The 46978-nt window shown below is 67.3% G+C and carries 52 protein-coding genes, 1 pseudogene and 1 riboswitch; of the genes and pseudogenes, 26 read left to right on the forward strand and 27 right to left on the reverse strand.

Features of this window, described 5'->3' with window-relative positions; translation table 11 throughout:
* Both QH195_RS02450 and QH195_RS02455 read right to left on the reverse strand, forming a co-directional pair.
* Positions 1-594: LytR C-terminal domain-containing protein (locus tag QH195_RS02450; RefSeq protein ID WP_280434179.1), on the reverse strand; the 594-nt coding region annotated here is incomplete at its 3' end.
* 90 nt (positions 595-684) lie between these two features.
* Positions 685-1029 carry a DUF3263 domain-containing protein gene (locus QH195_RS02455; protein WP_280420957.1) on the reverse strand — a complete coding sequence of 115 codons (345 nt, stop codon included), beginning with the start codon at positions 1027-1029 and terminating at the stop codon, positions 685-687.
* 244 nt (positions 1030-1273) lie between these two features.
* Between QH195_RS02455 and QH195_RS02460 the strand changes: the two genes are divergently transcribed.
* Genes QH195_RS02460 through QH195_RS02470 form a run of 3 tightly spaced genes read left to right on the forward strand, consistent with a single transcriptional unit; the run spans position 1274 to position 3710 of the window.
* On the forward strand, positions 1274-1864 hold the full coding sequence (locus QH195_RS02460) for a peptide deformylase (protein WP_280434180.1): 591 nt from the start codon (positions 1274-1276) through the stop codon (positions 1862-1864).
* On the forward strand, positions 1854-2861 hold the full coding sequence (locus QH195_RS02465) for an N-acetylglutamate synthase, CG3035 family (RefSeq protein WP_280434181.1): 1008 nt from the start codon (positions 1854-1856) through the stop codon (positions 2859-2861). The genes QH195_RS02460 and QH195_RS02465 overlap by 11 nt, the downstream gene beginning before the upstream one ends.
* Positions 2862-2894: 33 nt before the next feature.
* The gene (locus tag QH195_RS02470) at positions 2895-3710 is read left to right on the forward strand and encodes an exodeoxyribonuclease III (protein ID WP_280420960.1); all 816 of its coding nucleotides are present in this window, start codon (positions 2895-2897) and stop codon (positions 3708-3710) included.
* Positions 3711-3942: 232 nt separating this feature from the next.
* Here the strand turns inward: QH195_RS02470 and QH195_RS02475 are convergent, their stop codons facing one another.
* Positions 3943-4521 carry a Uma2 family endonuclease gene (locus QH195_RS02475; protein WP_280420961.1) on the reverse strand — a complete coding sequence of 193 codons (579 nt, stop codon included), beginning with the start codon at positions 4519-4521 and terminating at the stop codon, positions 3943-3945.
* A 99-nt stretch (positions 4522-4620) separates the two neighbouring features.
* Positions 4621-4746: riboswitch (TPP riboswitch) on the forward strand.
* Here QH195_RS02475 and thiC point away from each other — a divergent pair.
* The 3 genes from thiC to QH195_RS02490 all read left to right on the forward strand — a co-directional run bounded on the left by thiC (position 4736) and on the right by QH195_RS02490 (position 8246).
* Positions 4736-6364: a phosphomethylpyrimidine synthase ThiC gene (gene thiC / locus QH195_RS02480; protein ID WP_280434182.1), complete on the forward strand. Its 1629-nt coding sequence runs from the start codon at positions 4736-4738 to the stop codon at positions 6362-6364. (Overlaps the previous riboswitch by 11 nt.)
* Positions 6365-6468: 104 nt before the next feature.
* Positions 6469-7074, forward strand: coding sequence for a hypothetical protein (locus QH195_RS02485; protein WP_280434183.1), 606 nt, complete (start codon positions 6469-6471; stop codon positions 7072-7074).
* A gap of 23 nt (positions 7075-7097) precedes the next feature.
* The gene (locus tag QH195_RS02490) at positions 7098-8246 is read left to right on the forward strand and encodes a GTP-binding protein (RefSeq protein WP_280434184.1); all 1149 of its coding nucleotides are present in this window, start codon (positions 7098-7100) and stop codon (positions 8244-8246) included.
* Between the two features lie 295 nt (positions 8247-8541).
* On the opposite strand, the gene QH195_RS02495 is transcribed toward QH195_RS02490, so the two are convergent.
* On the reverse strand, positions 8542-9165 hold the full coding sequence (locus QH195_RS02495; RefSeq protein WP_280420965.1) for an NAD(P)-dependent oxidoreductase: 624 nt from the start codon (positions 9163-9165) through the stop codon (positions 8542-8544).
* A gap of 123 nt (positions 9166-9288) precedes the next feature.
* The gene (locus QH195_RS02500) at positions 9289-10068 is read right to left on the reverse strand and encodes a helix-turn-helix domain-containing protein (RefSeq protein ID WP_280420966.1); all 780 of its coding nucleotides are present in this window, start codon (positions 10066-10068) and stop codon (positions 9289-9291) included.
* Positions 10069-10186: 118 nt separating this feature from the next.
* Between QH195_RS02500 and QH195_RS02505 the strand changes: the two genes are divergently transcribed.
* Positions 10187-10540: a nuclear transport factor 2 family protein gene (locus QH195_RS02505; protein WP_280434185.1), complete on the forward strand. Its 354-nt coding sequence runs from the start codon at positions 10187-10189 to the stop codon at positions 10538-10540.
* A gap of 187 nt (positions 10541-10727) precedes the next feature.
* Here the strand turns inward: QH195_RS02505 and QH195_RS02510 are convergent, their stop codons facing one another.
* From QH195_RS02510 to QH195_RS02520, 3 genes are all read right to left on the reverse strand, one after another.
* Positions 10728-11915, reverse strand: a complete 1188-nt coding sequence (locus QH195_RS02510) for an RNA polymerase sigma factor (protein WP_280434186.1) — start codon at positions 11913-11915, stop codon at positions 10728-10730.
* Positions 11912-12304: a YciI family protein gene (locus QH195_RS02515; protein ID WP_280420969.1), complete on the reverse strand. Its 393-nt coding sequence runs from the start codon at positions 12302-12304 to the stop codon at positions 11912-11914. Before QH195_RS02515 ends, QH195_RS02510 begins: the two co-directional genes overlap by 4 nt.
* A gap of 107 nt (positions 12305-12411) precedes the next feature.
* A complete protein-coding gene (locus QH195_RS02520) occupies positions 12412-13503 on the reverse strand; it encodes an epoxide hydrolase family protein (protein WP_280434187.1) in 1092 nt (363 codons plus the stop codon).
* Positions 13504-13589: 86 nt separating this feature from the next.
* On the opposite strand from QH195_RS02520, the gene QH195_RS02525 reads away from it, so the two are divergent.
* The gene (locus QH195_RS02525) at positions 13590-14255 is read left to right on the forward strand and encodes a TetR/AcrR family transcriptional regulator (RefSeq protein ID WP_280434188.1); all 666 of its coding nucleotides are present in this window, start codon (positions 13590-13592) and stop codon (positions 14253-14255) included.
* Positions 14256-14263: 8 nt separating this feature from the next.
* Here QH195_RS02525 and QH195_RS02530 read toward each other — a convergent pair whose 3' ends face one another.
* Entirely contained in the window at positions 14264-15520 is a 1257-nt protein-coding gene (locus QH195_RS02530; protein WP_280434189.1) for a KasA/KasB family beta-ketoacyl-ACP synthase, read from the reverse strand.
* A 31-nt stretch (positions 15521-15551) separates the two neighbouring features.
* On the opposite strand from QH195_RS02530, the gene QH195_RS02535 reads away from it, so the two are divergent.
* From QH195_RS02535 to QH195_RS02550, 4 genes are all read left to right on the forward strand, one after another.
* Entirely contained in the window at positions 15552-16109 is a 558-nt protein-coding gene (locus QH195_RS02535; RefSeq protein WP_280434190.1) for a TetR/AcrR family transcriptional regulator, read from the forward strand.
* Between the two features lie 42 nt (positions 16110-16151).
* Complete coding sequence (gene thiD / locus QH195_RS02540) at positions 16152-16991, forward strand: bifunctional hydroxymethylpyrimidine kinase/phosphomethylpyrimidine kinase (protein WP_280420974.1); 840 nt, start codon at positions 16152-16154, stop codon at positions 16989-16991.
* A gap of 213 nt (positions 16992-17204) precedes the next feature.
* Entirely contained in the window at positions 17205-18458 is a 1254-nt protein-coding gene (locus QH195_RS02545) for a bifunctional glycosyltransferase family 2/GtrA family protein (RefSeq protein WP_280420975.1), read from the forward strand.
* Positions 18455-20581: a glycosyltransferase family 39 protein gene (locus QH195_RS02550; RefSeq protein ID WP_280434191.1), complete on the forward strand. Its 2127-nt coding sequence runs from the start codon at positions 18455-18457 to the stop codon at positions 20579-20581. Before QH195_RS02545 ends, QH195_RS02550 begins: the two co-directional genes overlap by 4 nt.
* A 60-nt stretch (positions 20582-20641) precedes the next feature.
* Here the strand turns inward: QH195_RS02550 and QH195_RS02555 are convergent, their stop codons facing one another.
* Positions 20642-21025, reverse strand: coding sequence for a nuclear transport factor 2 family protein (locus QH195_RS02555; protein ID WP_280434192.1), 384 nt, complete (start codon positions 21023-21025; stop codon positions 20642-20644).
* A gap of 275 nt (positions 21026-21300) precedes the next feature.
* Between QH195_RS02555 and QH195_RS02560 the strand changes: the two genes are divergently transcribed.
* Positions 21301-22977: a bifunctional metallophosphatase/5'-nucleotidase gene (locus QH195_RS02560; protein WP_280434193.1), complete on the forward strand. Its 1677-nt coding sequence runs from the start codon at positions 21301-21303 to the stop codon at positions 22975-22977.
* Positions 22978-23031: 54 nt separating this feature from the next.
* Here QH195_RS02560 and QH195_RS02565 read toward each other — a convergent pair whose 3' ends face one another.
* From QH195_RS02565 to QH195_RS02585, 5 genes are read right to left on the reverse strand one after another with little or no spacing between them, the layout of a single operon-like run.
* Positions 23032-24048, reverse strand: a complete 1017-nt coding sequence (locus QH195_RS02565; protein ID WP_280434194.1) for a zinc-binding dehydrogenase — start codon at positions 24046-24048, stop codon at positions 23032-23034.
* Positions 24024-25616, reverse strand: coding sequence for a phosphonate ABC transporter, permease protein PhnE (gene phnE, locus QH195_RS02570; protein WP_280420980.1), 1593 nt, complete (start codon positions 25614-25616; stop codon positions 24024-24026). The genes QH195_RS02565 and phnE overlap by 25 nt, the downstream gene beginning before the upstream one ends.
* Entirely contained in the window at positions 25613-26431 is an 819-nt protein-coding gene (gene phnC, locus QH195_RS02575) for a phosphonate ABC transporter ATP-binding protein (protein WP_280420981.1), read from the reverse strand. The genes phnE and phnC overlap by 4 nt, the downstream gene beginning before the upstream one ends.
* Positions 26432-26435: 4 nt before the next feature.
* Positions 26436-27395: a phosphate/phosphite/phosphonate ABC transporter substrate-binding protein gene (locus tag QH195_RS02580; protein WP_280434195.1), complete on the reverse strand. Its 960-nt coding sequence runs from the start codon at positions 27393-27395 to the stop codon at positions 26436-26438.
* A 34-nt stretch (positions 27396-27429) separates the two neighbouring features.
* Positions 27430-28116: a phosphonatase-like hydrolase gene (locus tag QH195_RS02585; protein ID WP_280434196.1), complete on the reverse strand. Its 687-nt coding sequence runs from the start codon at positions 28114-28116 to the stop codon at positions 27430-27432.
* 99 nt (positions 28117-28215) lie between these two features.
* Here QH195_RS02585 and QH195_RS02590 point away from each other — a divergent pair, with 99 nt between their 5' ends.
* The gene (locus QH195_RS02590) at positions 28216-28929 is read left to right on the forward strand and encodes a GntR family transcriptional regulator (protein ID WP_280434197.1); all 714 of its coding nucleotides are present in this window, start codon (positions 28216-28218) and stop codon (positions 28927-28929) included.
* A gap of 43 nt (positions 28930-28972) precedes the next feature.
* Here QH195_RS02590 and QH195_RS02595 read toward each other — a convergent pair whose 3' ends face one another.
* Complete coding sequence (locus QH195_RS02595) at positions 28973-30541, reverse strand: MFS transporter (RefSeq protein ID WP_280434198.1); 1569 nt, start codon at positions 30539-30541, stop codon at positions 28973-28975.
* A 203-nt stretch (positions 30542-30744) separates the two neighbouring features.
* Between QH195_RS02595 and QH195_RS02600 the strand changes: the two genes are divergently transcribed.
* Positions 30745-31332, forward strand: a complete 588-nt coding sequence (locus QH195_RS02600; protein WP_280420986.1) for a hypothetical protein — start codon at positions 30745-30747, stop codon at positions 31330-31332.
* A 250-nt stretch (positions 31333-31582) separates the two neighbouring features.
* The gene (locus QH195_RS02605) at positions 31583-32371 is read left to right on the forward strand and encodes a DUF2332 domain-containing protein (RefSeq protein ID WP_280434199.1); all 789 of its coding nucleotides are present in this window, start codon (positions 31583-31585) and stop codon (positions 32369-32371) included.
* A gap of 29 nt (positions 32372-32400) precedes the next feature.
* On the opposite strand, the gene QH195_RS02610 is transcribed toward QH195_RS02605, so the two are convergent.
* From QH195_RS02610 to QH195_RS02630, 5 genes are all read right to left on the reverse strand, one after another.
* Positions 32401-32889, reverse strand: coding sequence for a cupin domain-containing protein (locus QH195_RS02610; RefSeq protein ID WP_280434200.1), 489 nt, complete (start codon positions 32887-32889; stop codon positions 32401-32403).
* A 101-nt stretch (positions 32890-32990) separates the two neighbouring features.
* Positions 32991-33791, reverse strand: coding sequence for a class I SAM-dependent methyltransferase (locus tag QH195_RS02615; RefSeq protein WP_280434201.1), 801 nt, complete (start codon positions 33789-33791; stop codon positions 32991-32993).
* Positions 33792-33815: 24 nt separating this feature from the next.
* A complete protein-coding gene (locus tag QH195_RS02620) occupies positions 33816-34763 on the reverse strand; it encodes an NAD(P)-dependent oxidoreductase (RefSeq protein WP_280434202.1) in 948 nt (315 codons plus the stop codon).
* Positions 34753-35325: an NADPH-dependent FMN reductase gene (locus QH195_RS02625; protein ID WP_280434203.1), complete on the reverse strand. Its 573-nt coding sequence runs from the start codon at positions 35323-35325 to the stop codon at positions 34753-34755. Before QH195_RS02625 ends, QH195_RS02620 begins: the two co-directional genes overlap by 11 nt.
* On the reverse strand, positions 35322-36221 hold the full coding sequence (locus QH195_RS02630; protein ID WP_280434204.1) for an EamA family transporter: 900 nt from the start codon (positions 36219-36221) through the stop codon (positions 35322-35324). The genes QH195_RS02625 and QH195_RS02630 overlap by 4 nt, the downstream gene beginning before the upstream one ends.
* A 132-nt stretch (positions 36222-36353) precedes the next feature.
* On the opposite strand from QH195_RS02630, the gene QH195_RS02635 reads away from it, so the two are divergent.
* The 7 genes from QH195_RS02635 (at position 36354) to QH195_RS02665 (ending at position 41443) form a co-directional block, all read left to right on the forward strand.
* Positions 36354-36893: a MarR family winged helix-turn-helix transcriptional regulator gene (locus QH195_RS02635; protein ID WP_280434205.1), complete on the forward strand. Its 540-nt coding sequence runs from the start codon at positions 36354-36356 to the stop codon at positions 36891-36893.
* 103 nt (positions 36894-36996) lie between these two features.
* A complete protein-coding gene (locus tag QH195_RS02640; RefSeq protein WP_280434206.1) occupies positions 36997-37863 on the forward strand; it encodes an arylamine N-acetyltransferase family protein in 867 nt (288 codons plus the stop codon).
* A gap of 105 nt (positions 37864-37968) precedes the next feature.
* Positions 37969-38397 carry a pyridoxamine 5'-phosphate oxidase family protein gene (locus tag QH195_RS02645; RefSeq protein WP_280434207.1) on the forward strand — a complete coding sequence of 143 codons (429 nt, stop codon included), beginning with the start codon at positions 37969-37971 and terminating at the stop codon, positions 38395-38397.
* 28 nt (positions 38398-38425) lie between these two features.
* A complete protein-coding gene (locus QH195_RS02650) occupies positions 38426-39451 on the forward strand; it encodes an SMP-30/gluconolactonase/LRE family protein (RefSeq protein WP_280420997.1) in 1026 nt (341 codons plus the stop codon).
* 101 nt (positions 39452-39552) lie between these two features.
* Positions 39553-39996, forward strand: a complete 444-nt coding sequence (locus QH195_RS02655) for a MarR family winged helix-turn-helix transcriptional regulator (RefSeq protein ID WP_280434208.1) — start codon at positions 39553-39555, stop codon at positions 39994-39996.
* Positions 39997-40004: 8 nt separating this feature from the next.
* Entirely contained in the window at positions 40005-40430 is a 426-nt protein-coding gene (locus tag QH195_RS02660; protein ID WP_033246407.1) for an organic hydroperoxide resistance protein, read from the forward strand.
* Between the two features lie 125 nt (positions 40431-40555).
* Positions 40556-41443 (forward strand): oxidoreductase, encoded by an 888-nt coding sequence (locus QH195_RS02665; protein ID WP_280434209.1) that lies wholly within the window; start codon positions 40556-40558, stop codon positions 41441-41443.
* A 97-nt stretch (positions 41444-41540) separates the two neighbouring features.
* Here QH195_RS02665 and QH195_RS02670 read toward each other — a convergent pair whose 3' ends face one another.
* A complete protein-coding gene (locus QH195_RS02670) occupies positions 41541-41864 on the reverse strand; it encodes a hypothetical protein (RefSeq protein WP_280434210.1) in 324 nt (107 codons plus the stop codon).
* A gap of 215 nt (positions 41865-42079) precedes the next feature.
* Complete coding sequence (cynR, locus tag QH195_RS02675; protein ID WP_280434211.1) at positions 42080-42949, reverse strand: transcriptional regulator CynR; 870 nt, start codon at positions 42947-42949, stop codon at positions 42080-42082.
* A 104-nt stretch (positions 42950-43053) separates the two neighbouring features.
* Between cynR and QH195_RS02680 the strand changes: the two genes are divergently transcribed.
* The gene (locus QH195_RS02680) at positions 43054-43851 is read left to right on the forward strand and encodes an ankyrin repeat domain-containing protein (RefSeq protein ID WP_280434212.1); all 798 of its coding nucleotides are present in this window, start codon (positions 43054-43056) and stop codon (positions 43849-43851) included.
* A gap of 95 nt (positions 43852-43946) precedes the next feature.
* Positions 43947-44381, forward strand: a complete 435-nt coding sequence (locus QH195_RS02685) for a DoxX family protein (protein WP_280434213.1) — start codon at positions 43947-43949, stop codon at positions 44379-44381.
* Between the two features lie 65 nt (positions 44382-44446).
* Here the strand turns inward: QH195_RS02685 and QH195_RS02690 are convergent, their stop codons facing one another.
* Complete coding sequence (locus QH195_RS02690; RefSeq protein ID WP_280434214.1) at positions 44447-44656, reverse strand: hypothetical protein; 210 nt, start codon at positions 44654-44656, stop codon at positions 44447-44449.
* On the opposite strand from QH195_RS02690, the gene QH195_RS02695 reads away from it, so the two are divergent.
* A complete protein-coding gene (locus QH195_RS02695) occupies positions 44657-45034 on the forward strand; it encodes a MarR family winged helix-turn-helix transcriptional regulator (protein ID WP_280434215.1) in 378 nt (125 codons plus the stop codon).
* A gap of 37 nt (positions 45035-45071) precedes the next feature.
* Here the strand turns inward: QH195_RS02695 and QH195_RS02700 are convergent, their stop codons facing one another.
* From QH195_RS02700 to QH195_RS02710, 3 genes and pseudogenes are all read right to left on the reverse strand, one after another.
* The gene (locus QH195_RS02700) at positions 45072-45491 is read right to left on the reverse strand and encodes a nuclear transport factor 2 family protein (protein WP_280421006.1); all 420 of its coding nucleotides are present in this window, start codon (positions 45489-45491) and stop codon (positions 45072-45074) included.
* Positions 45492-45636: 145 nt separating this feature from the next.
* Positions 45637-46239, reverse strand: coding sequence for a TetR/AcrR family transcriptional regulator (locus QH195_RS02705; protein WP_280434216.1), 603 nt, complete (start codon positions 46237-46239; stop codon positions 45637-45639).
* A 6-nt stretch (positions 46240-46245) separates the two neighbouring features.
* Positions 46246-46812, reverse strand: a pseudogene (locus tag QH195_RS02710) (enoyl-CoA hydratase-related protein); the annotation flags it as partial.
* Positions 46813-46978: the final 166 nt, after the last annotated feature.

Raw genomic sequence — 46978 nt, forward strand, 5'->3', positions numbered from 1 at the left:
CCGCACATTGGATACGGCGGTGACCACCCCCACCCGCCCCCACCCGGCCCCCCGTGGGGGGGTCTTGGGGGGGGGGGGGGCGCCGCGCCCCGCGGGTTGGGCGGCCGCGGCCGCCTCGTCGGCCGGCGCGGAACCGTAGTAGACGGTGGTGGCCGCGAGGGTGGTGGCGGCGTAGTTACCGGTCGAGGTGTTGGTCCAGCCGCGGGCCGAGAGTTCGTCGGCCGTGGTGGCGGCCAATCCGGCGACCAGACTGTTGTTGAGCACGCGGACCGGGGTGGCGCGGTCGACCTCGCCGGCGGCGGATGTGGTGGTCGCGCCCGGTGTAGTGGTCGCGCCCGCAGTGGTGGTCGCGCCCGCGGACGGTGCGCCCACCGCGGCTGTGGTGGGCGCTGCCGCGGTGGTCGTGGCACGCGGGGTGGTCGGCGCGGCGGACGCCGACGTGGTGCCGGCACCCTCGGCGTTGTCGCTGGTGTCGGAATCCGCACTCGACAGCGACATCGCGCCCAGACCGGCGAAAACGATCGCCAGGGCGATCAGAACCATTGCCGTCGCACGCAGCGGCGGACCACCGGAGCCAGGGTTCGAATTGCTCACCCGCCCGAGCCTAGCGGGAGGTGACTACAGCGCGCCTCCGGCGCGCGGGTTCGGCCTCTCGTGAACAGCACAGCGGCGAGTGAGAGGGGTTTACACCTGGAAGCCGAGGCGGCGGGCGGCCCGGGATTTCTGGCGGCTGGCGCGCAGCCGGCGCAGGCGTTTCACCAGCATCGGGTCGACGGCCAGGGCCTCGGGGCGGTCGATGAGGGTGTTGAGAACCTGGTAGTAGCGGGTGGGCGAGAGCGCGAAGAGTTCGCGGATCGCCTCCTCTTTGGCGCCCGCGTACTTCCACCACTGCCGCTCGAAGGCCAGGATCTCGTGTTCGCGGCGACTCAGGCCGCTCTCGGGATCATGAGCCGGTTCGGGGAACGTATTCGTATTGGCCGGAGGACTGCCCTGGATTGCGGAAAGCTCCCGCGCTGCTGCGCCGTCCATCTTGCTCCTCGCCGAGTTACCACCGGATGCGATCGAATCGTGACCGAACGCCTCGCCGTGTTACTGCCTTGCGATATTCAACCACGACACCCGGTCGGCCGCTGCCGAGTCCGCCCGGGCGTGTCCGGTACACCGGTACCAGAAATTCGGGCACTGACCGACCGGTCCGGGCCCTACCGCATACGCGGCTTCCACGGACAGGCCCTTTTCCTGCCGCCGCAGGCGTCCCCATAAGCTCGTAACCATGTCAATCCTGCCCATCGTGATCGTCGGTGATCCCGTACTGCACCGCCCGACCGAGCCGGTGACCGAATCACCGGCCGAACTGGCCGGGCTGATCGCCGATATGTACGAAACGCTGGACGCCGCCAACGGCGTGGGCCTGGCCGCCAACCAGGTCGGAGTGTCCAAGCGGCTCTTCGTCTACGACTGCCCCGATCCGGCGGCGGACGGCACGGTGGCACGACGCCGCGGGGCCGTCATCAACCCCGCACTGGAGACCTCGGCGATCCCGGAAACCATGCCGGACCCCGATGACGACGACGAAGGCTGCCTCTCCGTACCCGGGGAACAGTTCCCCACCGGCCGCGCCGACTGGGCCAAGGTCACCGGCACCGACGAGCACGGTGAACCGGTCGAGATCGAGGGCACGGGCTTTTTCGCCCGGATGCTGCAGCACGAGGTCGGGCATCTGGACGGCCACCTCTACATCGATGTGCTCATCGGCCGGCACGCACGGGCGGCGAAGAAATCGGTGAAACGCAACGGCTGGGGTGTCCCCGGGCTGAGCTGGCTACCCGGTACCGATCCGGACCCCTTCGGATATGACGACTGAACCGCCGGAACGCGAGCAGCAGCCCACCGCACCGGATATCCCGGTCGGTGAGCGGGTCGTGGTGCGGTACCGGCTCCCGGACGGCAGCGATCCGCCGCTCACCGATGTGATCGGTGAGGTGGTTTCCACCAACCCGCTCACCGTCATGGGCGCCGACGGTCATCCGGTGCTGATACCCGCGGCCCGGGTGGTCGCCCTGAAAACGCTGGGACCCCGGCCGATTCGCACCTCCGAGATCCGCGCACTGGAATCCGCGGCCGCCTACGGGTGGCCGGGTACCGAGTACGCCTGGATGGACGGCTGGCTGCTGCGCTCCGGGCACGGCTATACCCGACGCGCCAATTCGGCTGTCCCCATAGGTGATTCGAGCGGACCGGCGCGAGTGGACGCGGAAACGCTGCACCGGATCGGGGCCTGGTATGCGGCCAAGGGGCTACCGCTGCAACTCGCGCTACCGGATCGGCTGGCGACCGTGCCGCCGGGTTGGAACAGCTGGGGCGAAACCCGGGTACTGGGCATAGACCTGGACAATTTCGTACTCCCGCAGGGCCCGTCCATGGTCCGGATCGCGACCGAACCCGATATCGCCTGGCTGGAGATCCACCGCTACCGTGGTGACGAGCCCAGCGGCCATACCGCCACCGTTCCCCTGCCGGAGGTGCTGTGCGCGGTGCACGAGGGCCAACTCGGGTTTGCCTCGCTCGGCCTGCCCAGCCCCATCGCGATCGCTCGCGCCGCCCTCACCACTGCCTCGGACGGCCGCCGCTGGGTCGGCCTGACATGTGTGGCCGTACTGGCCGCGCACCGCCGCCACGGACTGGCGGCGCTGGTCTGCGGGGAACTGCTCCGGTGGGGTCACGACCGTGGCGCAACCCATGCGTACGTGCAGGTCGAAGCCGGTAATGTGGAAGCACTGGAACTTTTCGGCGAGCTGGGTTTCCTCGACCATCACAGCTACCGCTACGCCGTGCCCGGCGTTGCCGCGCCGGCGCCGTAGTTTCGGCGCCACCCAACAGAGACGGGAATTCAGTTGCGACTGGCCACCTGGAATGTCAATTCGATCCGCTCCCGGCAGGACCGGGTGCTGGCCTGGCTGGACCGCCAGGACATCGATGTCGTGGCTTTGCAGGAAACCAAATGCCGCGACGACCAGTTCCCGTTCGAGCGGTTCACCGAGGCCGGTTACGAGGTGGCCCATGTGGGGCTCAACCAGTGGAACGGGGTGGCGATAGCGTCACGGGTGGGACTGGACGATGTGGAGATCGGGTTCCCGGATCAGCCCGGGTTCGATCGGGATGCCGCGGAGGCGCTGATCAGCACGCCCACGGTCGAAGCACGGGCGCTCGGGGCCACCTGCGGCGGCGTCCGGGTATGGAGCCTGTACGTGCCCAACGGCCGCACCCTGAACGATCCGCACTACGAGTACAAACTCGCCTGGCTTGCGGCCCTGCGCGAGAACGCCGCCCGCTGGCTGGCCGAGAACCCGGAAACCAGGGCAGCCCTCGTCGGGGACTGGAATATCGCGCCCACCGACGACGATGTGTGGTCCACCGAATTCTTCACCGGGAAAACTCATGTCTCCCAACCGGAACGGGATGCGTTCGCGGCCATCACCGCGACCGGCTTCACCGATGTGATGCGGCCCTTCGCGCCCGGACCCGGGGTGTACACCTACTGGGATTACACGCAGCTGCGGTTTCCTCGTAAGGAAGGTATGCGTATCGATTTCATCCTCGCGTCCCCGGCCTTGTCGGCGACTGTGGTGGACGCGGGTGTGGACCGGGAAGAACGCAAGGGCAAGGGGGCGAGTGATCACGCTCCGGTGATCGCGGAGTTCGGTATTTGAGTGCGCTGTAATTTTGGAGCCGCTCCGCGGCTCGAGGGCGGGGCCCTATCAACCCGGTTCTTCACTCCGCCGCTCCTCCGCTTCGCTCCCCCGCTCTGTCGCTCCAGAACCGGGCGGGTCCCACCCATGGGGTTTCGGGTGGGTACATGGTCAGCAGCGAGGTCGGGTGTTGATCGATACATGCGGACGGGGAGACAGTGCCGGTTGCCGTGGACCCGGCCCGTTTCGGCTGTCAGGTCCAGTCGAGGAGGGGGTCGGTGGCCAGGATGACGTTCAGCGGATCGGGGATTTCTATATCGGTGCCGAACGGGAGGGTCACGCGGGAGGCGTAACGCCCGTCGTCGGGTTCGCTGAAGATATTGATCTCCGCGGAACCGCGGTCGATGAGCAGGTAGAGCGGGATCGCGGTCGCCGCGTACAGGAACGGTTTGTCGAGTCGGTCCCGTAGTTCGGTGTGCTGCGCCCGGGAGGTGACCTCGATGGTCATCAGTACCGGCTGCGGATCCGACCATTCACCTTCCCCGGCGAAAGCCGAGGCGGGCGCGAGGATCGCATCCGGACGCACCCGGCTGCCCCCACTGCGGCCCGCCCGCAGGCCGCGGTCGGCGAAAAGCCACAGTTCCGATCTGCGCGGTACGAGGAAACGGGCCAGCCACTGGATGACTCGGCTGTGGTTCACGTCCGGACGTGCCTTTGCCGCCAGCAGGCCGTTGAGGTATTCCAGCCGCAGTCCCTCGGATATGCGCTGGGCCGCGGCGTCGAGTTCTTCGAACTCGTCCACGGTCATCAGCGATCCATGCGAGAGCGTCACCGTTCGACCCTATCGCTCGCAGCTGCCCGAAGCCGCGTGGGACACCCGTGCCACCGAATGCGGCGCAGTCGAACAGAGCGTATGGTCGACCGCGGAAAATTCCATACCCACGGGGGCTCGCACCAGCGGGCTGAGAGGACGGCTAGCCCATCCGGGCGCTCAGGGCCGTCGACCGTATGAACCTGACCGGGTAATGCCGGCGTAGGGAGGAAAAATGACGGGTACACCTGTCGATTCCGTAACCACGGGTGCGATCGAGGGCAGCGTCAAGCACTATCGGGAAGTGGACGGTCTGCGTATACCGGTGCGCCGGATCGCGCTGACCAACGGTGAACATTTCGATGTCTACGACACTTCGGGTCCGTATACCGATACTTCGGCGACCATCGATCTGGAAGCCGGTCTGCCGAAGCTCCGGGACACCTGGGCGAAACCGGACATTCCCGGCCCGCGCACCCAGCTGGCGTGGGCCCGGGCCGGGGTGGTCACCGACGAGATGCGATTCATCGCCGCGCGCGAGGGCGTCGAGGCGGAGACGGTCCGGGCGGAGATCGCCGCGGGGCGCGCGGTGATCCCGGCCAATCACCGGCATCCGGAACTCGAGCCGACCGTTATCGGCAAGAAGTTCCTGGTGAAGATCAATGCCAATATCGGCAATTCCGCGGTCTCCTCCTCGATCGCCGAGGAGGTCGAGAAGATGGTGTGGGCCACCCGCTGGGGCGCCGACACCATCATGGATCTGTCCACCGGCAAGAACATTCACGAAACCCGCGAATGGATTCTGCGTAATTCTCCGGTCCCGGTGGGGACGGTGCCGATCTATCAGGCGCTGGAGAAATGCAACGGTGATCCGGCCGCGCTCACCTGGGAGCTGTACCGCGATACCGTGATCGAGCAGTGTGAGCAGGGTGTCGACTATATGACCGTGCACGCCGGTGTGCTGCTGCGGTATGTGCCGCTCACCGCGAAACGAGTGACCGGGATCGTGTCGCGTGGCGGGTCGATCATGGCCGCGTGGTGTCTGGCCCATCATCAGGAGTCGTTTCTGTACACGCACTTCGAGGAACTGTGCGAAATACTGGCCCGCTACGACGTGACGTTCTCCCTCGGCGACGGCTTGCGCCCGGGTTCCATCGCCGATGCGAACGACGAAGCGCAGTTCGCCGAACTCCGTACGCTCGGTGAACTCACCAGGGTCGCGAAATCCCACGGTGTGCAGGTGATGATCGAGGGCCCGGGCCATGTGCCGATGCACAAGATCGTGGAGAACGTCCGGCTGGAAGAGGAGCTGTGCGAGGAAGCCCCCTTCTATACGCTCGGCCCGCTGGCCACCGATATCGCACCCGCCTACGACCACATCACCTCGGCCATCGGTGCCGCGATGATCGCGCAGGCAGGGACGGCGATGCTGTGTTACGTCACCCCCAAGGAACATCTCGGTCTACCGAACCGGGACGATGTGAAGACCGGCGTCATCACCTACAAGATCGCCGCGCACTCCGCCGATCTCGCCAAGGGGCATCCGCACGCACAGCGGCGGGACGACGAACTGTCCAGGGCCCGTTTCGAATTCCGCTGGCGTGACCAGTTCGCGCTGTCCCTGGACCCGGATACCGCTCGCGAGTACCACGACGAGACGATGCCCGCGGAGCCGGCGAAAACCGCGCATTTCTGCTCGATGTGCGGTCCGAAGTTCTGCTCGATGCGGATTTCGGCGGACGTCCGCGAATACGCGGAGCGGAACAATCTCACCGATGTGGAGGCCATCGAGGCGGGAATGGCCGAGAAATCGGCCGAATTCACCGATTCCGGTAATCGCGTGTACCTGCCGATCACCACCTGAGGGACGTAGCGCCCGCACCCGCACCCGGTGCGGGCGCCACCTCGGCCCGCGATCCGGGGGCACTCCGTTTGCCGGTCCGGGATCGGCGGTGTTCTCGTTGATCGATGATCGATCCACGGTTCGTCTTCCTCGGCGCCGCCCTCAGCATGGTGGGAACGCTCAGCTATGCCCTGCTCACCCTGCGCGGCGAAGTGAGACCGAACCGGCTCTCGTGGTTCCTCTGGGCCGCCGCGTCGCTGACCGGATTCGGCGCCCAGCTCGACGACGGGGTGGGCTTGCCTGCGGTCCTCACTTTTTCGATGGGCGCGGGCCCGGCAGTGGTGTTCCTCGCGTCGTTCGCGAACAGGTCGAGCTATTGGCGGTTGTCGTTCGCCGATCTGCTCTGCGGGGCCGCTTCGGTGGTCGCACTGGCGATCTGGCTGGCCTGGGATGATCCGCAGACAGCCGTGATCTTCGCGGTCCTCGGCGATCTGGCCGCGGCGATCCCGACCTTCCGTAAAGCGTGGTCCGCGCCGGGCACCGAGAACCCCCTCGTCTTCGGTCTCGTGGCGGTGAACGGAATCATCACCCTGCTCACCATCACCGTTTGGGAGCCGGCGGTCTGGGCTTTCCCCGTCTACGCGACCACCCTGGGCGTCTGCCTCTGCGTGATCATCGTGGTCCGGCAGCGCATGACCAGGCAGGCCGGTAGCCCGAACATCGGCGCCTAAATGAAAATGGTTATCATTTACTGGTGACCAGTTCCGCGCTTCCCTGCCCGCTGCCGGTGACCGTGCTGTCCGGATTCCTCGGCGCCGGTAAAACCACCCTGCTCAACCACATACTCGCCAACCGCGAAGGACGCCGCGTCGCGGTGATCGTCAATGACATGAGCGAGGTCAACATCGACGCGGCCCTCGTCGCCGGCCAGGGACACCTGGACCGGACACAAGAGAAACTGGTCGAACTCACCAACGGCTGTATCTGCTGCACCTTGCGCGAGGACCTCATCGAGGCGGTGGGAAAGCTCGCTCGCGAGGGGCGATTCGATCAGCTGGTGATCGAATCCACCGGTATCTCCGAACCGATGCCGGTGGCGGCGACCTTCGAATGGGAATTCGAGGACGGCTTCTCCCTCGGTGAACTCGCCCGCCTCGACACCATGGTGACGGTGGTGGACGCCTCCACGTTCCTCACCGAGATCACCCGCGGCGAAACCCTGGCCGCCCGCAATCTCGAAGCCGGCGACGGCGACGAACGCGGTATCGCCGATCTGCTCGCCGACCAAGTGGAATTCGCCGATGTCCTGCTGATCAACAAGACCGACCTGGTGAGCCCGCAGATCGTAGGCGCCGTGGAAGCGACCGTGCGGCGAATGAACCCGCGAGCCGAACTGTTCCGCACCCGCAACGGCGTCGTCGACCTGGGCGAGGTGCTCGGCACCGGCCGCTACGATCCGGTGGTCGCGGCGGGCACCGAGGGCTGGGCCGACGAACTGGCCGGTGGGCATGTGCCGGAAACCGAGGAATACGGCATCAGCAGTCTGACCTACCGCGCCGACCGGCCGTTCCACCCGCAGCGCCTGGCCGACGCATTGACCCAGGTGCGCAGGCTGTTGCGCAGCAAGGGTTTCTGCTGGATCGCCAGCCGCCCCGAACTCGCCGCGATCTGGTCGCAGGCCGGACCGAATCTCACCTTCGAACCGGCCGCCTGGTGGTCGTCGCTGGAGATCCCGGCCGGGCAGGAAATCGTTTTCATCGGGGTCCGCCTCGACCGCGCGACCCTGCGCGAGATGCTGGACGCAGCGCTGCTCACCGACACCGAATACGAGGCCGGGCCGGGCGTATGGATCACCTACTCCGATCCCTTTCCCGCATGGGACACCGTCCACGAACACTCCTGAATCCACTGCCCCAGGTCGGCACCGGGTACCGATCTCGCGGCGCAGTTCGGGTGCCGAACGGAGACCGGCTGCTGCCGAGTGAGGTTGTGTGGAAAGCCGAACGCGTCAGGTACCGGTCGCGGCAGCGCTCACCCGACCATTCCTCCGCCGTGGCCCGAGGGCCGGCCCTCGTTCGGCGCTGCCGCACCGTCGAATGGCCGATGCCACGAACCACCGACTCCGCCGACTCGGTTACCCGGCGGCTCGACACCGGCAACCGCCGGGTGCGACGACGGTTGCAGTGGACCGGCCTGGTTCAGTTGGACAGGCCTGGGGCTCGGTGTACATAGGTGCGGTCGGTGATCTGGTCCAGCAAGAAGTCCGCGATATCCGCCCGGGCGATCTTCAAAGCGAGCCCGCGTTCATCGGGGCCGAACCCGTGACGGTAGGTGCCGGTGCGGGGACCGTCGGTGAAAGCACTGGGGCGCACGATGGTCCAATCCAGGTCGCTGGCCCGAACGTAGGCCTCCTGCTGCTGATGGTCGGCGTAGGCGGGGCGCAACAGCAGGCCGAACATGATGTATTTCCACACGAAGTTCAGGTTTCCCCGGCTGTCGCCGGCGCCGAGGGTGGACTGGCAGACGAGCCGTTTCACCCCCGCCCGGTTCATCGCTTCGATCACCGTCCGGGTGCCCTCGGCCCGCACCACACCATTGCGACCGTTGCCGAGCGCCACCAGGACCGCGTCCTGGCCGGTGACGGCTCGTTCGACCGCCCCGGGGTCGAGCACATCGCCTTCTACGACGTGCAATCGTTCGTGGACCCGGCTGATCCGGGCGGCATCCCGGGTGAGCGCCGTGACCTCGTACCCGCGCTCGAGCGCCTGATCGACGATCTGCCGGCCGACCGTACCGGTGGCTCCGAAAACTGCGATTCGCATATCCGCTCCTTACGAAAGTGCTGGCTGATGACTGAATCCAGTACACCCGTCAGAAGCGAGACGGAACATGGCTCGAACACTCTTCTACATAAGCGAACGTCTACAGGTGGTGCGACGGGGCGATCACATCGCGCGGAAGGCCCGCACCGTCGCCTCGTCCGCCGGGTAGAAGGCCTCGATATGCAATTCGTCGATCGTGACATCGGTGGCCGACATCGCCGAGGCGGTGATACTGAAAAAGGAGAACTCCGTATCGCCCACACTCAGCCGCAGCGGTACCACCACATCGGCCCGCGCCACGACTCCCGTATCGCGGTACGGGTAGGCCGACACCTCGTCCAGCAATGACCGCAATCGCGGATCCCCGGTGGCCGCCAGGCGGGACCGGATCTGGCTCAGTAGATGTCCCCGCCACTGACCCAGGTTGCGTATCCGCGGCGCCAGCCCGTCCGGATGCAGGGAGATGCGAATCGCGTTGACCGGCGGTTCGAGCAGTTCCGGAGCGCATCCCTCGAGCAGTACATCGGTGGCGGTATTGCGATCGACCACGTCCCAGCAGCGGTCCAGTACCAGCGCCGGATGTGGGAGATGTGCGTCGAGCAGGGTGCGGAAGGCGTCCATCACCGCGCGCAATTCGGGTGCGTCCGGGTCGCGCTGGCCGTAGCGGGGCGCGTAGCCGGCCGAGAGCAGGAGTTCATTGCGTTCCCGCAGCGGTACGTCCAGATGCGTGGCGAGTCGCTCGATCATCTCCCGGGTGGGTCGCGACCGACCGGTCTCCACGAAACTCAGATGCCGCGTCGACACCTCGGCCTGCGCGGCCAGCTGCAGCTGACTCAGCCGCCGCCGCTCCCGCCACGCGCGGATCAGGCCGCCTACCGAGGATTCGGTGTCCAATGTCGCCACCTATCGGATGCTAGCCGCTCCGGTAGCCGATCCCATTACCTCCGACGTAATCGTCAACCCGCCGGATCGTGGCGATGCTGTGAGCAACACATTCACCCCGACCCGGAAGGATCCCCCGATGAACGACATCGTCACCACCTACCTTCGTACCTGGAACAGCACCGACCCGCAGGCCCGCACCGCCCTGCTCGCCGAGCACTGGGCGCCGGACGCCACCTACACCGATCCACTCGCGGACGCCGCGGGCCGCGACGCGATCGGCACCACCATCGGCGCTGTGCACGACCAGTTCCCGGGTTTCGTCTTCACGCAGGTCGGCGAACCGGACAACCACCACCGCCAGGTCCGCTTCCAGTGGGGTCTGGGACCGGCCGGCGCGGAACCGGTGATCATCGGTTTCGACGTCCTGGTCACCGACGAACAGGGGCGTATCGAGACTGTGCTCGGATTCCTGGACAAGGTTCCGGGCTGAGGTTCCGGGACGGCCACCGGGATCGCCCGTTACGGGTCCACGGACGCGTGCCTGCGGACGACCTCCGCCCGAGCGCTGCCGAGGCCGGCCCCTACGGCCGTTCCGTCGCCCTGCTCGGCCGGGCGTCACGGTCGGCCCGGCGCACGTAACGGAATATCGCCCTGTCCCCCTGCGGGGACAGGACAATTCAGGATGAACCGAGACGGCGCAGACGGGCGTTGAGATAACGCTGTTCCGGCAGACTCGCCGTGAGCGCGGCGGCACGGCGGTAACTCACCCGCGCCGCCTCCGGGTCGCCGGCCATTTCGAGCAGGTGGCCACGGACCGCGTAGGTGCGATGGTGGCGGCGCATGGCGGGTTCGTCGAGCAGCGGCTCGGTCAGCCGCAGCCCCGCTTCCGGGCCCGCCACCATCGCGACCGCAACTGCCCTGTTGAGGGTGACCGCGGGACCCGGCGCCACTCGGTCGAGCATTGCGTAGAGCACGACGATCTGGCGCCAGTCGGTGCTCTCCCACGTGCCGGCTTCGGCATGCACGGCGGCGATGGCCGCCTCGAGCTGGTAGCGACCGATATATCCTCGGGGCAGCACCCGTTCGAGAATGCCGATTCCCTCGGCGATCGCGTTGCCGTTCCACCGGCTGCGGTCCTGCTCCGCCAGCGGTACCAGTTCGCCGTGCGTATCGGTTCGCGCGGCGGCTCGGGCGTGGGTGAGCAGCATAAGAGCCAGAGCCCCGGCGACCTCGTCATGATCGGGTACGGCCCGGTGCAGAATCCGGGTCAGCCGTATCGCCTCCTCCGCCAGGCCCGGATCGTGCACGGACGCCCCGGCACTCACGGTGTGCCCGGCCGTGAACATCAAATGACAGGTGTCGAGCACCGCGGCCAGCCGGTCCGGTAGATCCGCCGGCGCGGGTAGTTCGAACCGCGCGCCCGACCGGCGCAGCGTCGCTCGCGCACGGGTGAGTCGCTGCGCCATGGTGCGTTCCGGAACCAGATAGGCGGCCGCGATCCGCTCGGCCGGTATACCGGCGACAGCGTGCAGTGTCAGCGCCACCTGGGACGACCGGGTGAGACTCGGATGGCAGCACAGCAGGAAAAGTCGCAGCGTATCGTCGCCGGATTCGGCTTCCGGAAGGTCGGCGGCGGGCGCGAACCCGATATCACCCAGCTGCGCCGCGGCCACCGCCGCTTCGCGCCCGGCCCGCGGATTGTCCGGCAGCCCGTCCCGAGCCCAGCGCACCGTGGCCGCCTCGGCCGCCTCCTGCGCCGCGTCCTCACATTCGCCGAGGTCGCCGTGGCGGCGCAGCAGAGCGGTGAGGATATGCGGCGCCTCCCGGCGCCACACCTCGGCCACCACCGGGGTTTCGGCGGTCATCTGTCGTCGCCGCCCGGCCACATCGTGGGCCGCAGTTCGACCGTCTCACCGGGCCCCGCGAACACCGCCGCGATCTCCTCCGCCCGCGCGTGGTCCTCCACATCGATCAGGAAGAAGCCGGCCAGATGCTCCTTGGCCTCGGAGTACGGACCGTCCCCGGCGACCGCCCGGCCCGCCTCCCATCGGTACAACCGCGCGGCATCGGGCGCCCCCAGCGCCTCACCGCCCAGCAACTCGCCCTTCTCCTGCATCTCGGTGAGCAAACGTTCGAAATCACCGCTGATACGGTCGCGTTCCGCTTCCGGCAGCGCCTGGAATTCGGCCAGGTAGTCGCCGGTCGGGTGACCCCACGGCTGCGGGTTCGAATGGATCAGGATCACGTATTTCACGACCTACTCCTCGCTCGGTGGTGGATGGATCCGTCCGATCCATCCTCACCGGGAACGTCGGAACCGGACCCGCGCTGTCGACATCGATCCGGCTCCGATTTCGCGATCTATTCGCCGCCGCGGCGGTATTTGTCGAAGAACACGGTGATCTCCTCGGCCATGAGCGCGGGCGCGGCGTGGTGCAGGTAGTGGCTGGGCACATCGTGGGTCCGCCACGACACCACATTGTGGTCGCGCTCGGCGAAACGCCGGATGCCGTGGAAATCGCCGGTGGAGCCGGACAAGGCGAGCGGCACGATGCTCGGTTCGGTGGGCTGCTCGGCCTTGTCCTTTTCGTAGTAGTGCCGGATAGCCGAGCCCGCGGTTCCGGTGAACCAGTGGATCGCGATATTGGTGACGACGAATTCGTCGTCCAGATCCGGCCCGAGCAATTGACTGTTCCAGCCGAGCAGACCGGCCGGGGAGTCCGTCAGCGCATGCGCGAGAGTCTGCGGCTGCTGCGATTGCAGGACGTTGAAGCCCATCTTGTTCTTGACGAACCAGTCCAGCGTCGCCATGGACTGCTGCTCGTCGGCACTGAGATCGGCCAGTTCGGCGGGGTCGCCGGACGGGAACGAATACACCTGCGCGACATGCACTCCCACCACCTGTTCGGGAGCGTACCGGCCCAGTTCCGCAGAGATGGCCGAACCGCCGTCGTTGCCCACCGCGCCGTAGCGCCGGTAGCCGAGACGGCGCATCAGCTCCGCCCAGACACGGGCGATCCGGGCGTCGTTCCAGCCGGCTTCCGTTGTCGGGCCGGAGAAACCGTAGCCGGGCACCGAGGGAATGACCAGGTCGAAACCCGCCGCGGTGAGCGGTTCGACGAGATCGAGGAATTCGACGAAGGTGCCGGGCCAGCCGTGGGTCAGGATCAGCGGGAACCCCTGCGCACCCGATGTGCGGATATGCAGGAAGTGGATCAGTTGACCGTCGATTTCGGTGCGGAACTGGGGGTAGGCGTTCAGCTTCCGCTCTTGGGCGCGCCAGTCGAGCGAGCGCCAGACATCGGCCAGGTGCCGTACCCGGTCGACGCTCACGCCGTATTCGTCACCGGAGCCGGGGATCTGATCCGCCCAGCGGGTGCGGTCCAGGCGGGCGCGCAGATCGTCGAGGTCGGCGGCGGGGATCTCGATGCGGAAGGGCTGGATGGCGGTCATATCGACTCCTGACTGGAACGGAATGCTTTGTTCTGTTCAGACAGTAGCAGAACGGATCATTCCGTTTCAAGTGCTAATCTCGGAGCATGTCCCGCTCAGCCGAATCCCCCGCAGCAAAACCCCTCCCCGGCCGCAAAGCGCAGGCAGCGCGCAACGACGGACTCATCCTCGACGCCGCCCGAGCGGTATTCCTCGCCGACGCGAACGCGCCGATCTCGGCCGTCGCCGAACGAGCCGGAGTCGGTATCAGCGCCCTCTACCGCCGCTACCCCAGCAAAGACGTACTGCTGCGGACCCTCTGCCACGACGGACTGCGCCGCTACAACGCCGAAGCCGATGCCGCACTGGCCGAACCCGACGGCTGGCAGGGCCTGGTGCGTTTCCTGGAGCGGGTGGTCGACGCCGACGTGCACTCGCTGACCGTCCACCTCGCCGGCACCTTCACCCCCGACGAATCGTTGCTGCCCGATGTCCGGCATGCCGAGGAGGTGAACAACGAACTCGTCCGGCGTGCATACGCCTCCGGACAGCTGCGCCGGGACGCGACCCCCCAGGACCTCGGCCTCGTACTGGAGGCCTGCGCCGCGATCTCGACCCCCGATGCCGAGCGCACCGGACAGTTACGCCGCCGGATCCTCGCCCTCCTGCTCGCCGGGCTGCGCGCCGACGAAGACCTTCCCGGCCCGCCACCCCGCGCCGGAGAATTCGCCTGGCGGTGGAGGCGTGATCCTGCGGGCAACCGCACCGTGTAAGTCCCGGGTCAGGCCCGGCCGAGGGCGAGAGTGACGTTGTGCCCGCCGAATCCGAAGGAGTTCGTCAGCGCGTACTCGCACGCTTGCGGCCGCGCGGAGCCGTGCACGATATCGAGATCGACGTCGGCGTTGTCGAGGTTGAGCGTGGGCGGGACGACCCGCTCACGCAATGTCAGTGCGGTCAGGATGGCTTCCAGCGCACCGACCGCCCCGATCGAATGCCCCAGCGCCGATTTGGGCGCGTAGACCGAAGCTTCCGGTGTCACCGAGCCGATCGCCGCGGCCTCGGACGCGTCGCCGATCGAAGTCGAGGTGGCGTGTGCGTTCACGTGCCGGATATCGGTGGGCTGCAACCCTGCTGTGGCAATCGCCTTACGCATGGCCCGTGCCGCGCCGGCACCGGCCGGGTCCGAGGCGACGATGTGGTACGCGTCGGAGGTGATACCCGCGCCGAGCATCCGGGCGTGGATGCGGGCGCCACGTGCGCGGGCGTGCCGTTCCGATTCGAGGACCATCAGGGCACCGGCCTCACCGAAGACGAAACCGTCGCGGTCCCGGTCGAACGGGCGGGAGGCCAGCTCCGGTTCGTCGTTACGCGTGCTCATGGCGCGCATCATGGCGAAACTCGCGATCGGAACCGCGTGGATATGGCCTTCCACACCGCCCGCCACCACCACATCGGCTTCCCCGGTGACGATCAACCGCCAAGCGTGCGCGATCGCCTCGGTGCCCGAGGAGCATGCCGAGACGGGGGCGAAAACACCTGCTTTCGCGCCGATTTCGAGACTCACCGCCGCCGCGGGACCGTTCGGCATGACCATCGGCACCGACATCGGCGAAACCTTGCGATACCCGCCCGCCCGCATCGCGTCGACCGCGTCGATGAGCGCGTCGCCGCCACCCAGCCCGGTGCCGATACATACCGCGAGCCGCTCGCCCTCCACCTCGGGCCGCCCGGCCGCCGCCCAGACCCGCCGCCCCAGCACCAGGGCGAGCTGTTCCACGTACGAATGCCGCCGCTGTTCCACCCGGGTGAGCTCCGCGCCGGGATGCGATTTCAGTTTGCCGCCGATCCGTACCGGCAGGTCGTACTCGGTGACGAAATCGTCGTCGAGGGTGGTGATACCGGTTTCGCCGCGCAGCAACGCGGCCCAGGTGTCGTCCATATCGTCGGCCAGGGAGGTGACTCCCGCATAAGCCGTGACAACCACGTGGTCGGGCGCGGGCCGAGTTCCTGAAGCGATCGGTACATTCACGGGGTTCATCAATACCTGTACCGTTCGCTACAGTCAACCCATGGCCCGCCCCCTCGACCACGTCAAACGCGCCGAACTCCTCGACGCCGTGGTCCGCTACATCGCCGAGCACGGCCTCGCGGACCTTTCGCTCCGCCCCTTGGCCGCCGCACTCGGCACCAGTTCCCGCATGCTGATCTACTACTTCGGCACCAAGGAAGAACTGCTGGTCCAGGCCCTGGCCACCCACCGGCCCGACCTCACCACCGTATTCGCCGAGATCAACGACGCCGGCGCGCTCCGCGAACGCCTGTGGGACTTCTATCGGTCCAACGCCGCCGGCCCCGAAGCCGTCAGCAACACCGTGATGCTGCAAGTCCTCGGCGCCGCCTGCGCCCCATCGGGCCCATACGCCCGCTACGCCGACGAGGCGATCGCGGCCTTCACCTCCGCCCTGACCACCCGCTTGCGCGAACTCGTTTCGGTGGACGACCCCGAAGTCGTCGCCACCCTGCTGATCTCCGGCCTCCGCGGCATCCTCCAGGACCGCCTCATCACCGGCGATACCGAACGCACCGACCGCGCGGCCCGCCGCCTCATCGACCAGACCGTCCGCTGAGCACGCGGCCGGCCCACGACCGCGCCCACGTAGGGTGACTGCGTGAATTTGTTGCCGTTGACCCCGCCGGGACAGACCCCGGTGCGGGTGCTCACCATCGCCGGGACCGATTCGGGGGGCGGCGCCGGAATCCAGGCCGATACCCGCACCATGGCGCTGTGCGGAGTGCATGCACTGGTGGCGATTGCCGCGGTGACCGTGCAGAACTCGGTGGGGGTGAGCGGGTTCCACGAGGTTCCGCCGCAGGTGGTGGCCGACCAGGTGCGGTCGGTGGCCGGCGATATCGGAGTCGGCGCCGCCAAGACGGGCATGCTCGCCTCCAGCGCCATCATCGAGGCGGTGGCCGCGGTCTGCCGGGAGGTCGGCATCGGGCGCGACGGCTCGGCGCCGCTGGTGGTGGACCCGGTCGCGGCGTCCATGCACGGCGATCCGCTCCTGCACACCGAGGCCCTGGACGCGGTGCGCTACACCCTCTTCCCGCTGGCCACGATCGTCACGCCGAACCTGGACGAGATCCGGTTGCTGACCGGGGTGCAGGTCACCGATGGGGCGTCGGCGCGGACGGCGGCGGAGGCGTTGCACGCGCTCGGCCCGCAATGGGTCGTGGTGAAGGGCGGGCATCTGCGCACCTCGGCCGACAGCACGGACCTGCTGTTCGACGGCGAACGCTTCCTGGAGTTCCGGGCCCCCCGCATCGCCACCGGCAACGACCACGGCGGCGGTGACACCCTGGCCGCCGCACTGGCCTGCGCACTGGCCAACGGCTACTCGGTCCCCGACGCGTTCGAATTCGCGAAGGAATGGACCCGCCGCTGCCTGGAAGCTGCCTACGACCTCGGCAAAGGCCACGGCCCGGTATCCCCGCTGTGGCGGCTGCACTGACCCGAACCTGTCGGTACCCACGCGCATACTGAGGGCGTTACGGAACAACACCACAACGGCGTGGAGCGAACAACGAGGTTCCGGTTGGTCCGTGGCCGAACCCGCCGATGCATCGGCACATCCCACAACTGAAGCCTGCGGGTCACCGCGAACACAGGAACCTCCCAGGTCGGCTGGAGCCCGGCCCCAGCTCGCCGGTCGAATCTGGTCGATATGACCGAGACCGTGACCGTCGCCGGACCGGCGGATCAGATCGACGGCCCATCATCGCCGCCTGTGCTGGATGTGGTCGTCCCTGTGTACAACGAAGAAACCGACCTCGGCGTCTGTGTGCGCCGCCTGCACGAATATCTGGGCAGCGGATTCCCTTTCCCGGCCCGGATCACCGTCGCCGATAACGCCAGCACCGATGCCACGCTAGCGGTGGCCGAACTGCTCGCCGCCGAACTCGACGATGTGCGGGTGGTGCACCTGGACGCGAAAGGCCGCGGCCGGGCGCTGCGAACGGTGTGGCAGGAGTCGGACGCGCAGATCGTCGCCTATATGGATGTCGATCTGTCGACCGACCTGGATGCCCTGCTTCCGCTGGTCGCGCCACTGGTCACCGGTCATTCCGATCTGGCGATCGGCACCCGGCTGAGCACCGGCTCGAGAGTTGTGCGCGGACCCAAACGCGAATTCGTCTCCCGCTGCTACAACCTGCTGTTGAAGGCGTCGCTGCGGGCCGGTTTCTCCGATGCCCAATGCGGTTTCAAAGCCGTGCGCACCGAGGTGGCGCGCAAACTGTTGCCACTGGTCGAAGACGGTGAATGGTTCTTCGATACCGAACTGCTGGTACTGGCCGAACGCGCCGGGCTGCGCATTCACGAGATCCCGGTGGATTGGATCGATGATCCCGACAGCCGGGTGGATATCGTCGATACCGCCCGCAAGGACCTGCGGGGGATCTGGCGGATGGGCCGGGCGTTGATCACCGGGTCGCTACCGCTGGCCGAACTGCGCGGCGCGGTGGGCCGGGAACCGCTGGTCCCGGGTGTGCCGTTGGGCATGGCCGGTCAGTTGATCCGATTCGCGCTGGTCGGCGTCGGTTCCACGCTCGCGTACATGCTGCTCTATCTGCTGGTGCAACCGGTGGCCGGCGCGCAGATCGCGAATTTCGCGGCCCTGTTGATCACCGCGGTCGCGAATACCGCCGTCAACCGCGCATTCACCTTCGGGGTACGCGGACAGCACGGAATGGTGTCGCATCAGTTCCAGGGTCTGCTGATATTCGGGGTCGGACTGCTGGTGACCAGCGGTTCACTGTTCGCGCTGCATCATTGGGCACCCGCGGCGCCCGTGCATCTCGAACTGTTCGTACTGGTGTTGGCGAACCTGATCGCGACACTCACGCGTTTCGTCGGGCTGCGCTGGGTGTTCCGCGAAGCCGGTCGGCCTGCGTCGTTCACCGCGGAGGCCGGCCGATGACGCTTACCGCCGTACCACCCCGGACCTCCGGAACCGCCCCCGCAGACAGCACCGGAACCGCCCGGGCGGGCCGCTGGGAGTACCCCGCGCTGGCGGTGCTGCTGCTCGCCACCGGACTGTCCTACCTGTACAACCTGAACGCGAACGGCTGGGCGAACTCCTTCTACTCCGCGGCCGTGCAGGCCGGCTCGGTGTCGTGGAAGGCGTTCTTCTTCGGCTCCTCCGATGCCGCGAACTCCATCACCGTGGACAAACCACCGGCCTCGCTGTGGCTGATGGAACTATCGGTCCGGCTGTTCGGCATGAACAGCTGGAGCATGCTGATCCCGCAGGTCCTCCTGGGTCTGGCGACGGTGGCGCTGCTCTGGGCGACCGTGCGGCGTTCGTTCGGGCCCGCGGCGGGACTGATCGCCGGTCTCGTCGTGGCGGTGACCCCGGTGTTCGCCCTCATGTTCCGGTTCAACAATCCCGACGCCCTACTGGTGTTGCTGATGGTCGCCGCGGTGTGGGCGATGACGCGCGCACTGGAGAATGGCCGCCGGCGCTGGCTGGTGCTCGCCGGCACCTGCATCGGTTTCGGGTTCCTGGCCAAGCAGTTGCAAGTCATGTTGGTGGTGCCGGTCCTCGCGCTGGTGTATCTGTTCGCGGGGCCGCCGAAACTCGGCAAGCGGCTCGCGCAGTTGTGCGCCGCGGGCGCCGCCATGGTGGTCGCGGCCGGCTGGTGGTTGCTGGCCGTGGAATTATGGCCGGCCGATTCCCGGCCGTATATCGGTGGGTCACAGAACAATTCGATTATCGAACTCACCCTCGGCTACAACGGACTGGGCCGGTTGAACGGCAACGAGACCGGCAGCGTGGGCCCCGGCGGCGAACTACCGCCGGGTGGAAACGGAATGTGGGGGCAGACCGGGGCAGCCCGGATGTTCGACCAGGCCCAGGGCGGGCAGATCGCCTGGTTGATTCCTGCCGCACTGATCGCATTGGCCGCCGGGCTGCTGCTGCGCGGCCGGGCCGCACGCACCGATGCCGTGCGAGCTCAGGTACTGCTGTGGGGCGGTTGGCTGCTGATCACCGGACTGGTGTTCAGCTTCATGGCCGGAATTTTCCACCAGTACTACACGGTGGCGCTGGCGCCCGCGATCGCTGCGCTGGTGGGTATCGGTGCGGTGTTGTTCTGGCGCAATCGGTCGCGCTGGTGGGTACGCGCCGCGGCGGCCACTGCGGTCGGCCTGACCACTGCGACCGCCTGGATGCTGCTGTCCCGTAGTGCGGATTTCCTGCCGTGGCTGCGCTGGGCGATTCTGGTGGGCGGCAGCATCGCGACTCTCGCACTTCTCCTTCCGCTCCCCCGCCGTGCCGCCGTCGTGGCGGCCGTGCTCGCCGCGGCCGTGGGGTTGGGCGGACCGATCGCCTACACCGTCGACACGTTGAATTCCGCGCACGCCGGGTCGATTCCGACTGCCGGTCCGGATACCGGGATGTTCGGCGATATGCGGCCGCCGGGCGTGCGGGACGGTGACGGCGGGCCGGGCGGGGTGCCGGGTGCACCGGGCGCAAACGACGGCGGGGCCGGCCTGACAACCGGTACGCCAGGCGGAAGCGAGGCCACCCGGGCTCCTGGTTCCGGGACAGCAGGTGGCACCGACGGCCGGTCAGGCGAGGAAACCCGCGGGCCCGCCGGGACTTCCGGCACAGTTCCGGGCGATGACGGGACCCCGGCCGGCCGTCTGGGCCGGCCCGGCGGTATGGGCGGAGGTCCCGGCGGCGTGATGGGTGCGAGCGAACCGAGCGACGCCCTGGTCGCGTTGCTGACGGACAACGCCGACTCCTACACCTGGGTGGCGGCCACCGTATCCGCCAACAGTGCGGCCGGATACCAGCTGACCACCGGGAAACCGGTCATGCCGATCGGCGGTTTCAACGGCAGCGACCCTTCGCCCACGCTGGAACAGTTCCGGCAGTATGTCGAATCCGGACGGATCCACTACTTCCTCGGCGGTAGCGGCGGCGGGCCCGGCGGCCGGGCCGGCACGAGTGCGGAGATCACACAGTGGGTGCAGGAGCATTTCACCGCGCGCGAGGTGGACGGCGTGACCGTCTACGACCTGACCGCACCGAAGTAGTCAGAGGCAGGGCAGGCCCTGGACGCATTCGTCCGGGGCTGCCCTGTGTGAGGCCGGGGTTCAGCCGGCGAAGACCTCGGTGAGATCCCCGTACAGGCGCTGTTCGGTGATCTTGTTGTCCGCGTTCACCGTTGCGTACACCGCGCCCGGGATATCGACCTCTTTACCGCTCTTCAGCCAGTAGTGGATCCGGATCTCGAACATCACCTCGGTGATATCGTCGGTGGCCGGATGCGGCTCGATCCAGTGCACCACCTTGTGTTCGATCTTCGTGGTCTGGTCGAGTACGTACTGGATGGACGCGGTAGCGGCGTCCCGGCCGATCACCGGTTCGGCGTTCGCGAAAGTCAGCTTCGCGTCATCGGTCATCAGGGCGGCCGCCTCGGCGAGCCGCCCGGAGTCGATGAGCTCGTAGTATTCCTCCATCAGTTTCCGAACCGCCATCAACCGCTCCTTGCCGAGTTACACACGTAGGTAACGCTTTTAAGTAATGGGTGCCCAGGGTAGTCCAACATCGCTGCCCGCGCGCCCGATGAGCACAACTCGGAACTCGGTTTTCCGCCGGACCGCAACGCCGGACCCGAGTGCGCATCCGGGGAACAGGCCGCGGCCCCGGCCGGCAGGAGTATCGCCGGTCCGGCAAGTACTTGTCGGCGTGGCGGCAGGAGTTCACCGTGGCGTTGTCCGATGGCCGAACTGTGCTGTCAGAGTGGGGCGGTATGAGCGTTCTGCGTCGGGCCGCGTCCGGTTGCGCTGTCGCGTTGAGTGTCGTCCTGCTGGCCGGGTGTTCCGGAAGCGGCGAACCCGCACCACCCGGCACCGTACCGCTGGTTTCCACCGCTGATCTCCCGGCGGCCGAGCCGGGCGAAGTGCATCTGTTCGGCTTCAACGACCTGCACGGACATCTGGAACCGCCAGAGGCGAGCAACGGATTGATCGGTGAATACACCGCGGGTGGCGCCGCCTACCTGTCGACGCATCTGGATCGGTTACGCGCGGCCTACCCGGACAGCGCCGTACTGTCGGCCGGCGACAATATCGGCGCGAGCCCACTGGTGTCCTCGCTGTTCCACGACGAGCCGACCATCGCGTTCCTGAACGAGATCGGTACCGCGGTATCGGCGGTGGGCAACCACGAACTCGATCACGGAGTGCTCGAACTGGCGCGGCTGAGCAAAGGCGGTTGCGCGCTGGACGGCTGCGCGCCCGGGCAACCGTTCACCGGCGCGGATTTCGATTTCCTGGCCGCCAACCTGACCGGCCCACGCGGCGAGCTGCCACCAGAGGTCCGGCCGTGGAAGATGCTGGAAGTCGGCGGGCACCGGATCGGGGTGGTGGGCACGGTGACCCCCGATACCGTGAACCTCGTCTTCCCGGAGGGCATCCGCGGTTACACCTTCGGTGACCAGGCGGAAGCCATCAACAGATACGTCCCCGAAATGAAGAGGGCCGGCGCGGAGACCGTGATCGCGCTGGTTCACGACGGCGGTGGTCAGGGCACCCCGGCGAAAACCACCGACTACAACGGATGCGCCGAGATCAGCCCCGACGTCCCCGAGCTCGCCGCCCGCACCGACCCGGCCGTGCAGGTCATCTCGACCGCCCACAGCCATCAGCCCTACGTCTGCGAATTCGACGGCAAGGTGGTCACTCAGGGCTCCTCCTACGGACGCCTGATCACCGACATCACCCTGCGCTTCGACGACGGCCGGGTCACCGCTGATGCCGTGAACCGCGTGGTCACCCGCGATGTGGAACCCGACCCCGCGGTCACCGGACTGATCGATTTCTTCGCGGGCCAGGCCGCTCCGCGCGCCGGACGAGTGGTCGGCACCGCCACCGCGCCGCTCGCGCGCGCCAGCGCGACCGGCGAATCCCCACTGGGTGCGGTCATCGCCGATGCCATGCTCGCGGTCACCGGCGAATCCGCGCAGGCGGTGGCGGCCTTCATGAACCCGGGCGGGGTCCGCGCCGATATCGATCCCGGGCCCATCACCTACGGGAACCTCTACGAAACCCAGCCTTTCGGTAACCAGGTCGTCACGCTCGCCCTCACCGGCCGCCAGCTCCTGGACCTGCTCGAACAACAGTGGGCCAACACGAGCAAACCCGCAGTTCTCTCCGTATCCGGCCTCTCCTACGCCTACGACGACTCCGCCCCACCCGGCGAAAAGGTGATCGCTGATTCGGTACGCATCGGCGGTGAACCGCTCGACGAGGTAGCGGTCTACCGAGTGAGCACCAACAACTTCCTCGCCTCCGGCGGCGACGGTTTCACCACCTTCACCCGCGGCACCGACACCACGGTGGGCCCCACCGACCTCGACGCCCTGGAGACCTACCTCCGGAACCGGGGCCCGGTGGAGCCCCCGGAAGCACGGATCCAGCGCCGCTGAGCGAGGTACCGCGCCGCGGCGAACGAGCACCGGCTCCGACTGGGGCCTGCGAATTCACGGGTTGACCGAGGCACGCAACACCTCCCGCGGCGGGGGTGTGAGAACCGTATCGATCGCGTCCAACCCGACGGGGGCGGCGACCAGCCCGTTCCACGGCAGCGTGTCATGGGTCCTGGTCAGGAACTCGACGGCGTGCACGAGGTGGCGGGGCTCGTAGTTGTGCACGCCGGTGATGGTGAGCCAGCCCCGCACGACCGCTTCGGGATCGAGCGCGACGGTGGGACCGGGCGTGACCGAACCGGCCAGTACCACAGTCCCACCGAGATCGAGGCGGGACAACGCGGCGGCCACCGCCGTGGCGGATCCGGAGAAGTCCAGGACGATATCGACCGATCCACCACCGGTATCCGGGGCGGCGCCGAACCGGGAGGCGAGATCGCGCCGTTCCGGATGTGGATCACTGATCGACACTCGTGCTCCGCGTTCGGCACAGGCGCCGACCGCGGTGACCCCGAGCATGCCGGCGCCGCAGATCCCCCGGCGCCGGCCGGCCAGGTCCCCGGCCGCGTCCAGCACCGCCATCACGGTCGCGGTCGCACAACCGGCGGGTGCCGCCACAGCGTCGGGAACCGTTTCGGGGACCGAGACAGTGGTGACTCCGGTGGGGAGCAAAATATGTTCGGCGTATCCACCGGACAACGGCCAGTCGCCCGTGAACGCCTCGTGCCCGACCTTGCGCACGTGTTCGCATTTGGCGGTGAAGCCGCGCCGGCAGCGGGCGCACCGGCCGCAGATGGCAGTGACCGACCAGACGATACGGTCGCCGGCCTCCTGGTCGGCGCCGGGCCCCGCGGCCACCACCCGGCCGACCGCTTCGTGTCCCAGTATCGACGGTGACGGTGCTGAGCGACGCCCGGATACGGTGTGCAGATCGCTACCGCAGACTGTGGCCAGGTCCACGCGGACCAGGAGTTCCCCTGGTCCAGGTGCCGGCAACTCGACCTCGCGGACCCGCACCCCGTCGGCGGACCAGACGGCCGCCCGGGTCAGACGACGAGGGAGCGTATCCATCCGGAAAGCCTTTCGATGGTGTAGACGATGACGAAGACGACCAGGACGATCGCGCCCGCGATATCGAAGTTCAGCGTCCGGATAGCCTCGAACAGCAGATATCCGATACCGCCCGCGCCGACGATGCCCAGCACCGTCGAAGTGCGTATATTGACGTCGAGCAGATACAGGCTGGAACCGATCAGTGCCGGTACGGCCTGCGGGATGACCGCGGCGAACAGGGTTTTCCACCAGCCGCCGCCGACCGCGCGGACCGCCTCCAGCGGCCCGGGATCGATCTCCTCCACCGCATCGGCGACGAGTTTGCCGAGGAAACCGATCGAGCCGATGGCCAGCGCGCAGGTCCCGGCGATCGGACCGAGACCGAGCGCCGCGACGAACACCACCGCAATGATCAGCTCCGGAACCGCACGCACCACCAGGATCCAGGCTCGGGCCGGCCAGTACAGCACCGGATGCGGTGCGATATTTGCCGCCCCGAGGATACCGAGCGGAATCGAGAGCACCACCCCGATCGCAGTCGCCACCGAACCGATGGCGATGGTCTGGACGGCGGCGTCGAAGAGGTCGGCGCCGAGCGCGTCGAAGTTCGGCGGTACCAGCCGGCCGAAGACCTCGAACGAGGGCCACGGCCAGGTCAGCAGCGAGAACGGGTCGATATCGAGGACGACAAGCGAAGCGAGACAGGTGGCCGCGAGCAGCGCACCGAATGCGAAGCGCGTCTGCCGGTCTCGACGCGGCCCTGCCTGTGAGGGCGTCAGCAGCGTGCGCCGGATGACGATGGTGAGGACTTCCATGGCCGCGATGATCACCAGGATCACGGCGACGATACCGAGCGCACGCGGGTAGATCAGACCGCGCAGCGCGTCCTGCAGCGCGAAGCCGATCCCGCCGGCGCCGACGAAGCCGAGTACCACCGACATCCGCAGGTTGATATCGATGCGGTAGACGAAAGTGCTGATCCAGGAGGGGATCGCCTGCGGCACGACTGCGTTCAGCATCTCCCGGTAATATCCGGCGCCGGTGGCGCGCACCGCTTCCCGCGGGCCCGCATCGGTCTGCTCGATGGCGTCGGCGAACAGTTTGCCGAGCATCCCGATCGAATGCAGCGCCAATGCCAGAATTCCGGGCAGGACACCGATGCCCAGCGCGCGGACGAACAGTGCCGCGAACAGCAGATCCGGCATGGCCCGGCAGAACGTGATGACGGCCCTCGCCGCACCGTAGACCACGGGATGAGGGGTGGTGTTACGGGCGGCGAGGAACGCCAGCGGCACCGAAACCAGCGCGGCCAGTACGGTGCCGAGTATTGCCATCAGCAAGGTTTCGACGGCGAGGGCGGAGATGCGGCCGGGGTCGTCGAGCCGCGGCGGCAGCATCCGTTCCAGGAGCGCGGCGATCTCGTCGAGACCGTCGACGAGGGTGGCGGGCGCGAAATCGATGTACCAGGCGCCGGCCAGGGTCGCCAGTACCGCCGCCGCGGCACAGGCCCGCAACAGCACAGCGCGAATCGTGTTCGGTACCGGCGGTTTCGCGGCCGACCGGGGCGGGGCGAGCAACGCACTCATCGTGGTTCGACGGCGTTCGACCCGGCCGCCGCCGGTTCGACCCGCTGATAGATCTCCATGACCTCGTCCCGGGACAGGCCCACCGCCGGGCGGTCGAGGACCTTCGCGCCACCCCGCAATCCGATCAGCCGGTGCGCCCAGCCCATCGCCAGATCCACCTGGTGCAGTGTGCACAGCACCGTCAGTTTCTCCTCGATGCACACCCGGAACAGCAGGTCCATCACCACCCCCGCGTTCTCGGGGTCGAGCGAGGCGACGGGTTCGTCCGCGAGCAGGACCTTGGGCTGCTGCATGAGAGTGCGCGCGATCGCGACCCGCTGCTGCTGGCCACCGGAGAGCGTATCGGCGCGGCGTTCGGCGAGCTCGGCCAACCCGACCCGGTCGAGATGCGCCAGCGCCTCGGCCCGCATCCGTTTCGGGTAGGTGAGCGCCCCGTAGCGGGGTAGCGTGATCCGGCCGAGTCCGCCGATGAGCACGTTTTCCAGGCAGCTGAGCCGCCCGACCAGGTTGAACTGCTGGAAGACGAATCCCACATCGCGCCGCAGAGCCCGCAGGCGGCCGCCGGAGGCGAGGTCGACGCGGGTCCCGTCCACCTCGATCCGGCCCGAACTCACCGCGTGCAGGCCGTTGAGGCAGCGCAGCAGGGTCGACTTGCCGGAGCCGGAAAGCCCCAGCAGCACGACCATTTCACTGCGGTGCACCTCGAAGGACACGTCGTCGAGCGCGGTGGTTGCGCCGAATTTCTTGGTGACCGACTGGGCAGAGATGACGGTGTCGTCGCCGGCGACAGTCGGACGGTGCGGTGCCGGAGGCATCGGATCAGCCCTTGCACTTCTCGGAGCCGGTTACTTCACATACGTGGCGCACGCCGTCGTAGTCGGCGTCGGTGGCGGGGACGACGCCCCACACCCGTTCGTCGGTGATCCGGCAGTCGCCGGTGCACAGGCCCTCGCCGAGCATGTAATCGGCGTTGACCTTCTCGGTGAAGATGGTCTTCAGTTTGCCGACGGTTTCGGTGCCGAGCTCGTTGTTCGCGGCGAATACCGAACCGGCGATCGTTTCCGATTTCCACACCGTCTTGAGCTGGCCCGGCTTCAGGTCGCCCTTCTCGACCAGGGTTTTGTCGACCATGGTGTCGAATGCGAATCCGGCATCGCAGTCACCGGCGGCGATGGCCAGTGCGGAGGCATCGTGACCACCTGCGTAGATCGGGTGCAGGCCGGCGGAGAGGTCCGCTTCCGCCCCGGAGGCGATCACCTTGTTCTCGATCAAACCGGCTGTGGGGTAGAGGAATCCGGAGGTCGACCCGGGGTCGACGAAGCAGACCTTCTTGCCCTCGAAGTCCCCGAGCCCGTTGACCCGGTCGTTGTCCGCACGGGCGAGGCCGTAGGACCGGTAGCCGGGCGGTGTGCCCTTGTCCTGCACGACCGCACCCAGCGGGGTCATCTCCGCGCCGTTCACACCGGCCACGACGTAGGCGAAGGGGCCGAAGAAGGCCAGGTCGACATTTCCGGCGATCAGCCCCTCGACCACCCCCGCGTAGTCGGAGGCCTGCACGAAATCGACCTTCGCTCCGGTTTCCCGCTCCAGCAGGGCGATCACCGGTTCGTAGCTGGCTTTCAGATCGGTGGAGTTCTCGGCCGGGATGGCGGCGAGTGTCAGGGTTTCGGGGTACCCCTGCTCGTTCAGTGCCTCGGAATCGGAGCCGGAACAGGCGGACAGGGTGAGCGCCAGGCCGGCGAGTACGGCGGCAACGGTATGGCGACGGCGGAAGAACATGGAACGTCCTCGGAGGAGTCGGGGTCGAACGGGATCAGGCGGACAAGAGCAGGTCGGGGAGTTCGGCAACGGTGTCGAGGAGGTGGGTGGCGCCGGCCTCACGCAGGGTCTGCGCGTCGTGCGCGCCGGTGAGGGTGCCCGCCACGATGGAAGCGCCTGCCCGGAGGCCGGAAGTGATATCGCTGGAGGTGTCGCCGACCACCGCCACCTGGCGGACATCGTCGACCTCGGCCCGTAGCAATGCGGTGAGCACCAGATCGGGGTAGGGGCGGCCGCGCCCGGCATCGGCGGGGGCCAGCACCAGATCGGCAACTTCGGTCCAGCCGAGTGCGGTGAGGATGCGGCGCTGGGTGGACCGGCTGAATCCGGTGGTCAGCGCGACCTTGATTCCGCCCGCGCGAAGTTTCGCGATGGCTTCCCGGGCACCCGGGATCGGCTCGAGCGCGCCCTCGTCGACGTAGCGTTCGTAGGCGGATTCGAAGGCCGCGTTGGCTTCTGCTGCTTTGCGCTCGGAGCCGAACAGTGCACGAAAGACCACGATTTTCGACTGCCCCATGGTGTCCAGCACGTAGCGGCGGGCGCTCTCGCGCTCGGGGCCGGTCGGCGGCAGACCCACCGCCGTGGCGGCGTCGTCGAAGGCCGCAATCACGACGCCGTCGTCGGCGACGGTCGTTCCGGCCATATCCAGTACTGCCAGGGCGATCTCACTGTTGTCTTGCACAGCACCGAGAATGCCATGCTGGTATAGACCAGGGAGCTGCCGTTGAGCGAACCTTGGGTTAACAGCTGGTATAGACCAGCATCGCGGTAGGGTTGGAGCGTGACGTCGACCGTGGAACCCCGGGTTCTCAAACACCAGATCGTGCGCGCGAGCATCGAAGAACTGCTCGACGGGCTGGATGTAGGTGCCACCGTCCCCTCCGAACGCGACCTCGCGGTGCGTTTCGACGTGGCCCGGGAAACGGTGCGGCAGGCACTCCGGGAATTACTGGTCGCCGGGCGGATCGAACGCCAGGGCAAGACAACTCTGGTGGCCGGACCGAAACTCGTTCTCCCCCTTGCACTCGGCTCCTACACCGAAGCGGCCCGCGCCGAAGGCCGCACCGCCACCCGAATTCTCGTCGGCTGGACTCGGCTCACCGCCGATGTGGAACTCGCCACCCAACTCGCCATCGACCCGGGCGATCCGGTGATCCAGCTCGAACGCGTTCTCACCACCGACGGCGTGCGCCTCGGCCTCGAAACCACCCGGCTGCCGGCCTACCGCTACCCCGGGTTGATCGATACCTTCGACTACACCCAGTCGCTGTACGCCGAAATCGCCGACCGCGGCATAGCTTTCGCCAGGGCGGTGGACAGTATAGAAACCACCCTGCCCGACGCCCGGGAGGCCGCCCTGCTCACCGTCGACACCCGCACCCCGATGTTCCTGCTGAAACGCGTCTCCTACGACCCGGACGGGGTGCCCATCGAACACCGCCGTTCCCTGTACCGCGGCGACCGCATGACATTCACCGCCATCCAAACCCCGTAGCACCGATTCGAGCGGATCTGCAGGGCAGTCCGCTTGATGACCGTCACAAGCTCTTCGTCGAATCGGTACCGGGGCGGGACGAGCTTCCCTGAAAGGCCGTGAACGCCGCCGCGGCCAGGATCATGATCGCCGAAACCAGCAGCGCCACGTCCAGACCGTGATGGAAGGCGACTTTCCCAGTTTCGATGACCTCGTTCAGTTTCCCCAGATACGGAAAATAGGGCGTGATGTCGAGGCCCTCGGGAATGCCACCACGTTCGACGGCCTCGACCGCGCCGGGTTGTAATTCCGGCGGTAACCCCAGTTCCGTCATGCGCTGTTGCAGATCCGCGGTGAGCAGCGAATTCACCAGAACCCCGAGTACTGCCACCCCGAACACGGAACCGACCTGACGCATCGTGTTGGTCACCGCGGCGGCCATACCCGAGTGCTCGGGCGGCACCGCCGACATCACCGCCGAGGTCAACGGCACCACCGCAATGCCGAATCCCGCTCCCGCCACCCCCATCGCACCCGCCAGTGGCAGATCGTGCACCGGGCCGGCGAGCGCCAGACGGGTCAGCAGGATCCCGCCGGCACCCAGCACGCAGCCGGCGATCATCGGGATCCGCGCTCCGTGACGACCCACCCAATAGCCCGCTGCCAGCGACCCGATGATGATTGTGGCGGCCATCGGCGCGAATACCGCGGCCGTGCGCGCCCCTGAATACGAGTGCATCACTTGCAGATACAGGGCGGTGAAGAAGAAGATCGAGAACACGCCGAAGTACACCGCGAAGGCGACGACCAGCGCGCTGCGCACCGTCGGCAGGCGCAGATACCGGAAGTCGAGCATGGGCGCGCGGGCCCGTTGCTCGACGGCGACGAAAGCGACCAGCGCGATCGCACCGAGCACGAACAACGCGATCACCGAAGGCGCGGTGTAACCCACTTCCTCGCCGCTGGTCGCGGCGTAGATGACCGCCCCGAGGAATCCGGCGCCGAGCAGCGCACCGGCCCAGTCGATGGGGTCGGGGCGCGGATCGGCGCTCTCCGGCACCGACCACAGCGCGGCCACCAGCGCCACCGCCCCGATCACCAGGTTGAACCAGAAGATCGAACGCCAGCCGTATGCGTGCACCAGCACACCGCCCAGCACCGGTCCGGCTGCCAAAGCCAGCCCGGAGGCTGCCGCCCATACCCCGAGCGCCTTCGCGCGCGCCCGTTCACCGGGGAAGATATGCCGCAGTACTGAAAGAGTTCCCGGCTCCGATGCGGCCGCGCCCACACCCATGATTACGCGCCCGGCGATGAGGGCACCCGCACCGGCCGCGAGTGCCGAAACCACCGAACCGGCACAGAAGATCACGAGCCCGGCGATCATGACTCGCTTGCGGCCCCAGCGGTCGCCCAGCGATCCGCCCGCCAGCATGAGGCCCGCGAATACCAGGCCGTAGCCGTTGACGACCCATTGCAGCGCGGTCACATCGGTTTTCAGTTCACTGCGGATAGCACCGAGCGCGACGCTGACGATCGTGGTGTCCAGGAAGGTCACGAACACTACGGCGGTGACCGCGGCAAGCGCCGTACCCCGGCGACTCGTAGCGCCCGGCGGGTTTTCGCTCGTTTTCACCGGCACAGGCTACCCACCCCCTCACCGGATGTACCGATGTGCGGGGGCGGTGGATACCACCGGCGGCTTCGTGTTCAAGGGCAGTTTACAAATACCTATTGATCGTGCCGTTGTTCAGCGGTACGGTAACTGTTGTATCGATCACCGCTCCCGAAGGCACAACCACCCAGGCACACGGGGCGCGACGAGTGAGGACTCCACCGATGAACCGAAACCCCGAACAGCGCACCCGGCGCATCGCCGCACGGATCGCCGCGATCGCAGTTATCGCTCTCGCACCCCTGGCTGTCACCACCGGCACCGCCCTCGCGGACCCGGCCGGTGCGGCGCAGATCAGCGACCGCGATTCCCACAGTTCCGGCGGCCGCGACAACGACGGCGGTAGCAACTTCGGCGACAACAGGCTCGGCGACAACACACCCGGTGATTACGGTATCGGCGATAACGATTTCGGCTGGGACGACAACGGCCACTACGGGTATCGCGACCACAACCAGCAGAATTACGACGGCTGGAACGACCAGTTCAACAGCGGCCACAACGGCCGGGAGAGCCGCGACTCACACGCCGGCTACGGCGGCGGCCGCGACCACGACACACCGGCCGACCATGGGCACAACAACGGCGGCGGCACCCAGAATCACACCTGGAACATGCCCAACCCGCATATCCCGCCGCCCCCGCCGGCGCTGCTGCCGGCGATCCCGGCACTGCACCTGCCGTCGCTGCCGCACCTGCCCCTGCCGATGGCCGGGCTGCCGGGCCTTCCGGGGACAGGTAGCGCGTTCTGACACCGTCGCATGTAGTGCCGCTATACAACGGCGCATTCGTTGATGTCCCTACACCAGCAGGTCGGCCGGGCCCACCAACTCAGGGCCCGGCCGATCTGCCACAGAACTGACATCGAGAGCGATCCGACCGCGCCCCTCCGCGGTCCAGCGGATCAGCGCCGGCCGTATACGTTTTGAGAGTTGAAAGCCGAAACAGCGGTATATCTCGGTTCAGGTATCAACCGTCGTTTCAACGATACGATTCACCTACATGAACCGAACGGCAAGGAAAACCTCGCCCACATCGACCGAGGTCCGGGCAGTGCTGTATCCGGCCGTCACCGAGACGGCCCGCCGGGTGGGCACGAAGGCTGTCGGGCTGATAGATGTGAGCTGCGGTGCCGGTTTCGATTTGACCGTAGACCGCGTCGGAATCACCTACCGGAACGGACCACCGCTGGGCGACCCGCATTCCCCGGTCCAGCTGTCGTCCGCGATCGTCGGCCACCGCCCCGTCCCGGCACGAACCATGCCACAGGTTCTCGCCCGTATCGGCATCGACAACGACCCCGTCGACGTAACCGACCCTGCTGAGGCCCGCCGGCTACGTGACAGCATCCCGCCGGACCGGCCGGAGTTGCCGGCTCGGCTGGACGCCGAAATCTCGTTGACCACCGCGACCACCCCGCAACTCCTGCGCGGCGACCCCATCGACCTGCTACCCGAAGCCATCGCCCGGATCCCCGCGGACGCCCTGGCCGTCGTCACGACGACATGGGCGCTGTCCCGGTTCCCGCTCGAACGCCGGCTGCGCTTCCTGCACCGACTCGACGAGTCGGCCGCCGGTCGCGTGGTGGCCTGGGTTTCGGTCGAAGGCGTCGGAGTCGCCCCCGCAGTACCCACACTCGGCGATCGGCGCGCTTCCGGCCACAGCATCATCGGCCTGGCGGTGTTCGACGGTGCGACTCTGCATACCGAGGCCATCGGCCGCTGCTGGTCACGGGGCCGAATGCTGAGCTGGCTGACGGACTCCCCGCCCGGCCCGCCGGGCTGTGGATGATCATCCGGACCGTCCACGGACCACCGGCGTCACCTGTTCCATTCGCTCCAAACCGGCGGCGGGCCGATGAAGAACACACCGTAGTCCTCCAGGACATCGGTGTTCGCGTCGTCGTGGCGAGCATCCGCGGCACCGACTCCGGTGAAATAACCCTCCAGCGCTCCCGGGGTGTTACCGATCAGCACCTCGGCTGTTTCGGCGATGGTCTGAAAGGTGTGCGCGACATTGCGCGGACCGAATACGAAGGCGCCGGGCTCGGCTTCCTGTACCGCGCAGCTCTCCAAGGTGGATCCGCCGAGCCAGAACCGCACCCGTCCCGAAACCACCGTCCAGAATTCGTCCTCCCGCGTATGGAAATGCAGCGGCGGCGCGGAATCGGGGTTGAGCGTCATCCGCATCATGGTCAGTTGTCCGGCGGTGTCCTGCTCGGTGAGCGACTGTTCGAATCGAGTATTGTAGTAACCATACGTCGCCTGCGTCCACGGATTACGGACGCCACCACGACCGATCGCGGTCATGATCAGCCCTCTTTCGTCTTGCGGCACCGGCGATTCCGCCGACCTCACCGACTGTAATCCGCTGTCGCCGCCACGGCAGGCGAACGCGAGGTGGATCGCCACTACCGCCGCGTGCCGACACCGATCAGAGTGGTGGCGTCGAGTTCGCTCACTCCGGCAGTGTCGAGGGAGGTCAGGTAGGCGTCGCGGACCGCTGCGGTCTGCGACTCGTCGAGATCGGCGAGGGCGCCCGCGAACCCGGATCCCGTGACGAGCAGCCAGGCGATCTCGGGGGTCATCGAGAGCCGGAGTTCGTGCTCGGCAACGGTGACATCGGTGAGACCGCGTTCGCCGAGCCAGCCGCGGAACGGGTCCGGCTGGTTGAGCTCGTCGACGAGATGCGGTGGCCGCGGCGGTGGCGGTGTCGCGCCGGTGACCGCGGCGACCGCTGCCCCGAGATGCTTTCCCGCGGTTTCGACCGCACCACGCCGCCAGATCGTGAAACCGGCGCGGCCGCCGGGACGAACCCGGCCGATCAGGGATTCGGTTCCGGCGGTCATCTCCGGGAAGAAGAAAATCCCCAGCACCACCTGCACCAGGTCATAGCCGTCGTGTGGCCAAGCGGTGACGTCACCGACCTGCGGGTGCAGCTGGGAGTAGCCGGAGGCGCGCCGCCGCAGGACATCGATCAACGCCCCGGACAGGTCGACCGCATCCACCCGCCCCGCCGGCCCGACCCGCTCCGCGGTGGGCAGCGCCGACGCACCTGTGCCGCAGCAGGCGTCGAATACCCGCTCTCCGGGAGCCGGGGCGGTGCGCTTCAAGGTAGCCGCGGCAATCGGCCGCCACAGATACTCGCCCAGGCGATCGAAATCGGCGGCGGCGGTATCGAAGGCCCGGGTGGAGCGATCGTGCACAGACATAGGCGTAACGATAACGGTTTTCAACTATTCCGGCCACACTCCGCAGGCACCGTTGAAATGTTCCACCAGCCGGGAATAACTGTCGTCGCCGTATCCCGCCGCGAGGGCTTCGGCAACTACCCGTCTCGTGTATTCGGGCAGATCCGTGTCGATCCCCCTGGACCGGCTTTCGTCGAGCAGGTCGCCCACGGAAGGGAGATGATGTTTGAGCGCGCCGAAGGGTGTCGCGTAATCGCCGCGGTCGATCTCATCCGCGAGCATCGGAAACAGCGACATCATGCCCGTCATGCTCGGCTCCGTATCCTCGACGAAGCGGCGCAACGAGATCCCGGCCTGCCCGAGAAGCGCTGCGGCATGGAGGTAACCGTTGAGCAGTCCCCACATGGTTCCGTGTACGGCCATCCCGTACAGGACGGGCGTCGTCGGGTCCGGCGAAATATAGGTCGGACGACCGCCGAGAGCCCGCAGCACCGCTTCGTGGCGGTCGAACAGCGGCCGCGCTCCGCCGTAGAAGATGACGGTATCCGAGGCGCCGATCGCGGGGGCGATAGTCATGATCTGTCCGTGCAGGTATTGCGCGTCGTGCTCCGAGGCGAGCCGTGCCACCGCCTCGACCTGCTCGGATGTGCTGTCCGTCAGGTTGACCACAGCGCGGCCCGGCAACTCCGGGCCCATCGAGCGCAGCAGTTCCACCGCGGTATCCCCACCCTGGACATTGACGACCACCAACCGCGCCGCACTCGCGACAGCCTCGGCAGACGCGGCCAGTACCGCCCCGGCTGCCACCAGCGGACCGGCCTTGGCCACCGACCGGTTCCACACCGTAACCGCGTGACCGGCCTCCAACAGGGCGGAAGCCAGTGCGGAGCCCATCTCCCCCAGGCCGATTACTCCGATTTCCATTACTTCTCCGTTCTCGTCGATATAGGTGGGATGAGATGACCGGAACGCGGCGCGATCCTTATCGGCCACGTTGCTCTATCCGCAGCTCCAGGGCGGTCAACAGTTCGACCAGGAGTTTCCGGCTGAACTCGTCGGTCAGCTCGCCGGCGGCGTCGAAACGTTCGTGGGCATGGGAAACGATCACTTCCGGTCCGGTGAGAACGTCGGCACCTACTCCCGCGAGGGTCTGGCGCAGCGCGAGCTGCGCTCGTACCCCACCGAGAGCTCCCGGGGAAGCACTGGTAACTGCAGCGGGTTTGCCTGCCATTCCCGCACCGTCCGGCATCCGGCTCATCCAGTCGATCGCGTTCTTCAGTGCTGCCGGGATCGATGCGTTGTGCTCCGGCGTCGCGAACAGGAGCGCATCGGCCCGGGACATGTGCTGGTGCAGATCCCGAACAGCGGCCGGCAGTGGATCCTGTTCCAGGTCCTGGTTGTACAGCGGCAGATCGCCGAGACCCGGGTACACCTGAACGCACATGGAGGCCCTGCCGAGTAGCCGGGCGGCGCGCAGCAGCGCGGTGTTGTAGGAATTTGTGCGCAGGCTCCCAGAAAGCGCCAGTACACGGTATTCGTCTGTTGTTGTGGTCATTTCGGTTTCCTGTTCATTGCCGGGCCCGCGACGAGTGCGCCGAGGGCAAGGGTGAATCCGATGATCTGCCAGAGGGTGAGGGTCTGACCCAGCAGGAGAAGCCCGGCCACGGTGGCGACGAGCGGGTTCGCGGTCGACAGCAGCGATACGGAGGCCGGCGCGATTCGCTGCACTCCGCGTAACCACAGGGTGTAGGCGAGTGCAGTGCCGACGATCCCGATGTAGGTGTACCCGATCAGGTTCGTGACGGTGAGTGTCGCGGGCAGCCCTTCGGTGGTGAGCATCAGCGGCAGCAGCGCCAGCCCACCGATGGTGAGTTGCCATCCGGTCATGGTCAGCGGCGGAACCGGCGACCCCCATTTCTTGCCGAGGACGATTGCCAGCGCCATCAGCGAGGTAGCCGCGAGCATGGCGACGACACCGAGCGGGTCGGGTGTGGCGGCCGCGGTGGTGGTCAGCAGTGCGACACCGGCCGCGACCACCGCGGAGGCGACCAGAACCGCACGCGGGGTACGGGTCTTCAGCAACGGAACTGCCATAACCGCGACGACCAGGGGCTGGAGCGCCCCGATGGTCGCGGCCAGCCCGCCGGGCAGCCGATACGCGGCCACGAACAGCAGCGGGAAGAACGCGCCGACGTTGAGCATGGCGAGCACCGCGGTCTTCCACCACCACGGCCCCCACGGCAACGTCCGGGTGAACGCCAGGATGAGCAGGCCCGCGGGCAGTGCCCGCAGGCAGGCGGCCAGCAGTGGCCGATCCGCCGGTAGCAGCAGAACTGTTGCGGCGTAGACGGTTCCGAAGCTCGCCGGCGCGACCAGAGTGAGCAGCAGGTCCCGCGTCGGTACCGACTCGCGGCCGGTTGCCTCCGATACCGGGGTGGCGACGACGACCATTCCACAACCTCCACTTATCTCGACATCGAGATAAAAGCACGTCGATAATGTCGACGTCAAGTCTCTTGATATCGAGATATATATGGCATACTGAGCGAGACCGATCCCTTGACATCGAGATAAGGAGTGAGCGTGACCGATACCGTCGACGTGATCATGGATCTCTGGCGGCACGAAGCACCGGAACTGGCCGAGGACCTGTGGCCGGTCGCAATCGTGGGGCGAGTGCAGCGACTGTCGCGCATACTCGACCGCGCACTGAAAGATTTCTACGCCGGCCACGGGCTCGAGGTGTGGGAGTTCGATGTGCTCACCACCCTGCGCCGTGCCGGGCCACCCTACGAATTGACCCCCGGCGCACTACTCGAGGCAGCAATGATCACCTCGAGTACGGTCACCAACCGCATCGACCGGATGGAGGCCAAAGACCTCGTCGAACGCGTCCGGGACTCGCACGACCGCCGCTCGATACGCGTACGCCTCACCGCGCACGGGATCGAGGTCATCGACCGGGTCTTCCGAGAGCATCTGGCCAACGAAGCCCGGCTCCTCCCCGAATACGCCCCCGCCGACTACCGGCGATTCACCGGCGAACTACGCCGCCTGCTCGAACATTTCGGGGACCGTCTCGACCGCGATCGCGCCACCGGGAAACCGGCCGAGGGCACCTGACCCGGGCGGAAACAGCCTCTCGACCATCGACCTCAGCATTCCGAAACGAGCACGGGAACAACGGATTCGCCGCAGTGACGGAACCGACGAGAAAGAAGAAAGCATGTACAACGTATCGGATCCGTCCTACCACTGGAATGGCGATGAGGTGGATCTGGACGCATACCTGGACCGCATCGGCTTCGAAGGAGAGCGGACACCGACACCGACGACGCTACGCAGCTTGGTCTACCTGCACACCACGACCTTCCCATTCGAGAACCTGGAAATCCTCCTCGGACGACCGATCCTGCTGGATGTGGACTCATTGCAGGACAAGATGGTCCGGCGCCGGCGCGGTGGCTACTGCTTCGAGAGTTCCGCATTGTTCGCAGCCGTATCGGAACGTCTCGGTTTCGGCGTCACCGGGCTGTCCGCCCGCATCTTCATGGGCGAGAACGACAAACTACTGGCTGCCACCCATGCGATGCTCCGAGTGACCGCGCCCGGCGACGATCGAATCTGGTTGTGCGACGTCGGCTTCGGGTCCGGGCCGCTGGAACCGATCGAATTGAACGTATGCGACGCGGAATTCACCGTCGGCGCCTGGCGTTTCCGGCTGGAACGCGATGCCGGCATCCTGGGCGGTGAATTGTGGACGCTGCGCCATTTCAACCGCGACGGCTGGTCGGCGCGCCGCACCGTCTCTATGAATCCGCAATACCGGATCGATTATGTCGTCGGTAATCATTATGTGTCGACTTCCTCGCATTCACCGTTCACCACGCGGCCGGTCTTGCAGCGGATGCATCCCGAGGTTCATTACATGCTCGACGGCCTCACCTTGAACACTGGCTATCCGGACGGCACCGGTGAAACCCGCGAACTGGAACGAACCGAACTACCGAAGGTATTCACCGAGACCTTCGATATAGAACTCGATGCCGCCGAGGTAGCGAAGCTCCTCGACCAACCGTGGGCGGCGGGTTGATCAGCAGGCCCCTGCGCACCCCGGCCGGATTCCGCAGACGATCACGCAGATGCTCTGGCGTTTCGACTATGGATTCGAGCGAGCGAATGCCGTTGACTCACGACTATGAGCGACGATTCCGGCCACCTGACCCCCGCCGATCTCGAATTCCTCGCACGCCCCCTGCACGGATTCCTGTCCGTCGCCGGGGTAACCCAGCCGCCGCAGCCCCGGCCGGTGTGGTTCGAGGCCACCCCGGAAGGAACGATCCAGTTCTTCACGGAACCGGACGCGCTGAAGGTGCGCCGGCTACGCCGAGACCCCCGTGCCTCGATCGTCGTCGCGGCACCGGTGGGTGAGCGCGAGCGCTGGGTGGCGATCTCCGGCCGCACCACCATAGAGACCGACGGCGCGCACGACCTGTGTTCCCGTCTCGCCCCGCGCTATTGGGATCTCACCGACCAGACCCGAGCCGAAACACTCGCCGGGATACTGGCAGGTGATCTGCTCCGCGTCGTCCTCCACCCGGAAACCGTGCACCGCTACGCTCTCTGACGACGTACCCGCCAGGACCGGAGGAATCATGAACACCGCCGCTCGCTCGGCGACGCGCCTGCGGCCGCATCGCTGGACACCTCCACCGGCACCCGCACGGGCGAAGCAGAAGGTCAGCACACCACCGCTGCCACCGGTCCGGCGTATCGAACTGCCCGGACCTGGACCCGAAGACGTGGTTCGCGGTGTGGACGGGGCCGTTTATACGGGCCTCGCCTCCGGTGAGATCCTTCGCGTCGAGACAGATACCGCAGCGGTCACCACAGTGGCCGACACAGGCGGCCGCCCCCTCGGACTGCACGCCCGACAGGACGGCTCGCTGCTCGTCTGCGATGCGGAGCGTGGTCTGCTGCGCTGGCCGGGACCGGGACGGCCGATCGAGGTCCTGGCCGACGAGGTCGAGGGCCGGAAACTCGAATTCGCAAGCAATGTCGTCGAGGATTCCGGTGACGGAACCATCTACTTCACCGCCTCCTCGACCCGCTGGCCACTGGCGCAGTGGCTCGGAGACGTGTTCGAGCATTCGGGCACCGGCAGGTTGCTGCGCCGGACGGCCGACGGCGCGGTGAATATCCTGCTCGACGACCTGCAATTCGCCAACGGTGTCGCATTCTCTCCCGGCGGCGAGTCGCTGATCGTCGCCGAAACCGCCGCCTACCGCCTCACCCGTTATTGGTTACACGGCCCGAAAACAGGAACGCGGGAAACGCTGGCGGACAACCTTCCCGGATTTCCCGACAACATTGCGCTGGGTAGCGACGGACTGATCTGGGTGACCCTGGTTTCGCCCCGCAACCCGCTGCTCGACGCGCTGCTGCCACTGCCCGGCATGCTGCGTACCGCGGCCTGGGCATTGCCCGACCGATGGAAGCCTGCCCCTGCGCGGACCACCTGGGTACTCGGCGTGGCGATGGACGGTTCGATCGCCCACGACCTACAGCGCGACGGCACGGACTATGCCGCGGTCACCGGAGTCGTCGAACACGAAGGGACGCTGATCCTCGGCAGCCTGGAGGAGTCGGCCATTGCAGTGACTCAGGTGCCTCGGGGATAGGCAACGCTCCGGCGGCTGCTACCGGTAGCGCGATATTTGGCGCAATTAAGTTGCGCACAACTAAGTTGCGCTCTGCTTGATTGCGTGGCACTATCGATCACGTGGAAGAAGACCTGCTGCTGGACTCGCAAGTCTGCTTCGCGCTGTACTCGGCGGCGCGAGTGGCGTCGAACGCATACCGGGACGGGCTCGGCGAGCTCGGACTCACCTACACCCAGTACGTCACGTTGCTGGCCCTGTGGGAAAAGGACGGCATCACCGTCTCGGCGCTCGGTAAGCGGCTACGGCTGGACAGCGGAACCTTGTCACCGCTGCTGCGGCGACTGCAGACGCTCGGCTTCGTGGAGAAACGGCGCGAGGATGCCGACGAGCGGCTGGTCACCATCCATCTCACCGAGACGGGCCGACGCTTGCAGCCACGGGTTGCCGACGTGCAGCGCCGAGTTCGACGGAAATTCCAGGTCTCTCCCGAAGAAGCCGTTCTACTGCGTGATCTCGCCACCCGGTTCTGCGAATCGCAGACCCGGGAAGACAACCAGGAATGAGGAATTCGATGCCCGATATCGCCTACACCGCCGAAGCGATCTCCACCGGCGCCGGCCGCAACGGCCGCACCCGCACTCCGGACGGACGGATCGACCTGCAACTGGCCATGCCCAAGGAAATGGGCGGCAGCGGTGACGGGGCCAACCCGGAACAGTTGTTCGCCGCCGGTTATGCCGCATGCTTCCACTCCGCGCTGCAACTCGTCGCCCGTACGAAGAAAGTGGAAATCGGCGACTCCAGCGTCGGCGCGCGGGTCGGCATCGGGCCCAACGGGAGCGGCGGGTTCGGCCTGGCCGTCACGCTCGAGGTCGTCATCCCCACCCTCGACCATGCCGCGGCCCAGGAACTCGCCGACGCCGCGCATCAGGTGTGCCCGTACTCCAACGCGGTACGCGGCAATATCGACGTCGACGTGGTCGTCACCGACGACTGAGCAATGCCCGGGACGGTCCAGGCCCCGCCCGGCGCAGGCTTCGGACAGTCGCGCCGGGCGCAGTTCGCGATGACGACGATGCCGAAGGGTCGCCGGGTCCGGCGGAGCCCGATACCGTCGGGGCCATGAGTTCCACGCATTGGACCGCCGCCGACCTCCCCGCGCTCGACGGCCGAACCGTCATCGTCACCGGCGCGAACAGCGGCGTGGGGTTCGGTACCGCCACCGCGTTCGCCCGCGCCGGGGCGCATACCGTGCTCGCCGTCCGTGACCTCGACCGTGGCGCCGAGGCCGCACGGCGGATCGGTGGCAGTAACGAGGTGCGCCGGCTCGACCTCGCCGATCTCTCCTCCGTGCGGGCATTCGCCGACGCTTGGGACGGTGAGATCTCGATTCTCGTGAACAACGCCGGAGTCGCGATGGTGCCCGAATCGCGGACCGTGGACGGTTTCGAAATGCAGTTCGGCACAAACCACCTCGGGCATTTCGCGCTCACCAATCTGCTGCTGCCACATATCACCGACCGCGTGGTGACACTGTCCTCCGGTCTGCACCGCTCGGGCACCATCGACTTCGACGATCTCGATTTCGCGAAACGTGGATACAACCCGGTGAAGGCCTACGCCCGCGCCAAACTCGCGAACCTGCTGTTCACCCTCGAGCTCGAACGCCGGCTGCGGCGGGCGGATTCGGATATCCGCTCGATGGCGGCGCATCCGGGATACGCGGCCACCGAGCTGGGCACGCGGGACCGCAACAAGTACCTGGTCGGGCTGGTGCACCTGGCGGGCAGGATTCTTGCCCAGACGCCGGAACAGGCCGCCCGGCCCACCCTGTTCGCCGCGACGCAGGATCTGCCCGGAGCGAGCTACGTGGGCCCGGACGGCCGCGGGGAACTGCACGGTTACCCCACCCTGGTCGGCCGTTCGGCCGGAGCCAGTGATGTGCGCACCGCGCAACGACTGTGGGATGTTTCCGAGGAACTCACCGAGGTCGCGTTCGGCCTTCGCTGAATCAACCGCTACACCCGGCGGCGCGCGGTCCGGCTGCCCTGCGGACCGTGGCGCCCGGTATGCCGTCATCCCGGGCGCCGGGGGATTTCGCCGGTCCTCACAAACCCCCGGACATTCGCCCGTACACGGTCAGCAGGATCACGTTCAGCACAGCTATCGCGATCGAGGCCACCCACTGCCGGGACCCGTCTCTGCGCAGTACCAGCACAGACGCGGTAACACCCGCGGCGCCCGCGGCGCAGTATCCGATCCGCCATCCCGCGTGCTCGGATATCAGCCCCATCACGAGGGTGAACAACGAGAGCACGATGGACGCCACCGCGAGCTCGTGGCGTAACCATCCTTCGGAAAGCCTGGTGCCCAAGGTGATAACCGCGGCGACCACCCGGTCCGTACGTCTCGAACGTCTTGTATCCGCCATTCACGCCCCTTCTCATCGGCAAGGCCGCGATCCGCGTGCCTTGCTGCGCAACGAACCCGAACTACCGAACACCGATCGCGATCGAACAACGGCGTGAACCGGGTCGTCCCCCCCTGCGGCCGAACCCGTCTCACAAACTACCGACCACGCTCGCTACCTGGGCCTTCTTCGAGTTCTTTCGTTCCGGACCGCCGCGCGTTACCGATGGCGGGCCGTCAGGCGCCGGCGATCGCGGCGAACGCGCGGGCCGCCGCGGAGTGGTACGCGGTTCTGCGGCGCAGGAGTTCGACGGTTCGGGTGGGCAAGGGTGGGGTCAGCGCGATCGGATGCAGATCGGGGCGTTCCCGGGTGATCGCGTCCGGGAGCACGGTGGCCGGCGAACCGCGGCGGACGAATTGCAGTAGGGCACTGATGGAATTGGCTTCGACCGCTACCCGCGGGGTGATACCGCATTCGGCGAAGTACCGGTCGATATACAGGCGGGTGGCGAAATCGCCGGTGAGCAGGCCGAGCGGTTCGCCGGTGAGTTGTTCGACCGGAAGCGGCCCCGGCGCGGTCGCCAGGTGGTGCCCCGACCCGACCACCAAGCTGAGTTCCTCGGTGAACAAGGCGGTGTGGTCGATTCCGGCGGTGTGCTCGCCGGCGAATGCGATACCGAGGTCGAGACGGTCGGCCATCAGGTCGGTTTCGATGCGGTCCTGGGTCGTCTCCTGGACGGTGAGCGTGATACCCGGGTGCGCGGTCCGGAACCGGTGGACGAGCGGGCCGATGAGGTAGGTGGTGAAGGTGGGGGTCATGGCTATGCGCAGGTGCCCGCGGGACAGGTCCTGGACGTCGTGGACCGCGCGTTCGGCGGCGTCGAGGTCGCGGAGGGCGCGCCGAGCGTGCCCGGCGTAGGCCGCACCGGCATCGGTGAGGCGCACCGTACGACCCGAGCGGTCGAGTAGCAGCACACCCAGAGACCGTTCGAGCTGCTTTATCTGTTGCGACAGCGTCGGCTGGGAGATGTGGAGAGCAACAGCCGCCCGGGTGAAGTTGCCGTGATCGGCGACGGCGAGCAGGTACCTGAGGTGGCGCAGCTCCATTCACCGACTATAGCTGTGGCCTATAGGAACGATGGAAAACAACTCTTGGAAACTATCGCGCCTGTTGGGCACGGTGGACTAGATCGTCCGACCAGGAGGAAACCATGAGGCCCACCGCGCGCCCCGGCGCGGCACTCGTCGCCGCGCTCGCCGCGCTGTCCGTCGGGGTGGCAGCGTGCACGACGGAGCCGACGGGCCCGCCGCCTGCCCCACTCGCCGGTACCGCATCATCCGCCGAGCGCACGACCACGCCGCCGGCGCCGCGGCCCGCAATCGCCGATCCCGCGCTCGACGCACAGCTCTGGCAGGCGGCAGCGACCGATAACGCGATACAGGTGCGGGACCTGATCGCGCGGGGCGCCGACCTGGAGACCCGGGGCGAGCACGGCCGCACGCCGCTGGTCGCCGCCGCCAAGAACCGCGCCACCACGGCCGCCCGGGCGCTCATCGACGCGGGCGCCGACGTGAACGCCACGGACGATCTCGCGGATTCGGCCTATCTGTACGCCGGCGCGGAGGGTCTGGACGAGATCCTGGAGATGACGCTCACCCATGGGGCCGATCTACGCAGCCTCAACCGCTATGGCGGTACCGCACTGATCCCGGCCGCCGAGCACGGCCATGTCGAGACGGTGCGGCGACTGATCGAGGCGGGTGTGGAGGTGAACCACATCAACGACTCGGGCTGGACCGCCATGCACGAAGCAATCGTCTACGGAGACGGGTCGTCACGGTATCAGGAGGTGGTCGCCGCGTTGCTCTCGGCAGGTGCCGACCCGTCGATCCACGACGGAGCCGGGCGTACGGCACCGGAAAATGCCCGGCGGCCCGGGCAGGCCGCGATCGTCGCGATGCTCGATGCTCACCGGGCGAGCGGCACGGCCGACGGGCCGCGACGCTGAATACCGGGGAGCATGCCTCACCGGTAGCTGTTCGCCCATTGCGACCACCGGATCTTCCGAACCGACCCGCACACTTCCGAGTAAGGACCGAAACTATGAGCACATTCCGTAATCTGCTGATCCTGGTGGCCCGCGTCGGCCTCGGCGTCGTCTTCGTCGCACACGGTTGGCAGAAATTCTTCACCAACGGTATTGCCGCAACCCAGCAAGGGTTCGAGTCGATGGGCGCCCCGCTACCGGATCTCTCCGCGATCATCGCGGCCACGATCGAACTCGTCGGCGGTGCCGGCCTGATTCTCGGCGCTGCCACTCCTGTCTGGGCGGTGCTCTTGTTCGCGAATATGGTCGGCGCCTACCTGATCGCACACTCGGGTAAGGGACTGTTCGTCAGTGAGGGCGGCGGTGAACTGGTGGTGGTACTCGGCGCCGGTGCGCTGCTGTTACTCGGCGTCGGCGCGGGGCGGTTCAGTGCCGACGGGATGCTGGGCGGGCGAGCCCTGTGGCGCCGGACGACGACAGAGCCTGCCTGACACAGAAACAGGGGCCGGACCACGAGACCCCGGGGTGACGGAAGCAGAGTGCATATGTTCCTGCGCTATTCGACGGTCGGACGGGTTTCGGGATACCAGAGGAACTGGATCCGTTCCATGACCTTCCCGCGTTCGGTGTTGTGGAAGGCGGCGACTCGCCAGGCATCGTCCTGCCGCACCAGCGTGTAGGACTGGATCTTCGCGAGCGAATCCGGCACGCCGCCCTCGTAGGTGTCGCCGCGGGCCGCTACCTCGCCTCGGTCGTCCGATTCCACTTGGCCGCCGCCGAGGCATGCGGCCTCGGTGCCACGGATTACCAGGCCCTGAGCCTGCTGGATGTGGACGGGCCGATGACCACCGGACAACTGGCCGAACGACTGGGCCTGTCCCCGAGTGCCACCACCCGCGCGGTCGACCGCCTGGCAAACGCCGGCCTCGCCGAGCGCGTACCCGACGACGCCGACCGCCGCCGGGTACTCGTACGCGCCACCGGCCGGCAACCCGAGCAACTGGGCGAAATCCTGGCCCGCGTGCAGGCACCGATCGCCGCCGCGATCACCGATCTCACTCCCGCACAGCGCGAGGGACTGACCGCCTACTTCACCGCCGCCACTCAGGCATACCGCGAAGTGACGACGAATCTGAACGCCTGAGATATGCAGTCGGATCGGGACGGCCGAGGGGAGGTCGTCAAGGGAGGCAGGCCTGGGCGATGGAGACGCTGTTCTCGTAGAGGTGGTGCCGGGTGATCCGGTCGTTCTCGACGGTCAGCCGGAGGGCGAAAGGGCCTTCGAAGGTTTTCCCGGTCGCGCGTACTCGACCGGCGACGTGACCGAACAGGACGGCGTCCGCTCCGTCGACCAGGAAGGTGTCGATCTCGGCGCGGGCGTCCTCGGCGACGACATGTGCCATCAGGTCGTCGAACTGGGCAGCGCATTCGGCGGCGGTGCGGCGCGGCTTGATCCAGGGCACCGCGGGGTTTTCCGCCAGCTGCCAATCGACCTCGTCGGCGAACAACGCGGTGAGAGCCGCGGTATCGCCGGTGGAGCGGGCCGCGAGAAACCTCTCGACGGTGGCGCGGGTGGTGTCGGTAACGGCGGTTTCGGTCATCGGGCACTCCTGGCTTCGTCTGTGTCACCCGATGTTCGCAGTGCGTGGTAGGTCATGGCGATTACCTGAGAGGTAAAGGATTCCATGCAGGGGTGGTAACCGGTCGCCTGGATGCGATGCATGTGCCCGGGGACACCCGACCCGATTACCGCCGGGCTTCGAGGGCTTCGTGCAGGGTGGCCGCCCACTGGTGGACGATCTGTTTACGGCGGGCGGAATCATCGGTGAGGACATCGGCCAGGCCGAGACCGCGGGCGAGGTCGAGGGTGGCCTGGACCAGGTGGTGGGTTACCGGGTCGGAATCGTCGACCCCGAGGGCTCGGACGGCGCGGCGGTGGGCACCGCGACCGAAACGGGCCTCCAGCGGAACTATTCGTTCGCGCAGGGCCGGGTCGGCGGCGGCGTGGGTCCACACCTGGAGGGCCGCTTTGAACAGGGGACTCGTGTAGGACTCGACCAGACCCGCGACGACAGCTTCGGTGCGGGCCAGGCCGGATTCGGTGACCGCCGCCGTCATCGCCTGGTCCGTGCGGGTGTCGAACATATAGGTGAGGGCGGCGGTGATCAGGTCTTCCCTGGTGGGGAAATGGTGTTGGGCGGCACCGCGGGAAACTCCGGCCCGCTCGGCGACCACGGAAACCGTCGCGGCGGCCCAGCCTTTTTCGGCCAGGCAGTCGATGGTCGCCTCGAGGAGCCGCTGCCGGGTGGCCCGGCTGCGGTCCTGTTTGGGTTCATGCGGTGTCGCCATAACTGCCTATTCTGCCGAGCGCGTTTCCGCTGCCCACCGGGGAGGACGGCGCTGCAGGAATGCCTTCATCCCTTCGATCACCTCGGGCGTACCGAAGAAACGACCCGAGCGTTGCGCCAATTCGTCCGCGCTCCGGTCGAATTCGGCGAGCACCGGCGCGGTGGTGAGCCGTTTGCTCTCGGCGAGGCCCTGGGGAGACCCCTGCCGGAGTTCGGCCAGCAGACCGGTTGTCGTCGCCCGTGGATCGTCGGCGGCGAGGGTGATGAGGCCGATACGTTCGGCGGTATCGGCATCGAATTTCGCACCGGTCAGGAAGTAGCGGTCGGCGGCGCGGGCCGTCAGCTTGGGCAACAGGGTCAGCGAGATGACGAAGGGCGCCAAACCGAGCCGGGCTTCGGTGAGCGCGAAACTGCTACCGCGGCCCGCGACGGCGATATCGCAGGCCGCGAGCAGGCCCATCCCACCGGCCCGGACATTGCCGTCCACCCGGGCGACCACCGGTTTCGGCAGTTCCAGAACGGCGCGCAGTAACCGGACCATCCACTGGGTGCGGATATCCGCGGCGGGGGGGGGGGGGGGGGGGCGCGCGGGGGGCAAGATGGGCGCGCCCGGGACTCCCGGGTGCCGGCCGAAGACCCGGCGGGACCGCGCAGGCGGCGACCAGGCCGAACATGCAGGCGGTGAGCAATGCGGAAACCGTGTGAATCTTCCCCCATGTCGTCACGGTCACCGGTATACC

Source organism: Nocardia carnea (assembly GCF_029868855.1).
GTDB lineage: Bacteria > Actinomycetota > Actinomycetes > Mycobacteriales > Mycobacteriaceae > Nocardia > Nocardia carnea_A.

What these genes read in the sequence shown, in the direction of transcription:
- QH195_RS02565 (WP_280434194.1), bottom strand. Translation starts at nt 24,048, where the DNA reads ATGGATACGCTCCCTCGTCGTCTGACCCGGGCGGCCGTCTGGTCCGCC.
- QH195_RS02600 (WP_280420986.1), top strand. Translation starts at nt 30,745, where the DNA reads ATGAACCGAAACCCCGAACAGCGCACCCGGCGCATCGCCGCACGGATC.
- QH195_RS02550 (WP_280434191.1), top strand. Translation starts at nt 18,455, where the DNA reads ATGACGCTTACCGCCGTACCACCCCGGACCTCCGGAACCGCCCCCGCA.
- QH195_RS02545 (WP_280420975.1), top strand. Translation starts at nt 17,205, where the DNA reads ATGACCGAGACCGTGACCGTCGCCGGACCGGCGGATCAGATCGACGGC.
- QH195_RS02670 (WP_280434210.1), bottom strand. Translation starts at nt 41,864, where the DNA reads ATGGCGGATACAAGACGTTCGAGACGTACGGACCGGGTGGTCGCCGCG.
- QH195_RS02520 (WP_280434187.1), bottom strand. Translation starts at nt 13,503, where the DNA reads ATGACCGCCATCCAGCCCTTCCGCATCGAGATCCCCGCCGCCGACCTC.
- QH195_RS02510 (WP_280434186.1), bottom strand. Translation starts at nt 11,915, where the DNA reads ATGACCGCCGAAACCCCGGTGGTGGCCGAGGTGTGGCGCCGGGAGGCG.
- QH195_RS02705 (WP_280434216.1), bottom strand. Translation starts at nt 46,239, where the DNA reads ATGGCGACACCGCATGAACCCAAACAGGACCGCAGCCGGGCCACCCGG.
- QH195_RS02665 (WP_280434209.1), top strand. Translation starts at nt 40,556, where the DNA reads ATGAGTTCCACGCATTGGACCGCCGCCGACCTCCCCGCGCTCGACGGC.
- QH195_RS02530 (WP_280434189.1), bottom strand. Translation starts at nt 15,520, where the DNA reads ATGAACCCCGTGAATGTACCGATCGCTTCAGGAACTCGGCCCGCGCCC.
- QH195_RS02495 (WP_280420965.1), bottom strand. Translation starts at nt 9,165, where the DNA reads ATGCGAATCGCAGTTTTCGGAGCCACCGGTACGGTCGGCCGGCAGATC.
- QH195_RS02455 (WP_280420957.1), bottom strand. Translation starts at nt 1,029, where the DNA reads ATGGACGGCGCAGCAGCGCGGGAGCTTTCCGCAATCCAGGGCAGTCCT.
- QH195_RS02580 (WP_280434195.1), bottom strand. Translation starts at nt 27,395, where the DNA reads ATGTTCTTCCGCCGTCGCCATACCGTTGCCGCCGTACTCGCCGGCCTG.
- QH195_RS02660 (WP_033246407.1), top strand. Translation starts at nt 40,005, where the DNA reads ATGCCCGATATCGCCTACACCGCCGAAGCGATCTCCACCGGCGCCGGC.
- QH195_RS02685 (WP_280434213.1), top strand. Translation starts at nt 43,947, where the DNA reads ATGAGCACATTCCGTAATCTGCTGATCCTGGTGGCCCGCGTCGGCCTC.
- QH195_RS02465 (WP_280434181.1), top strand. Translation starts at nt 1,854, where the DNA reads ATGACGACTGAACCGCCGGAACGCGAGCAGCAGCCCACCGCACCGGAT.
- cynR (WP_280434211.1), bottom strand. Translation starts at nt 42,949, where the DNA reads ATGGAGCTGCGCCACCTCAGGTACCTGCTCGCCGTCGCCGATCACGGC.
- QH195_RS02560 (WP_280434193.1), top strand. Translation starts at nt 21,301, where the DNA reads ATGAGCGTTCTGCGTCGGGCCGCGTCCGGTTGCGCTGTCGCGTTGAGT.
- QH195_RS02625 (WP_280434203.1), bottom strand. Translation starts at nt 35,325, where the DNA reads ATGACCACAACAACAGACGAATACCGTGTACTGGCGCTTTCTGGGAGC.
- QH195_RS02680 (WP_280434212.1), top strand. Translation starts at nt 43,054, where the DNA reads ATGAGGCCCACCGCGCGCCCCGGCGCGGCACTCGTCGCCGCGCTCGCC.
- QH195_RS02700 (WP_280421006.1), bottom strand. Translation starts at nt 45,491, where the DNA reads ATGACCGAAACCGCCGTTACCGACACCACCCGCGCCACCGTCGAGAGG.
- QH195_RS02460 (WP_280434180.1), top strand. Translation starts at nt 1,274, where the DNA reads ATGTCAATCCTGCCCATCGTGATCGTCGGTGATCCCGTACTGCACCGC.
- QH195_RS02615 (WP_280434201.1), bottom strand. Translation starts at nt 33,791, where the DNA reads ATGTCTGTGCACGATCGCTCCACCCGGGCCTTCGATACCGCCGCCGCC.
- QH195_RS02605 (WP_280434199.1), top strand. Translation starts at nt 31,583, where the DNA reads ATGAACCGAACGGCAAGGAAAACCTCGCCCACATCGACCGAGGTCCGG.
- QH195_RS02610 (WP_280434200.1), bottom strand. Translation starts at nt 32,889, where the DNA reads ATGACCGCGATCGGTCGTGGTGGCGTCCGTAATCCGTGGACGCAGGCG.
- QH195_RS02535 (WP_280434190.1), top strand. Translation starts at nt 15,552, where the DNA reads ATGGCCCGCCCCCTCGACCACGTCAAACGCGCCGAACTCCTCGACGCC.
- QH195_RS02640 (WP_280434206.1), top strand. Translation starts at nt 36,997, where the DNA reads ATGTACAACGTATCGGATCCGTCCTACCACTGGAATGGCGATGAGGTG.
- phnE (WP_280420980.1), bottom strand. Translation starts at nt 25,616, where the DNA reads ATGAGTGCGTTGCTCGCCCCGCCCCGGTCGGCCGCGAAACCGCCGGTA.
- QH195_RS02555 (WP_280434192.1), bottom strand. Translation starts at nt 21,025, where the DNA reads ATGGCGGTTCGGAAACTGATGGAGGAATACTACGAGCTCATCGACTCC.
- thiC (WP_280434182.1), top strand. Translation starts at nt 4,736, where the DNA reads ATGACGGGTACACCTGTCGATTCCGTAACCACGGGTGCGATCGAGGGC.
- QH195_RS02485 (WP_280434183.1), top strand. Translation starts at nt 6,469, where the DNA reads ATGATCGATCCACGGTTCGTCTTCCTCGGCGCCGCCCTCAGCATGGTG.
- phnC (WP_280420981.1), bottom strand. Translation starts at nt 26,431, where the DNA reads ATGCCTCCGGCACCGCACCGTCCGACTGTCGCCGGCGACGACACCGTC.
- QH195_RS02630 (WP_280434204.1), bottom strand. Translation starts at nt 36,221, where the DNA reads ATGGTCGTCGTCGCCACCCCGGTATCGGAGGCAACCGGCCGCGAGTCG.
- QH195_RS02645 (WP_280434207.1), top strand. Translation starts at nt 37,969, where the DNA reads ATGAGCGACGATTCCGGCCACCTGACCCCCGCCGATCTCGAATTCCTC.
- QH195_RS02525 (WP_280434188.1), top strand. Translation starts at nt 13,590, where the DNA reads ATGTCCCGCTCAGCCGAATCCCCCGCAGCAAAACCCCTCCCCGGCCGC.
- QH195_RS02505 (WP_280434185.1), top strand. Translation starts at nt 10,187, where the DNA reads ATGAACGACATCGTCACCACCTACCTTCGTACCTGGAACAGCACCGAC.
- QH195_RS02650 (WP_280420997.1), top strand. Translation starts at nt 38,426, where the DNA reads ATGAACACCGCCGCTCGCTCGGCGACGCGCCTGCGGCCGCATCGCTGG.